This window comes from Mesorhizobium sp. WSM4845 (assembly GCF_055811455.1).
This window is the reverse complement of sequence record NZ_JBVVQA010000022.1, coordinates 55,695-111,845: the sequence shown is the minus strand read 5'-3', so window position 1 is coordinate 111,845 and position 56,151 is coordinate 55,695. Positions and strand designations below refer to the sequence as shown.

The window sequence follows — 56,151 nt, the reverse complement described above, 5'->3', positions numbered from 1 at the left end:
GTCCAGCAACGGTCAGTCCAATCAAGGCGCTGCCGGGCGTCCCGTATGAAGTCGTTCGCGCCTGCCATGACGCAATCGAGTCAGCCGCCGCCCCGTTTGGCGCGACCAGTGTGCGCGTCAGCAGCGCAGGTTCCATGCGTCGGTTGACCCCGGATACGATCTCAGCTCCCGTCGAGGTCAGCATCGACTATGGACGGCAAGGCAACGTGGAGACGCGGCAGGCGCCGATCAAATGCGAATTGAATGCTACAGGCAGTGTGATCGGGCTGACATAGCGTATCGCGCAGAACTACTCGCCGACGAGAGCAGAATGAATTCGACTGGGGTGATTCGATTCATCCTAGTCTACTCTCGCAATACACACGTGTCGCAATGATCTCAAAGAGCTTGGGCCTTCAACAGGAGGACCGCGCAGTCGTTTTGGAAATCACTCCAATGTCGCCTGTCTTGGCCTGAGGGGATAGGGAAGTGTGAGAGAACGCACCCCCGCAATCCGCGCCGGGTCGCGAGCCTTGCTGCGTGCAGTCTTCTGGCTGACAGCCTTCACCCCGCCGGCAGCGGCGGCTGCGCGGCCAGCGCGCCGCTTCAGCGGCGGCTCAATCTTGGCGCTGCGACGCTCAGCCCTGAGCCTGTCATTGTCCGCGCGCGCGGCGGCCAGGTCGCGGGAAAGAGAAACAGTGACGTCACGTTGCTTGTCCAAAGCCTCCTTCAGCTTGGCGACCTGTAGCAAAAGTGCTCGGGCGGCGTCGCGCTCGAGGCGAGCTTTATCGAGGTCCTCATGGGTCGAGACTGCCGCAGCGCGTTCTCGTGCCAGAGCATGCGCCGTCTCGGTTGCAGTCTGCTCCACTCGTTCTCTCGCTGCGACTGCTCTGGCTCGTTCCTGTTCAGCCGCGTCGCGCTCGATGCGAGTTTTTTTCAGCTCCTCCCCCGTCGAGACTGCTGCAGCGCGTTCTCTTGCCAGAGCCTGCGATGTCTCGGTTGCAGTCTGCTCGGCACGCTTTCTCGCTGAGACTGCCCTGGCTCGTTCCTGTTCAGCCGCGTCGCGCTCGAGGCGAGCTTTTTTCAGCTCCTCACGCGTCGACGCTGCTGCCGCCTGTTGTCGCGCCAGCGCCCGCTCCGTCTCGGCTGCCGTCTGCTCCACTCGTTCTCTCGCTGTGACGGCACCGGTCAATTCCTGCTCAGCCGCGTCCGCGCGCTCCATGAGCGCAGCATTGGACAGTTTCACTTTGGAGAGCTCGCCACGAAGTTCGTCTGACTTTCGGCGTTCGTCATCGAGCATTCCGCTCGCTTGCGCCAGCGAAGCCTTGGCCTTGGCGCGATCCTCGGCGGCCTCGGTCTCAAGCCGCTCAATTTGCGCCTGCGCTCGCGATAGATCGCGCGCCACCCATCCGGCTCGCTGACGCTCCAGGTGAGCAGCGGGCATCTCCGTAAAGACATAGTTGGTGGCCTCGCTCAGCATCGTGCGGGCATCTCCCGCAAGGCGCCGCAATGCGTCAGCTGTACGGGCTGCCGCGAGCTCGTTGCGCAATTGCTCCTGGCGTGCGTTGGCGGCGGCTGCCATGCTTGTCCTCAGCGCGTCGATCTCCTTGCGCGATTCGAGCAGCGCTCGCTGCAGAGCGGCGCTCCTGGCGCGCTCACCTTCCGCCGCCCGGCGCTCCTGGCCGTCCAATTCCTTCGCTGCGGCTGCCTGAGCACCAGCTGCTTCGACTTGCGCCCGGGCAGCCGTGAGATCCGGGCTGAGCAATTCGACACTCGTGCGCTCGTCTCCCTGGGCTGGCCTACGCACATCCAATGCAGCACTCGCCGGAAGCTCGAAGGATCGCGAAAGCTCCGGATTGACGTTGCCCTGGACCAGCGAAATGGCGGGGGCGCTTTCGACCCAGTTTTGTCTCGTCATCGCATAGCTAAGCGGCACGGCCAGACAGATTGCTGCGACGCCAAAGCGGGGCACAAGACCGATCGGCCTGCGAATGCGAGGAGGTGAGGCCGTCGCCGTGGTGGTGTCGGGATTCTCCGCGAGGGCGAGTTGTGTTGGCATACGGCTCAGAGCCGTCAATACTGGACTAGTTAGGGCGGCAAGATTTGCCGCCACCTGCCTATGAACATAGCCAGCGATTTCCCTGATCGATGTCGCAAGTCGGCCGGATTGCGCTATGTTCGTCGCGGAAGCGACAGCGTTGGTCTGGGTGACAGACGAGCTCTCGCAAGCTTCGGAGATCACGTCGAAATACTCGATTCGCACCCCGAACCGAAGGCAATTGGCATCCTGACGCCGAATATCCAGGTCTGCCGCGTCTGAGGGCACGGCAATCTGAGAAGAAGAAGCAGGCTCGGTTGCAAGGTCGACCGGGATTTCCCAATCCCAAGACACCTCCTCCTCGGGGAGGTCAGATCCGCGTTCGCTCACATCTGATTTGAGGCGACGCCGTTGCACCCCGATAAGGATACGCCTTAGCACAAGATAGAGGCCCATCGAGGCAAATGCTGCTATCCCGCCCAGGACGGCGAGATCTGCGCTGTTTGCGTAAATTTCGGCAAGATGATTTGGCATTGCCGTGCCTGTGCGGTTTTGGGTGTAATCTTAAGATCGTGAAGCGTTGTTGGCCCCTCGCCTTGGTGCTGGCTAAAGCCTTTGGTCGCGTTCGAAGCTGTCACTTGCTTCGAGGTCCCTCCAGTGCTCGAATTGTTGTTGCATGGCGGAGCGGCGGTCGCGCGTTGATAGGCGTGCCGGCGCAGATGACTTTTGTTTGAAACGAAACTTGACAGGCCGTGGCCGCCGATTGTCGGCCGCCAAGGGCGCACAGGCTCTGAAAAGCCGACTTGCACCTCTGCATCTCAACGTCCCGAGAGTTCTCCCACGGTAGCGCACCATCCCACCATTTCCGGCTCTGGACGGTCCGGCTAAGCTTTAAGCTAGGTCACAGGCCTCCACGGTCAACCGTCACCTTATAGTTAGCATCCATCGGCAGTACGTCGGCCATCTGGTGCCGAAGCCGTTTGCCTCGCTTCACGCTGACACGGCGTTAATCGGGCAGGCCCGCCTTGCGAAGTCCTTCGATATATCTGCTGCGATCGTCCGGTCGACAAAACGGCGGCAGCACCTCAGCGAGATTCGAAAGCCGCAACGTAGGGTCGAGTTCGCGCAGGCGGGCCATCATCTTCTCGGCTTCCGAAAGCCGACCGGCCAAGACGTAACTTGCCGTCGCCACACGCGTCGCACTCGCGTAGTTTGGTTGCGAACGCAAAGACCTTTTCGCCCACTCAGCAGCATCGTTGTAGCGCCCGGCACAAAAGTGAGCGAGCGCGGTGCAAAATTCCCAAACAAAAAAGCGAGGATCCAACGGACTGAGGCGCATTGCCTGCGCGGCGCGCTCGACGGCTTTCTCCGGCTCACCTAAGCACGCTTGAACCCACGCGCTGTAACCCCACGCCGCAGCCAAGTTCGGGTTCAGGCCAAGCGCGCGTTCGATGCACGCCGCGCTTTCCTCCACATCGCCGCCTACATAGCCGAGCACGTATCCGCCGTACGAAAGGGCAATTGCATCGTCCCATCCAAGTTCGATCGCTCTCTTTGCCAGTCGGGTCGCCTCGGCAGTCTCTTCTAAGCGATCGATCATCCAGCGGTTGCTCTTTCGCGCCGCATAGCAGCGCGCCGCCCGGGCATAGGCGGCAGCGAACACCGGGTCACAGCCGATCGCCTTCATGAAGAACCGCAGAGCGTCATCCATGGTTTCCTTGGTGTTGACCGCTCGGTCGTGGGACGCCAACCCGCGCAGATAATAGTCGTAGGCGTCGAGGTCCTCAGTCGGCTTGCGCTTGGCGCGCTCAATTTCCGCCTCCTCGACCTTTGGGGTGATCGCGCCGACGATGCTCGAGGCGATCTGGTCCTGAAAATCAAAAACCTCGGCTAGAGTACCTTCAAAACGGTCAGCCCACAGGTGGAGGCCGCTCGAAGCGTCGAGGAGTTGTCCGGTGATGCGCAGGCGCTCACCCGCTTTCCGCACACTTCCCTCGACCACATAGCGCACGCCCAGTTCACGCCCGACCTGCTTTATGTCTATCGAGCGTCCCTTGTAGGCAAAGCTCGAATTCCGTGCGACTACGAACAGGTGACGAAAGTGAGCCAGGGCGGTGACGATGTCTTCCACCATACCGTCGGCAAAATATTCCTGCTCCATATCACCGCTCAGATTTTGAAACGGCAACACTGCCACCGACGGTCGATCGTCGTGTCTCGCTGGGACTGACAGGACCTGCGGCAGCGACACGACGCCAGAGCTCGGCCCGGGCCGCTGATATCCAATTCGTTCGCGGGATTGCAGAGAAGCCGCCAGCGAGCTTGTCTCAGCCTCCGGCTCCGCATCCAGATGCTTTCTCAGGGCATTGCGACAGAGCTCGAATTGGCGCAAGGCGGCGTTTTCGTGACCGCGTTGAGCGTGGATCCGGATCAGCGCCCGATGGGCGGCCTCCGCGGTAGGATCTGAGGCAAGCAATCTCTCTGCCAGCCCTTCGCAGGCCGTCTCTTCCGCTGAGCCGGGTATCGGCAGCGCGAGGCTCAGCCGATCGACCAACTGCAGCGCCTTGCGCTGATACCTGTCCAGATAGGGTCCAAACCACTCATCCAGTTCCTCAGGGATGGCTTCCCCTGCAAGCACCCCACCGCGGTAGAGGTCGGCGGCGTAGGCGAGATCCGCCGCCCCGCCCTGCTCCAGTTTGCGGTCGAAGATCGAAATGTCCGCGTCATCCGGACCGGCAATCAGCGCGATGGCTTCCTGATCCCCGTCGATGTAGACGGTGGCATCCTTGCTGGTCGGGAACGAGCGCCGGATGTCGACCAGCGCTTGCCGCAAACTATTGCGCGCCTGCCCATTACTTCGTCCCGGCCAAAAGGCTTCGGAAAGCAACTCGCGACGATGGCCGCGGCGGCCCGCCAGCACCAAGGCAGCAAAAAGCAGCGAAGTCTTGCGCGTGGCGAAGCGGACGGGCCGGCGCTCCGGGGAGGTAATCTCGAGGCCGCCCAGCAACCTGATGCGCACAGATCCGTCTCCAGACTTTCACCGCCGCGGCAGAATAGCATTCCGGCAGATGGATTTAACACCGATTTAACGGCAGCTCGTCGGGCTTTTCCGTTTTTTCACGCACAGCCGAACAGCCCGAAAACAGCCGCATGGCACGCTCTCATCCGCAAATCTCGAAATGGGAGACTAAAAATGGCTGACACGCAAACTCGCGCCGCCCGCACCTCGAAAAGACATTTGGTTGGACCTAGCCTGAAGGGCGCAGCAATGATGATTGCCGGCTTCAGGGGGTGGCGGCGCACCGTCGCAAGACGCAGGGCACTGGCCGACTTGACGGCCGATCAGCTGAACGACATCGGTCATCCGGAGGTCGATCGACCCGTGCTCAACATCAAGGCAGGTCTGATCACGAACTTGATGTCGATGCGGTAAGTTCGGCGTACCAGCGGCGCAAAGTATCAGCTGCCGAATTACGTCTTTCAGACAGCGCCGGGCGGGAGCAATATGGCGGCCAATTCAACCTCCGGATCGCTGCGATGTTGGAAATCCCGGAAGATCGATGCGAGCGCCACCGCCTGTTCAAGGCCATCGACGACGCGTTCAAGGCGGGCGACTTCGAGGCCCTCGGTGTGGCTCTCGGCGGCTCACCCGGCTGGTTCGACGAGCAGATGCCCTTTGAACTCGGCCTTGGGCATCCACTGGAGTATGCGATCTATTGGAGCCCCGCCGCTTTCATCTCGATCTTACTGGATGCGGGCTCGGACCCGAACTATCACCACCACGGCGGTTTTCCGGCAATCATTGCGGCACTCTCCGCCGACCGGGCTGACAGACTGGAAATAGTCCGAACCCTGATCGATGGGGGCGCAGACCTGAACATGCGGGGCGTAAACGACTGGACGCCGCTTCACTATGCGGTCGCCATCCGTAGCGTCGATGCCATCCGCCTGCTGTTGGCGGCAGGCGCCGACCCATCGCTCGAAACCCGCATCGACGACTATACGACAGCCCTCGAGGACGCCGACAATGCCGGCTTTGAAGCCGGCGCTTCGTTGCTGTGCGATGCAATGACCAGGCGTGGCTCCAATGGACGGTGAGTTGGGCGACGATGCCGGTGAACCATATAGCCGAAGATTTGACCAAGGCTGGCCTCAGGTCTTCGTCAGCCCCGCCTTGAAGCGTTTGCCGTTGGCGACGTAGTGCGCGGCCGAAGCCCGCAGGCTTGCCACCGCGGCATCGTCCAGTGTTCGCACCAAACGGGCGGGCGAGCCGATGATCAGCGAATTGTCGGGGAATTCCTTGCCTTCGGTGACCAGGGCGCCGGCGCCGACCAGCGAGTTCCTGCCGATCTTCGCGCCGTTCAGCACGATGGCGCCCATGCCGATCAGGCTGTTGTCGCCGATCGTGCAGCCATGCAGCAAGGCGCGATGGCCGATCGTGCAGCCTTGCCCGATGGTCAGGGGAAAACCGACATCGGTATGCATGACCGTGTGTTCCTGCACATTGGTATCGGCGCCGATGATGATCGGCTCGTCGTCGCCGCGGATGACGACGCCGAACCAGAAGCCCGCGTTGCGGCCGATCTGTATGTCGCCGATCAGGGTAGCGTCGGGCGCGATCCAGTTGCTGTCGGCGTCCTCGAAACCGGGGGCTTTTCCATCGATCGCATAGAGCGGCATTTTCTCCTCCGAATCGTCTCAGGCTGAAAGATGGGTCGACCCTAGGAGAGTGCCTGCCTGGGATGCAATGTCGATCAGCACGACGCCCAACGCCAAAGATCGTCGCGGTGCAACCGCAAGAGATCAGCGCCGTCAGGCAACACTAAAAGAAACGAGTGTGCGTCCAACCGGACCCATCTTCACCTTCCATTTACCATGAAATCGCACAGTCGTGTTTCGACAGGCGTGCCGCAAGAGCCGTGCCACGCACATGGGTCGCTCAAGGACAGCCCAAGGGAACAGACATATTGGGACAGGCCGCCGATAATCGGGGATCGCGATGAAGCAGGCAGCCGCCGCCAACGGGCCGCAACTCACCATCGTCGATTCCAAGCTGATGAAGCGGGTGTTCTACGTGTTCGCTGCGCTGGCAGTGCTTTCGATGATGATCAGCCTTGGCGGCAAATGGTTGGGCCGTTCGATCGCCATGGCCGGATATACCGACGACACGACAGTCCACGAGGTGGTGATCGGCAACAACGTCATCGCCGTGCCGGCCAATGTCATCCGCTTCGACCAGGCGCGGCGCGACGGCATCGCCTCGCGCCTCGACCTCTATCTGCGTTATCCCGAAATGGACGGCTACAGCGAGGCGGGCCGCGACGATTTCAACCACACTGGACCCAGCAGGAGCATCATTTTTCTGTCGTTCGAACGACAGGTCATGTCGCGTGACATGAGCGGCCGCTTCGCGCCGATCTACAGCGCACTTATCGTCGAGCCTGGCACGCCCGGTCCGGGCGGCACGACGCTTTACGGCTTCAGTGAAAAATCAGGCTATTTCAATGAAGTGCTGGCGGTCGGCAATCGCCGGGGCAAGGACCCGTTCGTGGCCCGCTGCCTGAGCGGCGCAAGTGCTGCGCAATCGCTGGCGCCCTGCGAACGCGACATTCTGGTCGGCGACAATCTCAGCCTCACCTACCGCTTTCCCATGGAATTTCTGAGCGATTGGCAGGCGCTCGACGCAGCCATCGCCGCCAAGGCTGCGCGTATGCTGAAGGCCGGGCATTAGGATGATGATGAAGCGAACCGTGCGAGAATCTGCTCAGTGACTTTTTGATCGCGCAGCGCAGAAATTTGCGCGACGTCGGCGGGACAGCACCCCCCCTCTGCCCTACCGGGCATCTCCCCCTCAAGGGGGGAGATTGGCTATTCGTTCTTCTTTCGCCAATCGCCGACGTTGAAGAAGAGGGTGCGGCGGCAAGCTGGCTCAAGGTCGGCCGGCACCGATCGCCTCCCGGCTCAGGCGAGATCGATGTCGAGGATCGCCATCGAGAAATTATAGTCGCCGTCGTCCTCGTCCTTGAAGACGATGCCGAGGAATTCGTCGCCGACATAGACCTCGGCCGAATCATCCTTGCGCGGCCGCGCCTTCACTTCAAGCTTGGGGTTCTGGAAGACGCGCTTGAAATAGGCGTCCAGCTTTCTGATTTCGTCCGGCTTCAAAAGTCTTCTCCGATCGTCGGTCTTGCTCATTTGAGCGCGCTTCTGGCACGTCGACAATGGCGATGTAAAGACAAGCCGGCGAGAGAACCGGGGCAATCGCTAGAGGTTTGCGCTGCCCCTCATTGCCCTGCCGGGCATTTCTGCCCGTATAGTGACGGGGAGAAAGACGCCTTTGCAACGGGCCCTGCCCGAGCGTTCAGATGTCGAAGCTGACGACGTGGTCCATCGACTGCGACGGCAAAAGCTGGTCCATCTGCCGCGAGGGCCGGTCGCAGCCGGTCTCGCCGACGACGCGGGCCGGCACGCCGGCAACCGTCTTGTTGTGCGGCACCGGCGACAGCACCACCGAGCCTGCCGCGATCTTGGAGCAATGGCCGACTTCGATGTTGCCGAGGATCTTGGCGCCGGCGCCGATCAGCACGCCGTAGCGGATTTTTGGATGGCGGTCGCCGCCGGCTTTGCCGGTGCCGCCCAGCGTCACGCCGTGCAGGATCGACACGTCGTCCTCGATCACCGCCGTCTGGCCGACGACGAGGCCGGTGGCGTGGTCGAGGAAGATGCCTTTGCCGATGCGGGCGGCCGGGTTGATGTCAGTCTGGAACACCGAGGACGACCGGCTCTGCAGGTAGAGCGCGAAATCCTGGCGGCCCTGGTTCCACAGCCAATGCGCCAGCCGGTGCGTCTGGATGGCATGAAAACCCTTGAAATAGAGCACCGGCATGATGAAGCGGTCGCAGGCCGGATCGCGGTCGTAATAGGCCTGGATGTCGACACGCACCGTCGACGACCAGTCGTTGTCGTCGGCTGCCATCGCCTTGAATGTCTGGCGGATGAGATCGGAACCGATATCCTGGTGGGCGAGCCGCTCGGCCAGCCGATGGATGACCGCTTCCTCCAGGCTTTCCTGGTTGAGGATGGTCGAATAGAGGAACGCCGCCAGCAACGGATCGCGGTTGACCGCCTCCATTGCTTCGTCGCGGATCGAGCGCCAGATCGGGTCGATCGGCTTCACCATGGTCGGGCGGGCAATCGTAACGCTGTTCATCAATGGTCTCCGGCCTAATGTCTCCGGCTTGGCACCAAAACCGCTGCGCTCTTTTGCGCGACATGCTCTATAAGCCAGATCATAGCACGGTTGAACTCAATTTTCTTTAGTGCATCGTCAAATGGATTTGGTTCACGGAAATTCAAGCGGCCATGGAAAACCAAGCCTTGATCGACGAGCCGCTGAAGCGCGAGCTTTCCGCGCTCTACCAGGCCGAAGGACGCCACTATCACAGCCTTTCCCATATCGAGGCGATGCTGGCGCTGGCCGGCCACTATCGGGCATCGTTGCACGACCCCGAGGCGGCCGAGGCGGCGATCTGGTTCCACGACGCCATCTATGACAGCCGGGCCAAGGACAACGAGGCGAGGAGTGCCGCCCTTGCCGAGAAAAAGCTCGCCGGCCGCACCGATGCGCAGCGCCTTGGCTGCATCACGGCGATGATATCAGCCACCGCCACACATGAGTTGCCGCAGTTTGACGACGAGAATGCCGCCCGCGACGCAGCGCTGTTCCTCGACATGGACCTGGCGATCCTGGGGGCGCCGCCTGATGCGTTCGACGCCTATGAACAGGCGGTCCGCCGCGAATATGGCTGGGTGGAAGAGCCGATGTGGCGCGCCGGCCGCAGTGCTGTCCTGAAGGGCTTCCTCGCCCGCCCGCACATCTTCCACACCGAGGAGTTCCGGCAGCGGTTCGAGGCTCAGGCTCGGCAAAACATGGCGCGTTCGCTCGAAGCGCTCGGGGCGTGAGCTGGCTTCTCCTTCTCCCCTTGTGGGAGAAGGTGGATTGGCGCGCAGCGCCAAGACGGTTGAGGGGTGCTGGCCGGAGCACTGTTAGTGCCAAGCTGGAACACCCCTCTTCCGACCGAGCTTCGCTCGGCCACCTTCTCCCACAAGGGGAGAAGGAAGAGGCGTACCTACTACTCACAGCGGATTTTCGGCATAAAACTCCAGCACCCGCTGCTTGAAGGACTTGTCGCCGACGGCCAGCATGTGGTCGCGGCCCTCGATGTGGAACGCCCTGGCGTTCGGCATCAAGGCGGCCAGTTCGTCGGGCGAACCGCCGATATCGTCCTTGGTGCCGACGGCAATCAACGTCGGCTGGGCAATGCGCGCAATGTCGGCCTCGGCCAGCAATTCCCGCGAGGTGGCAATGCAGGCGGCCAGCGCCCGGTGGTCGCTGCGGGTCTGGTCGGCGAAGGCGCGAAACGAGCGGCCGCGCGGATTGCTGGTGCTATCAGGGTCGTCGGCCAGAAGGGCGGCGGCGATCGGATCCCAGTCGCCGACGCCGTCGACCATGCCGACGCCGAGACCGCCGAAGACCAGCGTCGCCACCTTGTCCGGATCGGAAAGCGCCAGGAAAGCGGAAATCCGCGCGCCCATCGAATAGCCCATGACATGGGCGCGTTCGATGCCGAGATGGTTCAGCAACGCTGCCCCGTCGGAGGCCATTCTTGCCGGCGTATAATCGGCCTCCTGATAGCTCTTTGACGAGGCGCCGTGGCCGCGATTGTCGAAGGCGATGGCGCGGTAGCCGGCATCGTTCAGCGCCTTGAACCAGCCGGGCGACACCCAGTTGACGTAATGGGTCGAAGCAAAGCCATGGATCATGAGCACCGGATCGCCCTGCCCCGATGCCGGCTGGCGGTCGAGGAAGGCAAGGTCAAAACCGTCATGGGAGAAAAACTGCATCTGCATGGATCCTGCGCGTTCAGTTGTGCGCAGTGCCGATTGCCGGGTGACGCAACAGGTCGCCGTCCTCGATGCCGCTCCTGGCGGCGGTGCCCGCCTTGAGCTCGAGCACGAAGCGAACCGGCTCGCCGGGCGAGATCATCGCCTCGGATTGCGGCTCGCCTTGCTTGATCGCCCGGATCCTGCCGTCCTGACCGACAAAGATCAGGTCGAGCGGCATCGGCGTGTTCTTCATCCAGAAGCTGACATCCCGAGGCTCCTCGAACACGAACAGCATGCCATGATCGTCGGCCATCTCCTGGCGAAACATCAGGCCAGCCTCGCGCTCGGCCGAGGTGTCGGCGATTTCGACGGAGAAAGAGCGTTCGCCGCCTTTCGTCACCGCGACCAGCGGCTGCGGGTCGACGGCAAGGATCATCGCCCGGCTGTCTGCCGAAGCCGGTCGCTGCGAATGGAAGAAAGCGCCTGCGGCAATGACAAAGGCGATCGCGGCGCAGACTACGCCCGTTGTCAGCCAGTTCCTGTAACTCATTCAGACTCCTCGGCCATCGTCCTAGGTATGTTGAAATTCAGGTGAGGTCGGCCTGCAAACGGCGGTTTCCTGTGCTTCCGGTGCTCACGTACCCAAAAGTACGCTCCGCTCCGGTTCTCGGAACCCACCATTTTCGGCACGGCCTGACCTGAATCTCAAACTACCTGGACCATGATCCCGAACCTACGGTTCGAAAAAGATCACGGTCAAGCGGAAAGCACCAGGTCGCATCTCGATTGGATCGGGGTGGGACTTTAGTGCGAGACGGGCAAGGTACCCATATCCGGGTGAATTTCGGCAGCCATAAGGCCTTTGTCGCCGCGCCCGAAGCGGACCAGCACGACCTGCCCCGGCCTGAGTTCGGTAATACCGTAACGGCGCAGCGTCTCCATGTGGACGAAAATGTCCTCGGTTCCCTCGCCCCGGGTCAGGAAACCGAACCCCTTGGTGCGGTTGAACCATTTCACCAGCGCCCGTTCGAGGCCGCTTTCCGGCGTCACCGAGACGTGGGTGCGCTGCTCCTGCATCTCCGCCGGATGGGTCGCCGTGGTGAGATCCATGGAGAGCACGCGGAACGCCTGCAACCCGCGCTCACCTTGCTTGACCAGGCAGACGACGCGCGCACCTTCCAAGGCGGTCTGGAAACCGTCTTTTCGAAGACAGGTCACATGGAGGAGAATATCGCCGGAAGAGCCGTCATCGGGAAGAATGAAACCGTAACCCTTGGCCACGTCGAACCATTTGATAGCGCCCGCAATCTCGACAAGACCGGCCGTGTCGCCGCTCTCGTCTCTTTGCAAGGCGTCGTGACCGGTTCCGTCCCGCCCCATGAAAGAGGCTTTTTCCCCCATAACAACGCCCCCCTTTTCCAAGAATACCGCAACTGATTCTTGACCTTAGATTAACACTTCCGTTTCAGGTGTGTGCAAGACCTGAGCTGCGTTTTTTCACGGTTCATTGCGGGAATACCGGATTTGTTGTTTGCCGGCAGGAGCGGCTATCGGGAATTGCCCTTTGGCCGGGTGGCCCCTATGTTCGCCGCAAAGCAACATTTCGAGGAAAACCACATGCGCTACCTCCACACCATGGTCCGTGTCGCTGACATCGATGCCTCGCTCGATTTCTACTGCAACAAGCTTGGCCTCAAGGAAGTGCGCCGCCACGAAAACGAACAGGGGCGCTACACGCTGATCTTCCTCGCAGCGGACGAAGACGAGCAAAGCGGCATCACCGACAAGGCGCCGCTGATCGAGCTCACCTACAATTGGGATCCGGAAGACTACAAGGGCGGCCGCAATTTCGGCCACCTCGCCTACGAGGTCGACAACATCTACGCCACCTGCCAGCATCTGATGGACAAGGGCGTCACCATCAACCGGCCGCCGCGCGACGGCAACATGGCCTTCGTCAAATCGCCGGATGGCATCTCGATCGAGCTTTTGCAGAAAGGCCCGGCCAAGGCCAAGGCCGAGCCCTGGGCGTCGATGCCCAATACCGGAAGCTGGTAACCTATCACAAGGATCGAGAACGGGCACGACCAAGCCGAACGATTTATGGCGTTTCTCGGAATCGCGCCTATCTGTTCGGCCACCGCGCCTGCTTCGAAATTGGCGCATCCAAAGATGCGCGCTTGCCCAAGGAGAAATCCATTCATGCCGACCAGCCATGCCGATGTCGTCACTGAACATGCGAGCCGCTATCTGCAGCAGCTCTGCAAGCACTGGGCGCACAAGTTTCCCGTCGCGTTCGATCCGAACCACGGCACGATCGACCTCTCACTGGGCCGCACGGTTCTCGATGCCGACCCGGCAGCGCTGCATATCGCGGTAACCGCCGACGAAGCCGGCTCGCTGGAGCGGCTGGAAACGGTCGTTGCCGACCACATCAAACGCTTCGCTTTCCGCGAAGAGCTGACCTTCGATTGGAAAAACGCTTCGGCAGCGTAGGCGACTACGCTCCGCCATTCCGGCCGGCCATTTCCAGCAGCATCAGCACCGTGCGCCAGTTGCGCGCGGTGCAGGGCACTTTCAGCGTGCGCGGGATGAGGTTGGCAAATACCGATTTGCCGAGGCCTTCCGGTGCGTGCAGGTAAAGCACATCGCCCCTGACCTCGAACCGTTCGGGACCGGTGCATTTTTCGGCCAGCCGCGCGACCTCGTCGGCGGTCGGCGAGCGCTCCAGCACATAGGCGTGAAGCTTCGTTGGCTCGCCGGCAATTTCCGGATAGGGATTTTCTGCCACCAGCCGCTCGAACCAACCGAGATCGCGCACCATGATGCGCGAGTGAAATCCCCATTTCTTCTCGAAGGCCGTTTCCATCTGTTTGGTCAGCGTGGCCGCGTCGCCCTTTGCCGAACGGAACACGATGTTGCCGCTCTGCACATAGCTGGTGACGTCGCCAAAACCGAGTTCCTCGAAGAACGACCGCAAGTCCGCCATCTTGACGATGCGGTTGCCGCCGACATTGATGCCGGAAAACAACGCAACGAAAATCTTCGCCCGGGCACTCATATGATGAACCCGGCCAGCGTCTCGTTGTCTGTGATGTCCTGATACTGGACGCCCTCGGCATCGAAATTGGCGTTGAGCAGCTCGAAATTGCGGCGGTCCTTGGTTTCGATGCCGATCAGCACCGAACCGAAATTGCGCGCCGATTTCTTCAGATATTCGAAGCGGGCGATATCGTCGTCGGGACCGAGCAATTCGAGGAAGTCGCGCAGCGCGCCCGGCCGCTGCGGAAAGCGGATGATGAAATACTTCTTCAGCCCCTCGAAACGCAGCGCCCTTTCCTTCACGTCCGGCAGCCGCTCGAAGTCGAAATTGCCGCCCGAAACCACCGCGACGATGGTCTTGCCCCTGATTTCCTTCTTCGAAAAATCCTTCAGCGCGTCGATCGCCAATGCGCCGGCCGGCTCCAGCACCACGCCTTCGACGTTCAGCATCTCGATCATCGTCGCGCAAAGCCGGTTTTCCGGGATCAGCCGCACCGCCTCGGTGGCAAACGCCTTGAGATGCCGCAACGGCTCGCGGCCGATCTCGGCCACCGCGGCGCCATCGACGAAATTGTCGACCCTGGCGAGCCTGATACGCTTGCCGGTGGCGAGGCTCTCGCTCAGGCTTGGCGCGCCGGCCGGCTCGCAGAAGACGAAGCGCGTGTCGCGGCGCTGGTCGGCGAAATAATGCGTCACACCCGCAGCCAGACCGCCACCGCCGACCGGCAGCATGATGATGTCGGGCATGCGCGCGCCTGGCATCTGGCCTGATATCTCGTAGGCGACCGTCGCCTGCCCCTCGATGATGTCCTTGTGGTCGAACGGCGGCACCATGTGCGCGCCGGCGCTTTCCGTGAATTCGGAGGCGGCGCGGTAGCAGTCGTCGAAAAAGTCGCCGACCAGCCTGATCTCGACGAATTCGCCACCGAACAGCCGCGTCTTGTCGATCTTCTGCTGCGGCGTCGTCACCGGCATGAACACCACGCCTCGCTTGCCGAAATGACGGCAGACGAAGGCAAAGCCCTGGGCATGGTTGCCGGCCGAAGCGCAGACGAACAGCTCGGCATCGTTGCCGGCGGCGAGCGCCTTGCGGAAGAAATTGAAGGCGCCCCTGATCTTGTAGGAGCGCACCGGTGACAGGTCCTCGCGCTTCAGCAGCACGCGCGCCCCGGTCTTCTTCGACAGATAATCGTTTTCCTGCAGCGGTGTTTCCGGGAAGATCTGGCGGATCGCGGCAGCGGCGACCGCGACGCGGGAAGAGAAACTGGTCATCGAAAAAATTACCCCGGATCGTCTGTGGTGTTCGCGAAGCTAGCACACGCCGTACGTGTTTGATCAGGGCAATCGTTCTGGCTTTCGCGCAACAGTGCGATGACTGTCGCAAGCCGCTGAGCGCATTTCGGCAGGAAACGACTTACTTCTGCCGCACTTCGGCTGTCCGGGAGGTTGGATCAAGCCTTTCGGCCGGAGTGGAATTCTAGAGTTGAAAAAGATTTGTATCCTTGTCCTTGCCTTGCTCGTTGCCGGCTGTGGCGGCCGGCAGACCGAGGAACTGCTCGGCAGCGCCATGGTGTCGGCGCCGGTGACCGATATCGCCGGCAACCACAGCATCTTCATCGCCACGACGCGCAAGCGCTCCGACGATCCCAGCAAGGTTTTCGACCGCGAGCGCTCGGCCACGCTGAACTATGCCCGCGTCAACGTCACCGTGCCGGGGACCCACGAAGCCGGTCAGATCGAGCGGCGCTCGCGCGGCAAGTCGAACGACCCGGCCAAATACTTCATGGCCTCCGACGTCGTCGGCTACGACACCGCGCCGAAATTCTCCAGCGCGCTCAGCTCCGATATCGCCGCGCGCGGCGGCCGCGTCATGCTTTTCGTCCATGGCTACAACACCGGCTTCGACGCCGCCGTCTACCGCGTCACCCAGATCGCCCATGATTCCGGCTACCCGGGCACGCCGGTGCTGTTTTCCTGGGCATCGGGCGCCAAGACCCGGGACTATGTCTATGACAGGGAAAGCGCCAGTGCGGCCCGCGACCAACTGGAAGTGACGCTGAGAATGCTTTCGCAGACCGGCGCGCGGCGCATCGACATCGTCGCCCATTCGCTGGGGACCTGGGTTACCATGGAGGCGCTGCGCCAGCTCGCCATCAACGGCGACCGCGATCTCAGCGGCAAGCTCGGCGACGTCGTGCTGGCCTCGCCCGACATCGATGTCGACGTGTTCAAGAGCCAGATGCGCCGCTACGGCAAGCCGAACAAGCCATTCATCCTTCTCCTGTCCGACGACGACCGGGCGCTGCGGCTCTCCGGCCTGATCGCCGGCTCGCGGCCGCGCGTCGGCGACTACAAGGACGCGGCCGACCTCGCCGACTATGGCGTGAGCGTCGTCGATCTCTCCAGCGTCAAGGGATCGGATCGCTTCAACCACACCAAATTTGCCGACAACCCCGAGCTGGTGAAGATGATCGGCCAGCGGCTGCGCGAGGATGACGGATTTGCCAGCGACCGCGAGGTGACCGACCGCATCAGCCTGCTCGGGCAGTGAGGTGCGTTCGAAGACTTTTCTCGTCGTAGCGTTTGCGCTCGCGGTGACCGGCTGCGCCGGCCGCAAGACCCACGACCTTCTCAACACGACGGCCGTGACGGTGCCTGCCTCCGACATCGCCGCCACGCATGAGATCTTCGTCGCCACCACCCGAAAAAAGGCGACGAAGGACCCGCGGCAGGTGTTCGACGGTGACCGTTCACCGACCACCAGTTTTGCCAGTGTCGAAGTCACCGTCCCGAAAACCCATCAGGTCGGCGCCATCGAGCGGGTCAGGGGCGCCGCCAACAGCAACCCGGCGAAGGACTTCACGGCAACCGAGGTCGAATTCTACGAAGGCGCCCCGCAATTCGCCAAGGCGGTCGGCGCCGATATCGCCATGCGCGGCGACCGCGCGCTGGTTTTCGTGCACGGCTTCAACAACGGTTTCGACGACGGCATCTACCGGCTGACGCAGATCGCGCACGACACAAAATACTCCGGCACGCCGGTGCTGTTCTCATGGGCGTCGAGCGGCAAGACAACGGGCTATATCTACGACAAGGAAAGCGCCAACGCGGCGCGCGACGATCTCGAAGAGACGTTGCGGATGCTGGCCAAGACGAAGGCCAAGAGCATCGACATCATCGCTCATTCGATGGGCACCTGGGTGACGATGGAGGCGCTGCGCCAGCTTGCCATCACCGGCGACCGTGATCTCGGCGACAAGCTCGGCTATGTCATCCTGGCCTCGCCCGACATCGATGTCGATGTATTCAAGAAGCAGATGATCCGTTACGGCAAGCCCGACAAGCCTTTCGCGATCCTGCTTTCGGGCGACGATCGCGCCCTGAGACTGTCCTCGCTGATCTCCGGCGACAAGCCGCGCGTCGGCGACTATGGCGACGCGGCCGACCTCGCCAGCTATGGCGTGTCGGTGGTCGACCTGAGCAAGACCAAAGGCGGCGACCGCCTGAACCACGCCAAATTCGCCGACAACCCGTTCCTGGTGCAACTGCTCGGCGACCGGTTGCGCGCCCCGGCCGGCCTGGCATCAGACGAGGTCGATCCGGCGCAGCCGATCAACAATCTCGGCCATGGCATCGGCAAGGCGGTCGGCTCCGTCGCCGAGATCGTCATCACCACGCCGTTCAAGGTGCTGACCATCGCCACCGGCGGATGAGGAGTGGACACGCCCTTGGTCGTTGTCAGACGAACAGGTCGACCTTCTGGAACGTCGTCACATCGATCAGGCCGACATCGGAAATCCTCAGTTCCGGGATGACGACCAGCGCCAGCAGCGAGTGCTGCATGTAGGCGTTGTTCAGCGAACAGCCCATCTTGCGCATTGCCTCGGTCAGCTTGTCGGCCTTGGCGGCGACGATTTCGGCGCGCTCGTCCGACATCAGGCCGGCGATCGGCATTTCGACCAGCGCCAGTTCCTTGCCCCTGGAGAACAGCACGACGCCGCCGCCGACCTCGCCCAGCCGGTTGACCGCCAATGCCATGTCCTGCTTGGAGGTGCCGACGACGATGATGTGGTGCGCATCATGCGCCACGCTGGAGGCCATGGCACAGTCGCTCATATAGCCGAAGCCGGAGACGAAGGCGTTGGTGACGCCGCCCGTGCCGCGGTGGCGCTCGACCAGCGCGATCTGGCAGACGTCGTTGCGACGGTCCATGGCGACCAGCCTGTCCTCCACCGGAAGGTCGGCCTCGAGCGCCCGCGTCGGCGCCTGGTTCTCGATCACGCCGATGACCCGCACCCGAATTTCGTTGGCGCCGACAGGCGCCACGATGTCGAAATCCCACGGTCTGAGCTTCTTGCCGAGCTTGACGGTGTTCTTTGCCGTCTTCGGATAGTCATAGGCCGGAATGTCGATGTCGAGCTTGCCGCCCTTGGCCAGCCTGACGCCGCGGCCATAGACCTCGTCGATGGTCATTGCGGCGAGATCGGAGACGATCAGCAGATCGGCGAGCCGCCCCGGCGCGATCGACCCCAGCTCGCGCCCCAGCCTGAAATGCTGGGCGGTGTTGAGCGTCGCCATCTGGATCGCGGTCACCGGCTTCACCCCCTGGCCGATGGCGTGGCGGACCACCCGGTCCATATGGCCTTCATGGACGAGCGTCCCGGAATGGCTGTCGTCGGTGCACAGGATGAAGTTGCGCGGATCGAGCCCGCTCTCCGTCACCGCCTTGATCTGCGAGGCGACGTCGTACCATGCCGAGCCCAGCCTCAGCATTGCCTTCATGCCCTGGCGGACGCGGGCGATGGCGTCCTCGGCGCGCGTGCCTTCGTGGTCGTCCTCGGGGCCGCCGGCGACGTAGCCGTGGAACGGCAGGCCGAGATCGCGCGAGGCATAATGGCCGCCGACGGTCTTGCCCGCCCTCACCGTCGCGGCGATCTCGCCGGCCATCACCGGATCGTTGGCAGCGACACCGGGAAAGTTCATCACCTCGCCAAGTCCGACGATGTTTTCCCAGCCCATCGCCTCGGTCACATCGGCAACCGTCAGCTCGGCGCCGGCATGCTCCAGCCCAGGTGCGGAAGGCACGCAGGACGGCATCTGCACCAGCACGTTGATCGGCATGGCGACCGCCTCGTCATGCATCAGCCGCACACCCGGCAGGCCGAGCACGTTGGCGATCTCGTGCGGGTCGATGAACATCGAGGTGGTGCCATGCGGGATGACCGCGCGGCAGAACTCCGTCACCGTCACCATGCCGCTCTCGACATGCATGTGCGCGTCGCAAAGGCCCGGCACCAGATAGCGCCCGCCGGCGTCGACCACCTTGGTGCCCTGGCCGATGGCGTGACCGGCATTCGGCCCGCAATAGGCGAAACGGCCGCCGGCAATGGCAATGTCGGTGCCGGCGATGATCTCGCCGGAATGAACGTTGACCCAGCGTCCGTTGCGGATGACGAGATCGGCGGGCCTCCTGCCCATGGCGACGTCGACCAGATGCGTCGCCGCCTCGGCCCAGGGTTTTGGTTTCGTCGCACGCGCGGTCTTCGCCATGAGGAGACTCCTGTTTTCCCGACTGTGCCAAGCCGCGCGGATTTTGACCAGCGGGGAACTTGTGGGTCGTGTGCGGCTACTCGGTTTTCACACTCTCGTTGCCGGAGGCGCCGTCGGCGGCGCTGCGAGGCGCCATCCACGACAAAATGCCTCAACCGGAAGACGAGTCCGGTTGCGGCAAATCAGCTTGTTCGGGAGTTTCGATCAGGAAATCGGGCGCTCAAATATCGCCCCGATGTTCCCTGTCGCGGCAGTTGAGAAGGTCGACCAGATCATCGGCCTCTTCGAGAGGCATATCGATCAAGGGGACGCCGACCTCGACAACCGGCATCCCCGTGAACACATCGATGATGTCCCACGTGCCTTCAGGTGTCTTCTCAATGTCGTAGCGTTGAGTCATGGAGTGGAGGAGGAGATTAGCGGGTGCAGAAGAAGATTGGCGCGTTTACTCGGCTATCGCTCGTTTGGGCTCCGCCGAAACGATTCCCGCCCAGCCTGATCAATCGCCTCAAGCAATGGGACAAAGGTGCTGGGCAGTCGTGGGTCTACGGCAAGGTTCAGCACGCCGTGCAGGTGCCGGCGATAGTCTTCGGAACGCAGCAATTGCCGTACCGCGTTGGCAACGGACTTCCCTTGTCCTGTGTCAAACTCTGCCATGTCAGGGGTTCCAGTAGCTTTAGCCCGAAACTCAACCGTTGCGAAATGGTTCCGGGATGATTTTGATCAAGTTTGAATCAGTGGATGGCCCGTCGCTGCTGAACGGCCTGCAGCCGCCAATTCTCCGTCGTCTGCGATTGGCCGAAAGTCACCGCGCCTTCGTCATCCCAGGGCAAGCAAGGAGCAAAGCGACGCGGCGCAGACCCTGGGATCCATTCCGTGACATCCGCCGAAGAATGCTGCGGTTCAGAATAAAGCGCTCGTAGTGATCCTTCGCGCCCCCCTCTGTCCTGCCGGACATCTCCCCCACGAGGGGGGAGATCGGCCTTCATCACTGATTTCGCCAACACCAACTTGGCAAAAAAGGACGCTGTCCGCGAAGCTGCCGATCTCCCCCCAAGTGGGGGAGATGTCCGGCAGGACAGAGGGGGGCGCCTCGCTCCGCCATCAAAAGGTTCTGCACCGCAGCAGCGCACCAAGTTTGCCCGTGCCAATCCTGCTGAGAAACCTTCGTGACACAGTGCCACGGCTGTGCCAAACAGGGCCAACTGTGCCAGCGAGCGTGGAGAAACTGGTAAACTCAGCAGACTTAAAATCTGCCGCCACTACAATGGCTTACGGGTTCGATCCCCGTCGCTCGCACCACCTCACATCGGACTTGAAATCCCTCGATCTCTGATCGTACGGGTTCGATTCCCGTCGTCCGCACCAGCAACGCCGGCGCCACCGCGCTGGCGCATGCAGGTTCGGGCTTGGATCACACCCGGATCGGGTTCAGCTTCAGATGCTGGATCAGGATGATGGTCTTGGCGTCGATGATGCTGCCGTCGGAGATGCCGGCCAGCGCCTCGTCGAGCGGCATTTCCAGGACCTCGATGTCTTCGCCTTCTCCCGGTGCGCCGCCGCCGTCGGAGATGCGGTCGGTCGGTGAATAGCGGGCGACGAAGAACCAGAGCCGCTCGGTCACGCTGCCAGGGCTCATGAATGGCGAAAACAGCCGTTCGACGTCCTTCAGCCTATAGCCGAGTTCCTCTTCCGCCTCCTTGCGGATGCAGGTTTCGGGATCATGTTCATCGAGCAGGCCGGCGCAGGCCTCGATCAGCGGCTCGCGGTGGCCGGTGGCGTAGGCGGCGTAGCGGAACTGCCGCACCAGCAGAACCGTCGAGCGCTCCGGGTCGTAAGGCAGGATCACCGCGCCGTCGCCGCGATCATAGGTCTGGCGGATCTGCGTCTCCCATTGCCCGTCGCGCCGGCGGTAATCTAGGACGGTCTTTTTCAGGACGGCCCAGTCGTCGGAAAGGACTTCCTCCGAACGGATGCGAATGCGGTCTTCCATGGTGAACTCCGTGTTGCCGGCGAGGCGTAGCGGTGATCGGGCCTTCGCGCAATCCCGACAGCAGCTTGGCCGACGGTGCCTGCTGCGGAACGTTTGAGGTGCCCGGCAGGGGCAGACGGGCAGCGCTTCACCGCCTCGTGTATGGCGCAGGCGCAAACCATTGCCTAAATAGCGACAGCCCCTCCCCGGAGTTTCCTGATGACCCCTTCCCTCTTCCAGCCGATCACGCTTGATGGCCTGACCTTTCCCAACCGCATTGCGGTGGCGCCGATGTGCCAGTATTCCGCTGAAGACGGCTCGGCCAGCGACTGGCACCTGCACCACTGGATGAACCTGGCGATGTCCGGCGCCGGCATGGTCACCGTCGAGATGACCGACGTCGAGCGGCGCGGCCGCATCTCGCATGGCTGCCTCGGCCTTTATTCCGACGACAACGAGGCGGCCGCCCGGCGCGCGCTCGATGCCGCCAAGCGCGTTGCCGCTCCCGGCACCAAATTCGGCACGCAGCTTGCCCATGCCGGCCGCAAGGCCTCCAACCAGAAACCTTGGGAAGGCGGCGGGCCGCTGAACGCCGATCAGGACCCATGGCCGATCGTGTCGGCCTCGGCAATTGCCTACGACACGGGCTGGCAGGTGCCGCGGGCGCTGGAGGATGAGGAGATCCTGCAGATCATCGAACGCTTCACTGATGCGGCAAGGCGGGCCGAACGTGCCGGCTTCGACTTCATCGAATTGCACGCTGCGCACGGCTATCTGATCTTCCAGTTCCTGTCGCCGCTTTCCAACCAGCGCACCGACCGCTGGGGCGGCTCGCTGCAAAACCGCATGCGTTTTGTCGTCGAGATCGCCAAGGCGGTGAGAAAGGCAGTGCCCAGGCTGATGCTCGGGGCGCGCCTGTCGGTCAAGGAATGGGTCGATGGCGGCTTCGACGTCGACGACGCAATCGAAGTGGCCAAGGCGCTGAAGGCAACGGGCGTCGCCTATCTCTGCTGCTCGAGCGGCGGCAATTCGCCCCTGCAGAAGCTGCCGGCAGGTCGCGGCTACCAGGTGCACCTGGCGGAGGCCGTTCGCAACGGCGCCGGAATCCCGACAAGGGCCGTCGGCCTGATCGACGATCCGAAGCAGGCCGAGGCGATCGTCGCCGAGGGCCGTGCCGACATGGTGGCCCTGGCCCGCGCCTTCCTCGCCGATCCGCGCTGGGCGTGGCGCGCCGCGGCCACCTTCGGCGAAAAAATCCAGCCGGCGCCGCAGCTTGCCCGCTCGGTGACGACGATGCAGCACTGGATGAAGGCGGCCGGCTGACCGGCCCGATTGCAGGGCCGCCGCCGCAACGACCGTTACCCCGAGACATTACGCACGCCGAGGGGCGTGCAACCAAATCGGCGGCTCCGCGTTGGCGGCGATGATGGACAGCAAGCCTTTTGAAAAGCCGGTCGTGGTCGAACTTGGCCGTGTCGGCGAATACCGTGAGATCCGCAGCGCCCAGGAAGCTGCGGAGTGCCTGATGACGGTCTGGCCGCTCAATCGTGGCCCGCGGCATCGCGATGCCCTCGACACTTGCCTAAAAGTGCTGGAAGGTTATCGTTCGACAGCGGATGCGCGCCGGGCATTGGTCGAGGCCGCCATGGAATCGGACGTGCTGGTTCCCGAAGAGAGATTGCCCGAAGGCAAACTGCCCGACCGCAAACTGCCCCAAGGCAAACCGCATTGAGCAACCTGAGCTTTTTCCACTGGAGGATTTCATGGCCAAGCTGACCTACAAGATCGTCGAGCATGACGGGGGCTGGGCCTATAAGGTCGGCGAGACATTTTCGGAGACGTTCCCTACTCACGAGGACGCGCTGCGCGCCGCCGAGATCGCTTCGGCCGAACAGCAGGTCGCCGGCACCACCGACGGCATCCAGTACGAGGACGCCGAAGGCAAATGGCACGACGAGCTCGCCGACGGCCGGGACCGGCCGCAAACCGAAGTTTCCGATTAGGCTGGTGTCGTTACTGATGGCTTCTCGCACCTCCGGTTTCAAGAGCTGGGGCTTGACAAGTCATGCTCTTGCTATGATCCCGGCCATGGCGAATTTCAGTCCCGCTGGGAACGCTCACGATCAGGCGCGACGAAGAAGGGCGCTGGCCACGCAACCGCTTTACAGGGCAGTCTGGTAGCGCTACCGTTTCATCATCGCGCGTGACCAGGGAGGAGCTTTGGGAACTGCCGCGGCCAGTCAGGAAAGCGGTTTCCTTCGAAGACGTCGCAGGAAGCATTCGGGAGGAAATCGATGGCGTCTGTCGCGATTGGCGATGTCTACAAATCATTCGGAACCGTCGAGATTCTCCACGGTGTCAGCGTCGATATAGAGGATGGCGAGTTCGTCACGCTGGTCGGGCCGTCGGGCTGCGGAAAATCGACCCTTCTCAGGATGATCGCCGGCCTGGAAAAGATTTCGCGCGGCCAGATCGCGATTGGCGAGCGCGTCGTCAACAACGTTGCGCCAAAAGAACGCGACGTCGCCATGGTGTTCCAGAACTACGCGCTCTACCCGCACATGACCGTCGCCGAGAACATGGCGTTCTCGCTGATGCTCAAGGGTGTTGCGAAAGCCGAAAGCGCTGCCAGCGTCAAGCGCGCCGCCGAAATCCTGGGGCTGGTGCCATTGCTGGAGCGCTATCCCAGGCAGCTTTCCGGCGGCCAGCGCCAGCGCGTCGCCATGGGCCGGGCGATCGTGCGCGATCCGGCGGTCTTCCTGTTCGACGAGCCGCTGTCCAATCTCGACGCCAAGCTCAGGGTGCAGATGCGCGCCGAGATCAAGGAACTGCACCAGCGCCTGAAGACCACGACGGTCTATGTCACCCACGACCAGATCGAGGCCATGACCATGGCCGACAAGATCGTCGTCATGCATGACGGCATCGTCGAGCAGATCGGGCCGCCATTGGAACTCTACGACCGGCCCAACAACCTTTTTGTCGCCAGCTTTATCGGCTCACCCGCCATGAACATGCTGAGGGGCGAAATCGCAACTGATGGCGGCTCACCGTCTTTTCGCGGCTCCGGCGGGATTTCCCTTCCGCTGGCCGCAGTACCGTCGACCGGCAGCGGCGAGCAGGTGGTGCTGGGGATACGACCCGAGCATCTGCAGCTATCCCAGGACGACGGCATTCCAGTCACCGTCGTGGTGGTGGAGCCGACCGGGTCGGAAGTGCAGCTTATCGGCCGGACGGCCGGCGGTGACGAGATCGTCGCCAATTTCCGCGAGCGCCATTCCTTCACGCCGGGCGAGACCGTCCGGCTCACGGCCGAACCGGGCCTCATCCATCTCTTTCATGGCGAAACCGGGCAGCGCTTCGAACTGCGCGCCCGGCAGTAAGACCCATAAGGCCAAGACAATAAACAGGAGGAGACGAACATGAAATTCACCAGACGTGACGTGATCCGCACGACTGCCGGCGTGGCGGCCGGAGCCTTGGGAAGCCGCTTCGTCGGCTCTCCCGCCTTTGCCCAGGAGGGCTTGACGTACAAGCCCGAGGACGGCGCAAAGCTGCGGATGCTGCGTTGGTCGCCGTTCGTTCAGGGCGATGAAGACCAATGGCTGGCCAACACCAAGCGGTTCACCGAGGCGACAGGCGTCGAGGTCCGCGTCGACAAGGAAAGCTGGGAGGACATTCGCCCCAAGGCGGCGGTTGCCGCCAATGTCGGCTCCGGTCCAGATCTGATGCTGGTCTGGTTCGACGACCCGCACCAGTACCCCGACAAGCTGCACGACGTGTCGGAGCTGGGTGAATATCTCGGCACGAAATATGGCGGCTGGCACGACGGACCAAAGCAATATGCGACGCGCGAGGGAAAATTCCTCGGCCTGCCCCTGGCCACCATCGGCAATGCCATCGTCTATCGGGAAAGCTGGGTGAAGGAGGCTGGCTTCTCGGAATTTCCGAAGGACACGGCGGGCTTCCTCGAGCTTTGCAAGGCCTTGCAGTCGAAGGGCCATCCGGCCGGTTTCACGCACGGCCATGGCGTCGGCGACGGCAACAACTATGCTCACTGGCTGCTTTGGAGCCATGGCGGCCAGATGGTCGACGAGAGCGGAAAGGTGACGATCAACAGCCCCGAGACGCTCAAGGCGATCGAATACGCGCAGGAACTCTACAAGACCTTCATCCCCGGCACCGAAAGCTGGCTCGACGTGAACAACAACCGCGCCTTCCTGGCCGGCGAACTGGGCGTCATCGCCAACGGCATTTCCGTGTATAACACGGCCAAGACCAACAAGGACAACGATCCGAAACTGGCTGAAATCGCCAAGGACATGCGCACGACCAGCCTGCCGATCGGTCCTGTCGGAAAATCCGTCGAGCTGTTCCAGGTGACCACGGCCGTGATCTTCGACTACACGCCCTACCCCAACGCGGCCAAAGCCTATCTGCAGTTCATGTTCGAGGAACAGCAAATGGCGGAGTGGATCACCTCCTCGGCCGGCTATTGCTGCCAGACACTCAAAGCCTTCGAAAACAATCCAGTGTGGACGGCCGACCCGAACAATGCCGCTTACGCCAAGGCCTCGGCGACGCTGCGTCCCAACGGTTATGCCGGGCCGCTCGGCTACGCTTCGGCGGCGACCATGGCCGACTATGTCCTGGTCGACATGTTCGCCAAGGCGGTGACGGGCCAGGCGACGCCGCAGGAGGCGATGGAAGAGGCGGAGAAACGCGCCAACCGCTACTATCGCGTTTGATCGCAGCGCAGCCGGGCAGCCGCGACCGCGCTGCCCGGTCTGTTTCCCAGAATCGCGTGGCCGCCACTCAGGCCACCATGCCACTAGACCCTATGAGGAGCCGTCCCATGGCCGTGTCGTCCGCTGCCGTTCAGCCGCGTCCGTCGATCCTGTCGCGGAGCCTGTCGCTCCTGGCCGACAGCCGGAACGCGCTTAGCTTCGGCTTCATGCTGCCGGCGGCAGCGCTGCTGCTGGTCTTCCTCACCTATCCGCTCGGGCTCGGGGTCTGGCTCGGCTTCACGGATACCCGCATCGGTCGCCCCGGTATCTTCATAGGCATCGAAAACTACCAATATCTATCGGATGACGCCGTCTTCTGGCTCTCCGTCTTCAACACCTTGCTCTACACGATAAGCGCCTCGATCCTGAAGTTCGCGCTCGGCCTCTGGCTGGCGCTCATTCTCAATCAGAACCTTCCCATCAAATCGTTCTTCCGCGCGATCATCCTGCTGCCGTTTGTGGTGCCGACGGTGCTGTCGGCCATCGCCTTCTGGTGGATCTACGATTCGCAGTTCTCCATCCTGTCCTGGGCACTTATGGAAATGGGCCTGATCGACCATCGCATCAATTTCCTCGGCGATCCGGAGAACGCGCGCGCTTCGGTCATCGCCGCCAATGTCTGGCGCGGCATTCCGTTCGTCGCCATCACGCTGCTTGCCGGCTTGCAGACGATACCGCAGTCGCTTTACGAGGCCGCCACGCTCGACGGCGCCAGTCGCTGGCAATTGTTCCGTTTTGTGACGCTGCCGCTGCTGACGCCGATTATTGCCATCACCATGACGTTTTCGGTGCTGTTCACCTTCACCGACTTCCAGCTGATCTATGTGCTGACCCGCGGCGGACCGGTCAATGCCACCCATCTGATGGCGACATTGTCGTTTCAGCGCGGCATTTCGGGAGGCCAGCTTGGCGAGGGCGCCGCCATCGCGGTCGCCATGATCCCGTTCCTGCTTGCGGCGATCCTGTTCAGCTATTTCGGCCTGCAACGCCGCAAATGGCAGCAGGGCGGAGGAGACTGACATGGCTGAGGCCGCGATCAAGAAAATGAAACGGCAGGAACTCGACGAAGGCGGCATGGGCTATCTTCAGAGCCTGCCGCGGCGCGTGGTGACGGTCTATCTGCCGTTGCTGGTGTTCGTCATCGTGCTGTTGTTCCCGTTCTACTGGATGACGATCACGGCGATCAAGCCCAATCACGAGATGACCGACTACGCCAATTTCAATCCGTTCTGGGTCGTGCATCCGACATTCGAGCACATCCGCTATCTCTTGTTCGACACGTCCTATCCGGGCTGGCTGCTCAACACGATCATCATCTCCACCGCCGCCACGTTCCTGTCGCTGCTGGCTGCGGTGTTCGCGGCCTATGCGATCGAACGGCTGCGGTTTTCGGGAGCGCGGCACGTCGGGCTCGCGATCTTCCTCGCCTATCTCGTGCCGCCCTCGATCCTGTTCATCCCGCTGTCGGTGATGGTGTTCAACCTTGGGCTTTTCGACACCCCGTTCGCGCTCATCCTGACCTACCCGACCTTCCTGATCCCTTTCTGCACCTGGCTGCTGATGGGTTACTTCCGCTCGATCCCTTTCGAACTGGAAGAATGCGCGCTCATCGACGGGGCGAGCCGCTGGCAGATCCTCATGAAGATCGTGCTGCCGCTGTCGGTGCCAGGCCTGATTTCGGCCGGCATCTTCGCATTCACCCTGTCATGGAACGAATTCATCTATGCGCTGACGTTCATCCAGTCGTCCGAAAACAAGACGGTGCCGGTCGGGGTGCTGACGGAGCTTGTCCGCTCCGACGTCTATGAATGGGGAGCGCTGATGGCCGGAGCCCTGATCGGCTCGCTGCCGGTGGTGGTGCTTTATTCGTTCTTCGTCGAGCACTACGTTTCCTCGATGACCGGTGCGGTGAAGGAATAGCGCCCTGCGGGGCGCCTTCTCCCTTCTCCCCTTGTGGGAGAAGGTGGCCTCGCGAAGCGAGGTCGGATGAGGGGTGTTCCAGCTTGGCACCAACAGCGTTCCGTCCAACACCCCTCAACCGTCTTGGCGCTGCGCGCCAATCCACCTTCTCCCACAAGGGGAGAAGGAAGAAGAGGCGCATTGCCGCCAACCATCCGCCGCGTTATCTCAGGCGACCCTGTCTGCCCAGGCGACCTTGTCTGCCTCGGGCGACCTTGTCTGCCTCGGGCGACCTTGTCTGCCTCAACTGACCTTATGCCGGAGCCTGCCAATGCCCGAAATCGTCACCGCCGCCATGCTCGTCATCGGCGACGAGATTCTGTCCGGCCGCACCAAGGACAAGAATATCGGCCACCTCGCCGACATCATGACGGCGATCGGCATCGACCTGAAGGAGGTGCGCATCGTTGCCGACGAGGAAGACGAGATCGTCGCCGCAGTGAACGCTCTGCGGGCCCGCTACACCTATGTCTTCACCACCGGCGGCATCGGTCCGACGCATGACGACATCACCGCGGATGCCATTGCCAAGGCGTTCGGCGTGCCCTGCGACTACGACTCCAAAGCCTATGCCATGCTGGAAGCGAGCTACGCGGCGCGCGGCATCGAATATACCGAGGCGCGCAAGCGCATGGCGCGGATGCCGCGCGGTGCCGACCATATCGACAATCCGGTGTCGATCGCGCCGGGTTTTCGCATCGGCAACGTCCATGTCATGGCCGGCGTGCCGGCGATTTTCCAGGCAATGCTCGACAATGTGGTGCCCACGCTGAAGGCCGGCACCAAAATGCTGTCGGCCACGGTGCACTGTCCGTTCGGCGAAGGCCTGGTCGGCGGACCGCTGGGCGACATCCAGAAGGCGCACCCGGACACGATCATCGGCTCCTATCCAAAATATGGCGACGGCAAGTTCTGGACCGAGCTGGTCGTCCGTGCCCGCAGCCAGGAAGCGCTGGACGACGCCCGCGCCGAGGTCGAAGCGATGGTCGCAGGCCTCACCAGCGCAGCCAGCTGATCTAAAGCACGTCGCGTATGTTATCCAAAACCGCCACCCTCGTGCCCGATTGTATGCTTTTGGGCTACATGCATTAGCCGGAACCAAGCATGGTGCTGTAACGTTTCATGCGGGCGAGTTTCGCTCGCCGCAAATTGAGGGGTTGCCATGCGATTCAAGACCATCGTCGCCATACTGCAAAACGAACAGGACGCGGAGCGCGTGCTCGAATGCGCCATTCCGCTTGCCGATAAGTTCGAGAGCCATCTCATCGGCATTCATGCCGAAGCGCTTCCCGTCCCCTACACCTCGGCCACCGGCTTTCCCGACACCGAGTTCCTGCAAGTCTCGGCCGACATGAACAAGGAGCGCGCTGAAAAATTGCGGGCGGTTTTCCTCCGGCATGTCGAGGAGTCCGGCCTGTCCTTCGAGTGGCGCAGCCTCGAGAGCTTTTCAGGAGACAGCGCGCTGACCGGCATCCCGACCGTTCGCACCGCGGACCTGATCATCGCCGCGCAGCGCGAGACGGGCGGCGATCCGAGCGCCGACGTCGACACGCTGGTCTACGACGCCGGCCGGCCGGTGCTGGTCGTGCCGCACTCAGGACCGCTCGTCACCAGTTTTAAGCATGTGCTGCTCGCCTGGAACGGCAGCAAGGAAGCGGCGCGCGCCGCCTTCGACGCCCTGCCCTTCATCATCGAGGCCGAAAAAACCGATATTGTCGTCATCGACCCACCGGATACGCTCGACGAGGCCCCGGAGGCGGCCGGCGCCGAAATCGCCGCCGCCCTGTCCAGGCATGGCGCCACGGTCAGCGTCTCGGTGCTGCAATCGGCCGGCCACTCGGTCGACGAGGTGATCCAGACCAGGGTTGCCGAAACTGGCGCCGACCTGCTCGTGCTCGGCGCCTACAGCCATTCCTGGCTGCGCCAGCTTCTGTTCGGCGGTGTCACCCGCACGGTGCTGCGCACCCTGCCGGTGGCAGCTTTCCTGTCGCGGTAAATCGACAAGCGGCAAGTCCACAGGCGGCAAGTCCACAGGGATCGCCTGCCGCCGCCCTTGCCAGGGCCAAGGCTTTCCAGTTAATTCCGCGCGTTCCTTCAAGTGTCTGCGCGCGTTTTCGCGCGCTGCGGAGTGCGCGAAAAATGTCCCTTCCCGAAAAGGCCTTTCCCGTCTCGTGGGATCAGTTCCACCGCGACGCGCGTGCGCTCGCCTGGCGGCTTGCCGGCGCCAACAAAGGCCAATGGAAGGCGATCGTCTGCATCACGCGCGGCGGCCTGGTGCCGGCCGCCATCATCTCGCGTGAACTCGGCATCCGGGTCATCGAGACGGTTTGCGTCGCCTCCTATCACGACTATGCCAGCCAGGGGCAGTTGCAGGTGCTGAAGGAGGTCACGCCGGCACTGCTCGCCGATGACGGCGCCGGCGTATTGATCATCGACGACCTCACCGACACCGGCAAGACCGCGGGCATCGTCCGCGCCATGATGCCCAAGGCGCATTTCGCCACCGTCTACGCCAAGCCGAAAAGCAGGCCGCTGGTCGACACCTTCGTCACCGAGGTCAGCCAGGACACCTGGATCTATTTCCCGTGGGATATGGGCTTCACCTATCAGAAGCCGATCGCCGACGACCACGCCGGCTGATTCGCGGCAGCTGCTTTTTCTTCCGGGACATGCCGGCGGGCACTGCTTGCCGGCGAGCACTTCTTGAAAGAGTGCCGCGGCACACGATATTCCTGAAGCGACGTCTCGTGTGTGGTTAACTCGTGCGTATGAGGTTTTTTACTTTTATTGCTTATGATTAGCCGTAAGATTCACGAGACGACAAGTGATTCTGGAGGCTGGGGCAAGCTTCTACGATGTTGACGAGGCCAGTAACGCACAACCATTTGGCCGAAAGGGTCCAGCGGCTCTTCGGCGCAGCGCCGTGCCGCCTGCAGGTTGCAGCATTGCCCTGGCGCGATACCGGGCATGGCATCGAGATCATGCTGATCACCAGCCGCGATACCGGCCGCTGGGTGCTTCCCAAGGGCTGGCCTGAGGCCAAGGAACTGCTTTGCGAAGCGGCGGCGCGCGAGGCCGGCGAGGAAGCCGGGCTGCGCGGCACGGTCTCCCACCACGAAGCCGGCCGCTACTTCTATGCCAAGGCTTTGGCTTCCGGCGAGGAAGTGCCTTGCGAAGTCCTGGTGTTTCCGCTGCGGGTCGACAAGATCGCCGACCGGTGGAAGGAAAAGCGGTCGCGCATCCGCAAATGGGTCAGCCCAGCCGAGGCCGCGCGCATGGTCAACGAGCCGGACCTTGGCCAGATCATCGCCTATTTCTGTGCCGACCCGCACCAGTTCTCCTGAGCAAGCATAGACTCACCGGCCAAAGCCGCATCACCGGCGATGTTCTTTGGCAAAGGGAATCGATTTGGCCACTCCAGCTTTGGCATGCGTTGTCCGGCTGATGGCCTGCACGTGGGTAAAATCGAAAATCCTGCGGGCCACTTCTATCCCCGTTATCCACATATGTGACACACAAGATGTTGGGGTCACAAAAGCTACGCAAACGAATCCTTGACGGCGCAAAACGAGTCGCCTTTTATAGGTCATGCGCTCCTGTTGAGAGTGCGACCGGAAAGTTTTGAGCCCGGTCTTTTTTCCCGGATTATGTGCGTTTGGCCGCATTTCCGCCTGGCTAGGGGCCGGCGGAGGCGTCGGGATTGTGGGGTTTTTTGGGGACGAAAGGGAAAAATGTCGGACTGGAATAAATTGTCTGTTAATACTATATTTAGTGTTTGCAGGTAGGTTCGACGCTAGATAGTGTGAAGTTCCCTCGATTGAGGGAGTCGCAAAAAAGTTTCAGTCTTGAGGGACCCGCAGGGTCCGTCGGCGCGTTGGACGACTACTTCGCAAGGAGTTCGACCAGCAGGGCGGGCGGAGCCTCGTGAAAAGGAGCCGGCCGTTTTGGAACGCCGGCAGACGGCGGACATGCGCGTTTCGCAATGGGGGCAGAAATCCCCTGGGAAAGGCGCTATATCTAGACACAAAGGGATAGGACCAAATGCGCATCGAGCGTCGTTTCACCAAGCAAGGGCAGTCTGCTTATGCGGAGATCGAATTCCGCAAGGCGCTTTCGGAGATCAAGAATCCGGATGGCTCGGTGGTGTTCCGCTTGGACAATATCGATGTGCCGGCACAGTTCAGCCAGGTTGCCGCCGACATCCTGGCGCAGAAATATTTCCGCAAGGCCGGCGTGCCGGCACGGCTGAAGAAGGTCGAGGAGAATGACGTCCCCTCCTTCCTGTGGCGCTCCGTCGCCGACGAGGCCGAGTTGGCAAAACTGCCCGAGGCTGAGCGCTACGGCTCCGAGATCGACGCCCGCCAGGTTTTCGACCGCCTCGCCGGCACCTGGACCTATTGGGGCTGGAAGGGCGGCTACTTCAAGTCGGAGGAAGACGCGCGCGCCTTCCGCGACGAGCTCGCCTATATGCTGGCCACCCAGCGCGTTGCGCCGAACTCGCCGCAATGGTTCAACACCGGCCTGCACTGGGCCTACGGCATCGACGGCCCGAGCCAGGGCCACTTCTATGTCGACCCGTTCACCGGCAAGCTGACCAAGTCGAAGTCTTCCTACGAGCATCCGCAGCCGCATGCCTGCTTCATCCAGGGCGTGCAGGACGATCTCGTCAACGAAGGCGGCATCATGGATTTGTGGGTGCGTGAAGCACGCCTGTTCAAATACGGCTCCGGCACCGGCTCCAACTTCTCGTTCCTGCGCGGCGAAGGCGAAAAACTGTCCGGCGGCGGCCGCTCGTCCGGCCTGATGAGCTTCCTCAAGATCGGCGACCGCGCGGCGGGCGCTATCAAGTCGGGCGGCACGACGCGCCGCGCCGCAAAGATGGTCATCGTCGACGCCGACCATCCCGATATCGAGGAATTCATCGACTGGAAGGTCAATGAGGAGCAGAAGGTCGCCTCGCTGGTCACCGGCTCGAAGATCGTCAAGAAGCACCTCGAAGCGATCATGAAGGCCTGCATCAACTGCGAAGGCCAGGACGACGATTGCTTCGACCCGGCGATCAACACCGCGCTGAAGCGTGAGATCAAGCTGGCCAAGAAGGACGGGGTGCCGGAGAACTATATCTACCGCGTCATCCAGTTCGCCAGACAGGGCTACACCTCGATGTCGTTCAAGACCTACGACACCGACTGGGATTCGGACGCCTACCTCACCGTTTCGGGTCAGAACTCCAACAATTCGGTCTCGCTGAAGGACGATTTCCTGCGCGCCGTAGAGCAGGACGGCGACTGGCATCTCACCGCCCGCAAGGACGGCAAGGTGATGAAGACGCTGAAGGCCAGGGATCTGTGGGAGAAGATCGGCTATGCCGCCTGGGCGTCGGCCGACCCGGGCCTGCACTTCAACACGACGATGAACGACTGGCACACCTGCGCCGCGGCCGGTGCGATCCGGGCGTCCAACCCGTGCTCGGAATACATGTTCCTCGACGACACCGCCTGCAACCTGGCCTCGATCAACCTGCTGCCCTATCGCAACGCCGACGGCACCATCGACATCGCTGCCTACGAGCACACGGTTCGGCTGTGGACCATGGTGCTGGAAATTTCCGTCATGATGGCGCAGTTCCCGTCGAAGGAGATCGCCAAGCTCTCCTACGAATACCGCACGCTCGGCCTCGGCTACGCCAATATTGGCGGCCTGCTGATGACATCAGGCATTCCCTATGATTCCGACGAGGGCCGCGCCATCTGCGCAGCACTCACCGCAATCATGACCGGCACGGCCTATGCCACCTCGGCCGAAATGGCCGCCGAGCTCGGCGCCTTCCCCGACTACGACCGCAATGCCCAGAACATGCTGCGCGTCATGCGCAACCATCGCCGCGCTGCCTATGGCGACAAGGACGGCTACGAGAAACTCGCCGTCAACCCGGTGCCGCTGGTCGCCTCCGACCTGAAGCAGCCGGAGCTTGCCGCCCATGCCAAGGCTGCCTGGGACCGCGCCATCGAGCTCGGCGAGGAGCATGGCTACCGCAATGCGCAGGCGACCGTGATCGCGCCGACCGGCACGATCGGCCTGGTCATGGATTGCGATACCACCGGCATCGAGCCCGATTTCGCACTGGTGAAATTCAAGAAGCTGGCCGGCGGCGGCTATTTCAAGATCATCAACCGCGCCGTCCCTGAAGCGCTGCGCACGCTCGGCTATTCGGAAAGCCAGATCGCCGAGATCGAGGCCTATGCGGTCGGCCACGGCAACCTCAACCAGGCGCCTGCCATCAACCCCGGCTCGCTTAGGGCCAAGGGTTTTACCGACGACAAGATCGCGGCGCTTAACGCAGCGTTGAAGTCGGCCTTCGACATCAAGTTCGTCTTCAACCAGTGGACGCTGGGTGCCGACTGGGTAAAGGAGACGTTTGGCTTCACCGACGAGCAGCTCAACGATTTCTCGTTCGAGATGCTGCCGGCGCTCGGCTTCTCGAAGAAGGACATCGAGGCCGCCAACATCCATGTCTGCGGGGCGATGACCCTCGAGGGAGCTCCATTTCTGAAAGACCAGCATCTGCCGGTGTTCGACTGCGCCAGCCCGTGCGGCAAGATCGGCAAGCGTTCACTGTCGATCAACAGCCACATCCAGATGATGGCGGCAGCCCAGCCCTTCATCTCCGGCGCCATTTCCAAGACCATCAACATGCCGAACGACGCGACGGTGGAAGACGCCAAGGGCGCCTACATGCTGTCGTGGAAGCTGGCGCTGAAGGCCAACGCGCTCTATCGCGACGGCTCGAAACTCTCGCAGCCGCTCAATGCCTCGCTGCTTGCCGACGTCGAAGACGACGAGGACGATGCCGTCGAGCTGCTGATCGCAGCACCTGCTTCACAGCGCGCCGTGCAGGTGACCGAAAAGATCGTCGAACGCGTTGTCGAACGCCTTTATCGCGACCGCGAAAAGCTGCCGAACCGCCGCAAGGGCTATACCCAGAAAGCGGTCGTCGGCGGCCACAAGGTCTATCTGCGCACCGGCGAATTCGACGACGGTCGCCTTGGCGAGATCTTCATCGACATGCACAAGGAAGGTGCGGCCTTCCGGGCGATGATGAACAACTTCGCCATCGCCATCTCGCTCGGCCTGCAATATGGCGTGCCGCTCGAGGAATATGTCGAAGCCTTCACCTTCACCAAATTCGAGCCGGCCGGCATGGTGCAGGGCAATGACGCGATCAAGAACGCCACGTCGATCCTCGACTACGTGTTCCGCGAGCTTGCCGTGTCCTATCTTGCCCGCCACGACCTCGCCCATGTCGACCAGTCGGACTTCGACAAGACCGCACTCGGCCGCGGCATCAACGAAGGCAAGGCGACGCCGTTCTCGAAGGGGCTGACCCGCGGCGTCTCGCCGGTCAAGCTGGTGTCGGGCATGGGTGCCGACCCCAAGGGCTTTGGCGGTTCAAGTGCCTCTCCCGCTACCGTCCCCACTCGCTCGGCGCCGACGGCGTTCTCAGGCTCCAACGTGCTGGCGCTGAAGCCGGCCAGCGACGAAGCGATCGCCTATAAGCGAGACTACGAAGAGCGGGCGAAGGAACTGGTCGAGGACATCGTCTACGAGGAGGCAACCGACCCGACTGGGTTGTTCACCGACGATGCCGCAAAAGAAGCGGCCGAGGCCAAGGCGCTTGCCGCTACAAGGCGTCAGCAATCCTTGATGCAGGGCTACACCGGCAACGAATGCTCGGAATGCCACAATTTTACGATGGTGCGGAACGGCACCTGCGAAAAGTGCGACACCTGTGGCTCGACGAGCGGGTGCAGTTGAGGACGCCGCTTGAAATAGACTTCATGTGCCAAAGGCCCGGTGCTATCCGGGCCTTAACTTTTTGCGCGACAATTCGCGATTTGATATCGTCACCTCGGTATCCTACTTCATAAGAATTAGGTCACAGATTCATGGAATCATGTAATCTGTGGTATACAAGACTGAGGGAGATCACGATGTATGCGATCAAAAGTACGCACGTTGACCCGACGGAAGTTCAGAAATTAGTGCAAGAAATCAGCAAGTTGATAGTTCACGCCGAATCGCTTTTAACGGCACGTGAAGTGCAGCAAAAGCTTGATTCTGAGGGTTCACGAGAGGCAATTGCGAAAGCGCTTCGTGTTGCGATCGAACGCGGTGACGTAGAGATTTTGGACAACATGAAACTGCGGGTGCCAGATCGGGGGGATTTGCCGGTTGCCGAGGTGGCTCAATAACGCGCGCATAAAAAGACGCCATCAACTCGGAAAGCGAGACCAGCGGCAACCGTTTCAACGTGACCGCGATAGGGTGCTATATAGCTCAGCCTTTCGACGCTTGAGTGGCGTAACACAGATTGTACGCGCTGGCGAAGTTGACATATTTCACAATCGCCTTTCCCACACCCTCAAAGTCGCCCAAATTGGAAGGCGCCTTGCTGAGATGTTGCTGGAACGGCAGCCAACCGAGGCGGCCGATCTAGGTTTGGATGCCGAAGTTGTGGAAGCAGCATGTCTGATACATGACTTAGGACACCCGCCATTTGGACACTTGGGGGAAAAAACCCTTGACCACCTTGTGCAAAGCGCTGACGACAATGATGGATTCGAAGGAAATGCGCAGTCCTTTCGCGTCGTAACAAAGCTTTGTGTAAGATTCGAAGAGGCGGCGGGGCTCGACTTGACAGCTGCCACGCTGGCAGCTGCATGCAAATATCCTTGGCTTCGTGACAAGACTAACCCCGACCGTTCAAAAAAATGGGGGGCATACCAATTAGACAAGAACGATTTCGATTTCGCTAGAAAATTGAGCGGATACGGGAATGAAAAAACTGTCGAAGCCGCTATCATGGACTGGTCTGACGATATTGCATACTCTGTTCACGATATGGAAGATTTGCATCGCGGCCGCTTGATACCTTGGACGTTTCTCAAAACGAGAGATGGTCGCGAATTTCTTGTCAAAGCCGCGGCTGAAGGGTGGCACAATGCCCCTTCTGACGCGGAAGGCCGCCTGAGACTTGCATATGGAAGAATCTTCGAAGAAATTGCCGCACCTCTGGCTCCGCATATTCTTACGGAATCATACGACGGAAGAATAGAACATCGCCAACAGCTTAGATTTTTTACTTCACAGCTAATTGGCCGGTACATCAACTCGACATCTCTGTCTACGAACTCAGGTGATGGCCTTCATTTGGACGAGGAAAAAGTAGACGAAGTTATTCTTTTGAAGCAGATGACAAGAAGCTATCTCATTTTGAACCCTGCCCTCTCCGCGCAACAACATGGGCAAAAATTGATTATTGAATCCCTATTCCGAGATTTCATGAATGACGAAAAGAAAAGCATTGTCCCAGTTCGCTTCCAGCACCTGTTTGAGCAAACAGATGTCGGCATCCCACGCGCAGTTGCGGATCTAATTTCCAGCCTTACGGAAAGTGAAGCCACAGGCCTCTACCAGAGGCTTCGTGGTCTGTCTGCAGGATCAGTCCTCGACCCAATTGTTCGATGATATTGCTTGCCGTCCAGGTGCAGGAAGTTACTCATTACCCGCGCGCGAGACTGCCAATGGCGGAGTGAGAACGTTTCCTTTTTCCTTGTTGAGGGAGGCACCCCCTACTGCGTCGGCCCCATCTGCCGTGCGCCGACCCAAAAGCGCCAAGCCCTCGTGGTCGTTGAACACGTCGACGTCGATGCGGCCCTTCACGCCGTGCGACAGGTCAGAATCGGAACACTGCCAGAACACCCATTTGCGGCCGGGATAGACTTTTGACGGGTGTGCCACCACCGCGCGACTGACATGCTGGCGGCTTGGCTTTCGCGGAAGCGCCGCGCATGTAGTCAACGAAAACAGCCGCAGCGAAGAGACGCTGCGGTCGTTGGTCGAATTGCCCGTCAGAGAAAAGTCGCGTAGCCGAAGCGACCCCACCCCGATCCGCTTCGCGGATCGACCCTCCCTCAAGGGGGAGGGAAACATTCAGTTCACGGCGCTGATGTTGCCCAGGCGTAAAAACAGGGTTTCGCCGGAAGAATCGTCGACGCCGTCATTGTCGGTGGCGACGAAGATGTCGCCGTTCTTGTCGATGGTGAAACCTTCGACCTTGTCGGCGACATAGCCGTTGCTGGCTGATTTCAGGTCGCCGACGATGTCGCGCACCAGCGTCTTTTCGACCAACGGCAGGTCGCCACCGAGCTTGGCCGGTTTGAAGGCGTCGAGCGCCACCGAATAGATGCGCTTCACCTTGGCCAGGTCGCCGATCTGGTTGTCGCGTTCGAGGATGTAGAGCTTGCCGTCATGCGTGGTGATCTCCGACAGGCCCATCCAGCCAGCTTCGGTCGCTTCGAGCGGGTAGCGCACCGCCGACCATTCCTTGGCCTTGGGCTTGTAGGCCAAGAGCTTGACCTGGCCCTTGGGGTCGTCGGCCCATTCGCGCTGGACAGCCATCACCAGCGTCAGGTCGTCGCCTTCGCCGATCGCGGTGATGCCTTCGAGACCGAAGCGGCTCTGGTGGGCGAGCAGTTCCGTCGGGAAGCCGATTTCCTGCTTGATCACGCCCTTGTCGTCGACGCGCAGGATGGCGTGCGGGACGAGCTTTGCCGGATCGCCTTCATTGGCCAGCCAGAAGCCGCCTTCACCGTCGGCGACAAGACCCTCGATGTCGAGCTTCTGTGCAGGATGGCCATCACGCGTGACGATGGTCTTGCCGCTGATCAGCGCCGGCGTCTGGGTGGCATCGATCGCGAAGATCGAAGGCGCGTTGGCGTAGAAAGAGTCCGAGGCAGCGAACAGCTTGCCGGCAGCGTCGCTGGCCGCGAGCGCCGAAAGCGCGCCCCAGCCGAGCGGCGTGCCGTCTGCCATGGGCTTTGCCGTGATCATCGGGTAAGTGGCGGGGCCTTCGGAGCGCTCGTAGATCATCACGTGCGAGCGGGCGAGCCCGTCCTCGACCAGGTCTGCCTCGTTGGCGGTGACCAAGAGATTGCGCGACGGGATCGCGACCAGGCCTTCGGGGCCGATGCCGGACGGCAGGATCTGGACGAACCCTGGCTCCGCACCCGTGTCCTTGTAGACGCCGACAACGGAGCCACGCTCCGAAGCGACGAAAATCAGCCTGTCCTCGCCGAACGTGCCGGTCTCGAGACCTTCCGGCTCGACGCCCTTCTTGTTGCGGTCGTCGGGATAATGGCCGGCATTGGCGACCTGGTACTCGAACGACGGACCGGATTCGTAGAGGACCTCGCCCTTCTTGCTGAAGATCGTGAAGCCGCGCGAGCCGCCCTTGTAGTCGCCTTCGTTGGCAACGACGAGGCGGTCGTTGTCGAGCCATTTCACGGCGTCGGGCTCGCGCGCGACGTTTTCGATCTTGCCATCGAACGACGAGGCACCGTTCTTCTTGGTGTCGATCTTGTCCAGCGTGGCAGAGCCTGCGGAAAAGTGCGTGACGATTGCGACGGTTTCGGCGTTGACGATGGCGATGTGGTTGTTTTCCTGCAGCGTGACCGCTATCTCGCCGGCCTCGTTGAAGGCGACGAATTCCGGCTCCGGATCTTCCCCAGCGACTTCGGCAATGCCCGCCAGGTTGACGGTCTTCATCGTCGCGCAATCAGGCTGGCCTTCGGCAAGCGTGAAAATCCTGAGGTCGCCCGCCGGCATCTGCGGAATTTCTCCGTCGTTCAGATCCTCGTCGCGCTCGTTCTCGATGGCGATGGCCAAAAACTTGCCGTCCTTGCTGAACGCCAGCGAGTCCGGTTGGCCGCCGAGGTCGCAAGTGCTTTCGATCGCCTTGGAGGCAAGGTCGATAACGGTGAGGTTGCCCGAAGGCCTGGCTTTGCTTTCCGACGTGTTGACGCCGGCCAGCACCTTGCCGCCGATGACCACAACCGAGGTCGGCTCGCCTGCTATCTTGACGATGCCGCCGGCCTTGGGCGCCTTGGGATCGGCGATGTCGATGAAGCCGACAGCACCGAGCGGGCTATCGGAATAAACCAGCGTCATGCCGTCTTCGCTCACCGTGATGATCTCGGACGAAGTCGGCGTGGTGTTCTCGACGATTCCCGGCAGGTTACCGGCGACTGCGAAGCTCGCGACCCGGTTGAACATCATGTCGGCATGGGCCGGCAGCGAAACCGAGGCAGCAAGCGCTGCCGTCAGGACGAAAAGCGCGGAATGGCGGGGCACGGGTGGCGTCTCCTGTTCGAATGGAAGCCACCTGATTGCGGGAACGACATTTCAATGCGATGACGGATCGATGACACTTCCGCGACAGGCGGCCAGGTCCGTCAATATTCACCTCATGCTGGCCTGCGAATGGGCGCTTTCCTCGGCCGCCTACTCCGCCTCGGCCACCATCTGCCGCCCGCCAGCCCAGTTCCGCCAGGCTCTCTCGTCGCCGTGGAAGACGTTGAGGTCGATGCGGCCCCTCACCCCATGCGACAGGCCGGAGCCGGAATACTGCCAGAACACCCATTTGCGGCCGGGATAGACCTTTGACGGGTGCTGTGCCACCGCGCGCAGCCAGAATGGATAGTCCAGAAATGCGCCTTTGAGATTGTCGCGGTAGAAATCAGGCGCGGTGTAGATGATGGGCCGCTGGCCGTAGTGGCGCTCGAGCTTGTCCATGAAGACCTGCATCTTCTCCAGCACCTTTTGCCGCGACGGCCGCCGCTTGCAGCTGGATTCGCCGTTCCACTCGACATCGATCACCGGCGGCAAGGCGCCCTCGACCCTCGGCACGTTGCGGATGAACCAGTCAGCCTGCTCACTAGCGGTGCGGCACCAGTAGAAGAAGTGATAGGCGCCGCGCTTGAGGCCGGCGGCGTCGGCATTGCGCCAGTTCTTCCTGAACATCGGGTCGAGGTGATCGCCGCCGTCGGTCGCCTTGATGTAGGCGAAGTTCGCGCCCTGCGCGCGCAGCTTCGCCCAGTTCACGTTGCCTTGCCAGCGCGAGACGTCGACGCCGTGAACGGCGAGGTGCCTGGGCGATGCCCTGCCGAAATTGATCGGCTTGGCGTCGCGGAAACGATAGCGCTGGACCGGCTCGGCGAGCATCGGTGCTGCCCGTGCCAGCCGCTTCGGCGCCACCAGGGCAATCGGCTCGAGGGGTGGCTCGATGCTTTCGGCAGGCTCCGGAGTGGCCATCGCCACAGTCTGCTCCGTCGCCTCCTCCTGCACGAAGTCGGGTTCGACATCGGCAGCGCCGACCGACGCCACCGGCCGCACAACCGAACTGGTCGTCTCGCTGGACGGCACTTGCAGCGCGTCGACGCCGGACGTGGACGTGCAGCCGGCAAGGCAAAGTGACGCGATCGAGAAGATGACGACGCCTGATAACCGCATCTGGACCTGTACGCAGAACACAACAGACCGAGGGCAAGACAACGCCGCCGGACAAACCAGTCCGGATTACTAACAAGAAATTACCAACAAAGTTTGAATCAAATTGTTAGGGCAGAGGGGCTGGGTAAGGCGCTCGCTCTATCACCGTAGCGGTGAGAGCCTGGAAACGCCGCAGGACCGAAGGCGCGCGAAGGATCGCCGACGCCTACAGGCCGCTGCTTAGCCGCACAACCATAGCTTGTGGCAGCTCTCGGCTACCATATGAGCGGGCGGGACGGAGCGGTCGGTGCCAAGGCGATTGGAGTTTGGGCGATCGGTGACGGGATTGACCGACGCATCGTCATCCCGGCGAACCTTTTCTTCAAGCAGCGAGCGAAGCTCGGCCGGCTGCACGCGGTCACGCTCCATCACCAGCTTGACCATCGGATCGCTCAAAAGCTCATCCAGGGTGTTAATTCTGTCATTCATCCGTCGCCTCCTTCGACTGCCGACCCGCAGGCAATAGATAGGCGGCAATGATGGCTCGCCAATGACGCTTTGCCGACTATCTCGTGTCCCGGACGAAAAAAATTTGGGCACGCCCTGCGCCTCAGTTGGGCGGGGGGGCGCCTTCATATTGCGGCAGTTCGTCGTCGAGTTGCACCCAAGGCTGCTTCGAGGCGGTCCAGATATGCATCTGCGGTTTGAACATGGAAGGATCGTCGAGCGAGCCGGAGGTGATGCCGATGATGCCGGCGGAGTCGCGCCGGGAAAACATCGTCGTGCCGCAGCCCGGGCAGAAGCCGCGCTTGAGATCGGGCGAGGAATTCACCGTCGCCACCGGCCCGTCAATGGTCACATCGTCGATACGGAACAGCACGCGGGCGTTGAAGGCCGCGCCCAGCGCCTTCTGGCAAAGCCGGCAATGGCAGACGCGCTCGTTGATCGGCGCGGCCTCAGTGCGGTAGCGCACTGCCCCGCACAGGCAGCCACCCTGATATCTCGCCATTGCCTTAGCCCGTCTTTCTGAAGATTGGCAGGAAGGTAGCTGCCGGGATAGGAGCGTCAATTGAAAAGCTTTGATGGCGCCATCTGTTGGCGTGATGCGGCAGGCCGAATGTACGATCAGGCGCGATGCGCAACGAGCGTCGCCGGCCATCTCGCGGGATATGGGCCGGACAGGCCGTTGTCAGGTGGTTATTCCGTTTCGCTGATGACCTCGTCCCAGGTCTTGACCTTGGTCTCGTCATTGAGGAAGGGCAGTGCGGCGGCCACCAGTTCCGGCGCGAAAAACACGTCGTAGTGGGTGCGGTTCGGCAGGATGGCCAAGCGGTTCTGCGACAGGTTCTCGCGCATCCAGCCGGCGTCCTTCAACCCGCCGCCGAGCATCTGATAGAACTTGATCTCATGCTCGGGCCGGTACATGTCGCTGTCGCCAAATATCAGCATGACCGGCATCTTCAGCTTCGCCACGTCGGCGGAGTAGTCGTAGTCCTTGCGCATATGGGTGCCCAGCTGGTCGAGCAGTTTTGGAAAATCCTGCGGGTGCGGCGCGACCGCCACGTAGGATTTGTACATCGGCGTGTCCTTCATCATGTCGGCCATCGCCGCGCCGACCTGTGCCTGCTGAGTACGCATGTCGGCATAGAAGCCGTCCGAGGCATAGCCGGTCGAGACCAGCACCAGCCGGCGCACTGTCTCGGGATGCTGGACGGCCATGCGGAAGGCGACGCCGCCGCCCAGCGAGTAACCCATGACGTCGACTTTGTCGTAGCCGAGCGCCTTGACGATCGCCGCCATGTCGTCGCCCATCGCCTCAAGGCTCAACGGCCGATCGCCGAGCGCGGTGCGGCCGTGACCATGCAGGTCGACGCCGATGACGGTGCGGCTTTCGGCAAGCTTCGGCAGGATCGGCGCGAACATGTCTGTGGTGCCGAGACCACCATGCAGCAGAAGCAGCGGCTCGCCCCGGCCATAGACGGCGTAATAATAATTCAGGCCGTTGATCGGCAGCAGGCCGGATTTCGCCGGCTTGGGCATGGCTTTCGTTTCGCTGGTCATGGACGGCTTTACGTCCTCGGCATTGCTGGCGCCCGGCGCGGCGAAGAGCGCCGCGGCCGAGGCGAAAATGGCGAAAAACATCGATCGGGACATGTCGGTCTCCTTGCGTCCCGCCGATATCAAAGCCGCCTGGCGACTTCTTCGAGCTGGTCGGCGCACTGGCCCCAGCCCTCGTGAAAGCCCATCTTCTCGTGCTCTTCGCGGTCAGGGACCGACCAATGCGCAACCCGGGCGATGTAGCGGGTCTTGCCCTCGCCCTCATCCTCAAAGGTCAGCACGACCGTCATGAACGGCTTTTCGGACGGCTCCCAGGCCTTTGTGTAGGCGTCGGTGAGAACGATCTTTTTGCCCGGCACGACTTCGAGGAAGACCCCGGGCTTCGGGAATTCGTTGCCGTCGGGACCGGCCATCACAACCAGGCTGGAGCCGCCGGTGCGTACGTCCATTTCGGCGCGCGGCGTCGTCCACGGCTTTGGCGCGAACCATTGCGTCACGAGCTTCGGCTCGGTCCAGCAGCGATAGACGTTCTCGCGCGGCGCGTCGATGATGCGGGCGAGAACCAGTTCACGGTCGGAGCTGGGGGCGATGTCGAGCTTGGTCGTCATGATGGTCTCCTCACTTGCTTGCAAAAGGGTTGCTTGAATGCCGGTTTCCGTCTCAAGGACGAGCGGGCAACGCGCAGCCCGACACGGTCTCGCGAAAAATCTCGCTAGACCGATTTAGGCGGGCGGCCGCGTAAACCTAGTGGCGCTTGGCTTGCACCAGATAGGCGTCGATCTCGGTCTCGCCGAGCCACTTTGCCGCTTCCAGCCGGTGCAGGCCTTCAACCAGGATATGGCGCTTGCCGTCGTGGCGCACCTGGATCGGCGTCTTCATGCCGTTTTCCAGAATGTCCTCGGCCAGATGCCGAACGGTCTCGGGATGCAGCGTCTTCCTGCGCGCGGTCGGCACGTAGATGTCGTCCACCCTGACCTTTTGCACTCTCAGCATGTCGGCTCCCGCGGCGGAAAAGGCCGCCTTTTGAGAGATAGTCGGTTTGACAGGCAAGGCCAAGGCCGGCTGTCAGCTATCGCTGGCCCGATCGTTTCCGATTGACGCTTGCCGAGCAGATGGCCGAAATGGCGATCTTCGATCATGCCGGTAGCCATGACTGACTTGCCGACCGAATTCCCCGATTTCGGACTGACGCCCCACCAGCGCCGGCAAGCGGTGCGCGGCCACTACTGGGAGTGGCCGGGCATGGACGGCGAACATGGCGAGATCTGGTGCTACAGCGACCGTTTCTCATACCGTCGGGGCGAGACGGTGACGCTGCATGTCAGCTCGACGGCCTCCAGCTTCAGCATGGCGATCGTCCGCGACGGCGGCATCGAGACGAAAATGTTCGAGAAGGCCGGGATCGCGGCACGCTGGCAGGATACACCCGACCAATGTTCGGTCCTAGGCTGCAGCTGGGACGCGTCGTTTGAATTCCGCGTCGGCGACGACTGGCCGTCCGGGGCCTATCGCGTCATGCTGACGGCGGATGGCCGCGATGGCAAGCCGGTCCGCTGCCACCATCTTTTCATCGTTACCCCGCAGCCCGGCAAGAAACGGGGTCGTGTGCTGCAGGTCGCCGCCACCGGCACCTGGCTTGCCTACAACACCTGGGGCGGCTCCAATCATTACGAAGGCATCACCGGCCCGAACCGCGACCAGTATGCCCCAATGGTGTCGACGCAGCGGCCATGGTGCCGCGGCTTTGTTGTCCTGCCGAAGGAGGCGCCGCGCGTGCCGCTCGAGGTCGCCGTGGCGCCCAAAACCGTGCCGCGCTATCCGCATATGGAATGGGCCTTCGCCACCGGCCATTCGAAGAAATACGCCTCGTCGGGCTGGGCAAGCTATGACAGCCACTTCTTTCGTTTTGCAGAGCGTGCCGCCTATGCGGTCGACCTTGCCAGCCAGCACGAATTGCATTTCTCGCCCGAAATCCTCGACGGCTATGACTGCGTCGTCTTCGTCGGCCATGACGAATACTGGACCTGGGAGATGCGCGACGCTGTCGACGCCTATGTCGAGCGCGGCGGCCATGCGGCGCGCTTCGCCGGCAATTTCATGTGGCAGACCAGACTGGAGGACGAGGGCCGCCGTCAGGTCTGCTACAAATACCGCGCCCGCGCCGAGGATCCGGTCTATCGCGGCGGCGACGTGACCCGCGCCACCAACTCCTGGGAAGCACCGGAAATCGGCCGGCCGGGTGCGACGACCTTCGGGCTCAATGCGACCAGGGGCATCTACGCCGGCTGGGGCGGTTGCGCGCCGCGCGGCGTGCGCGGCTTTCCGGTCTACCGGCCTGAGCATTGGGCGTTCGCCGGCACAGGCATCTATTACGGCGACCTGCTCGGCGCCGACAGCCATGTCTATGGCTACGAGGTCGACGGGCTCGACCACGAGATCCACGGCGGCTTGCCCTACCCGACGCCCGACAGCGGCGCGCCGGATGGGCTGGAAATCCTTGCGGTCGGCATGGCTGCGCAAGTCGAGGAGAGCGCCGACATCCCGTTCGAACACCAGTTTCTCGGCGACGAGGATGGACGCTTCACCGCCGAAACGCTGTTCGGCGAGGCGAGCGACGCCAATCTCGACAAGGTCAAGCGCGGCAACGGCATGATCGTCAATTTCCGGCGCGGCAAGGGCGAGGTGTTCCACGCCGGAAGCTGCGAATGGGTCGCCGGCCTGCTAAGGCAGGACGCGATGGTCGAGCGCGTCACCAGGAATGTACTCGACCGCTATCTCGGAAAGGTCCTGACATGCTGAAGTCCCAGACCCCTGCCCCGGATACCGAGACGCGCCTGCCGTCGCATCTGTTCTATCTGTCCAGCCTGCGCCGGCCGCTGGTCGACCGCGCCGAAGGCATCTACATCTGGACGCAGGACGGCCGTCGCTTCATCGACGGGTCGAGCGGACCGATGGTCGCCAATATCGGTCATTCCAACCGCAACGTGCTCGAAGCGATGAAGCGGCAGATGGATCGCGCCACCTTCGCCTACCGGCTGCATTTCGAGAACGAGCCGGCCGAGGACCTGGCACGGGAATTGGCCGGAAAACTGCCCGAAGGCCTGGACCGCATCTTCTTTGTCTCGGGCGGTTCGGAAGCGACGGAATCCTGCGTCAAGCTGGCGCGGCAATGGGCTGTCGCCACCGGACAGGCCAGCCGCTGGAAGGTGATCACGCGCTTTCCCTCCTATCATGGCGGCACGCTCGGGGCGCTCGCCGTCACCGGCGACGATGCGCTGGCCGAAACCTTTGCGCCGATGATGCAGGTCATGCCGACCGTGCCGGCGCCGGCCGCCTGGCGCGACCGCGACAATCTCTCGATGGAACAGCGCGGCGTCCGCTACGCCGACATGCTGGAGGAGAAGATCCTCGCCGAGGGGCCGCAAAGCGTGCTCGCCTTCATCATGGAGCCGGTCGGCGGCGCTGCCACCGCCGCGCTGGTGGCGCCGGACAGCTATTATCCGCGCATCCGCGAAATCTGCGACCGCTACGGCATCCTGCTCATCCATGACGAAGTGATGAGCGGTGCGGGCCGCACCGGCAAATTCCTCGGCGGCGACCATTTTGACTGCAAGCCCGACATCGTCGCGCTGTCGAAGGGGCTGGGCTCGGGCTATGCGCCGCTCGGCGCGCTGGCGGCATCCATCCGGCTGGTGCAGCCGCTGCTCGCCTCCGGCGGCTTCCAGCATGGCCATACCTATGCCGGCAATCCGCTCGCCTGCGCCGCCGGGCTCGCCGTGCTTGGCGAAATGGACCGTCTCGACCTGATCGCCAATGCGGCTGGCATGGGCGATCTTTTGATGGCTGAGTTGAAGGGCCTGGCCAAGCGGTTTCCGTTCGTCGCCGACGTGCGCGGCAAGGGACTGCTGCTAGGCGCCGAGATGGTCGCCGACCCCGATACGCTGCGGCCGATCGCACCGGCGAAGAAGGCCACCCAGCGCCTGCTCGACCTCGCCTATGAGCGCGGCCTGATCATCTATGGGCGAAAGGTCAAGGGCGGGGTCGACGGCGACAATTTCATGGTGGCGCCGCCGATGATCGTCACGGCCGAGCAGATCGGCGAGATCGTCGCCATCATCGGTGACTCGCTGCAGGTGCTGGCCGGCGAACTCGACCTGCCGGTCGAAGGCTGAGCCATGGCGCCGCGAAAAGTCATCATCACCTGCGCCGTCACCGGGTCGGTGCACACGCCGTCGATGTCGCCGCATCTGCCGGTGACGCCGGACCAGATCGCCGCAGAGGCGATCGCGGCTGCCGAAGCCGGCGCCTCGATCCTGCATCTTCACGCCCGTGATCCGAAGGACGGGCGGCCGACCGCCGATCCTGATGTGTTCATGCATTTCCTGCCGCGCATCAAGCAGGCGACATCAGCGGTGATCAACATCACCACCGGCGGCTCCTCGCTGATGACGCTCGACCAGCGGCTGGCCGCACCGCTCAGGGCCGAGCCCGAAATGTGCTCGCTCAACATGGGCTCGATGAATTTCGCGCTGTTCCCGATGCTCGACCGGTCAAGGGAGTGGCAGCACGAGTGGGAGCCGAAACTGCTGGAAGCGACCCGCGACACGATCTTCAAAAACACCTTTGCCGATATGGAGACCGTGCTCGAAAGACTTGGAAAGGGCTGCGGCACACGCTTCGAATTTGAATGCTACGATGTCGGCCACCTCTATTCACTGGCGCATTTTCGCGATCGAGGTCTGGTGTCGGGACCTCTGTTCATCCAGTTCGTGTTCGGCATTCTCGGCGGTATCGGCGCCGATCCCGACAATCTGGTCCATATGAAGCGCATCGCCGACAAACTGTTCGGCGACAGCTACCAGTTTTCGGTGCTGGCCGCCGGGCGCCACCAGATGCCGATGATTGCGATTGCGGCGGCGATGGGCGGCAATGTCCGCGTCGGGCTGGAGGACAGCCTTTACGACGGCCGCCAGCTGGCAAAGTCCAATGCCGACCAGGTGCGCCGCATCCGCAGCGTGCTCGACGGGCTGTCGCTGGACGTCGCCACGCCCACCGAGGCGCGCGAGATGCTGGCGCTCAAGGGCGGTGACCGGGTGGCGTTCTGAGATGGTTATGGCCTGAGATGCTTGCGTTCCGTCCCACCCCCCTCTGTCCTGCCGGACATCTCCCCCTCAAGGGGGGAGATTGGACATCACTGCGGCTTTCGCCAATTACCGACGTTGCAGTATTGGCGACAAGACCGAAGCTGCCAATCTCCCCCCTTGAGGGGGAGATGGCCGGCAGGCCAGAGGGGGGTGCCTGGGCGCCGAACCTCCAGTGACTGCCGATTTGCCCAAAATCATCATCCGGCCCGGCACCATCGAGGACGTCGAAATCATCCATGCCGCGATCCTGCGGCTTGGCGCGCATACCGGCGCACACCAGGAAATCACTTCTACGCCCGAAGACCTGCGCACCTGTGGCTTTGGCGAAAAACCTGCCTTCTCGACTCTGATCGCCGAAGTCGACGGCGAGTTTGCCGGCCTCTGCCTGCATTTCCCGATCTTCTCGACCTGGATGGGGCGGCCCGGCGTCTATGTGCAGGATCTCTATGTCGAAGATCGGTTTCGCGGCCGCAGGATCGGCGAACGCCTGCTGCGGCGTGTCGCCCGAGAATGCCGGAAGGACGGCGGCGCCTATCTCAGACTGTCCGTCGACAGCGATAATGAAACCGCCAAGGCCTTTTACGAAAGGCTGGGCATTGCCTGGTCGAGCTACGAGCAGGTGCAGAAGATCGTCGGCGACGCGTTCTTTGCCTTCGCCGATGCACCAGAGGAATGAGGGAAATCATGAAAGCCTTTTATGCCGAAGAGCAGAAGCGCCACGATCCCAAGGCGTTCCTCTCCAGCGGCGCCCAAAAGCCCAATCCGGAAAAGCCGGAGCGCGTCGAACGGCTGCTCGCCGGCGCCGAGGCTGCCGGCTGCACGATCGAACGGCCGAGAGATCACGGGCTTGGTCCGGTTGCCGCTGTGCATACGCCCGAATATCTCGATTTTCTCGAGCACATCTTCGCGCGCTGGCAGCGAATCGAAGGCGCTTCGGCCGAAGTGATCCCCAACATCCATCCGATCGCGCGGGGCGGCTCTTATCCGGCCTCGGCGGTCGGCCAGGCCGGCTACCACATGGCCGATACCGCTTGCCCGATCTCCGGCGAGACCTGGCGGAGCGCGCTGTGGAGCGCCTGGAGCGCGGTCGAGGCCGCCGACGCGGTAATGGCGGGCGCGCCGGCTGCCTATGCGCTGTGCCGTCCGCCCGGCCATCACGCCTTTGCCGACGTCGCCGGCGGCTTCTGCTTCATCAACAATTCGGCGGTCGCGACGCAGGTGCTGCGCAGGCAAGCTGCGCGGGTGGCGATCCTCGACGTCGACCTGCATCACGGCAACGGCACGCAAGGCATTTTCTATGCCCGGCCGGACGTGCTCACCGTCTCGCTGCATGCCGATCCGGTGCGCTTCTATCCGTTCTTCTGGGGTCATGCCGACGAACGCGGCGAAGGGCCTGGTCTCGGCTACAATCTTAACCTGCCGCTGGCGCGCAAATCCGGCGATGCCGCGTTCCTCGAAGCACTCGACGTGGCGTTCCAGCGCATCCGCGCCTTTGCACCGGAAGCGCTTGTGGTGGCGCTCGGCCTCGACGCCTTCGAAGGCGATCCGTTCGGCGGTCTGTCGGTGACGACGCCAGGCTTCTCGCGCATCGGCGAAGCCATCGCCGGTTGTGGCCTGCCGACGGTCATCGTCCAGGAAGGCGGCTATCTCTGCGACGAACTCGGCGACAATCTTACTGCCTTCCTCACCGGGTTCGGCGGCGGCAAGAAACGCTAACATCAGCCGGATGCCGCGTCAGGATCGCTCCTGTCGCAGCATCGCGATACGCGGTGCACGCTCTCCAGCGTTTCATCGATCTCGGCCGCCGTGTTGTAATGGGCGATGCCGATGCGCACGACACCCTGCTCGGCCGGAATGCCAAGCTGGTGGACGATCTCCCAGGCGTAGTTGTGGCCGGACCACAGGAAGATGTTTTCCGCATTCATCTGCCGCACGATCGTCCCCGGCACGATGCCGTCGACAGTGAACGAGACCGTCGGCACGCGCTCGCCGACACGCGCCGGATCGGTGATGCCGTGGATGGTCAGGCCTGAAATGGCCGACAGGCCGTCGATCAATCTTTGCGTCAGCCTGTTCTCGTAAGCAATTGAACTTTCAAACGCCTTGCCTATCCTGGCACGTCGCGAACCATCCTCACCGGCAGCGGCGCCCAGTTCCGCAAAATAATCGACCGCGGCGCTCAGGCCGGCCATCAGCTCGATCTGCGGCGTGCCGAGTTCGAACCGCTCCGGCAGAGCGTTGGACGAACAGCGGCATTTGTACGGTGTCAGCGCGTCGATGACATCCAGCCTGCCCCACACTATGCCCAAATGCGGCCCGAAGAATTTATAGGCCGAACAGACCAGGAAATCGCAGCCGAGGTCCCTGACGTCGATCAGGCCGTGCGGCGCGAACTGCACGGCGTCGACATAGACCAGCGCGCCAGCCTGCTTGGCGATGCCGGTCAGCGCCTTCACCCGGTTGACCGAGCCGGTCAGATTGCTGGCGTAGTTCAAGGCGACAAGCCGCGTCCTGTCGGTGAGCAGCGCAGCAAGCGCCGCCTCCTCGATCTGCCAGCTCTGCTCATCGAAAGCCAGCCAGCGCACGACAAGGCCAAGATCTTCGGCGAGCTGCAGCCACGGCGAAACGTTGCCCTCGTGGTCCATACGGGTGAGGATGATCTCGTCACCGGGTTTCATCGTGCGGCCGAGGGTGCGCGACATGTGGTAAGTCAGCGTCGTCATGTTGGCGCCGATGATGATTTCCTGCGGGCTTGCAGCACCGAGGAAATCGGCCATCGCCGCATGGGCGTCATCGACGATCTGTTGCGCCGCGATCGTGGTTTCGAAGAAGCCGCCGAGATTGGCGTTTGTTGTCAGCAGGCAACGTGACACCGCGTCTGCGACCGCCTGCGGCACCTGCGTGCCGGCAGGGTTGTCGAGATAGATGCGGCGACGGCCCTTGTCGGTCAGCGACAGTGCCGGAAATTTCTCGCGCACGACCTCAATCGGAAAATTCACTTTTCCCCCTCCCTACTGAAATCGTTTGGCAGTCACACCTACAGAGCCGGAAAGCAGCTCACGGACACGGGTTGCCGACACGCTGGTGGATTGCATCGACCGCCTTCTGCATATCCTCGGTCCAGACGACATCAGCGGAAGACAGCGCCATTTCGAGCTGCGGAAGGGTCGTCGCGCCGATGATGCTCGAAGTGACGAAGGGCCGGCTCGTGACATAAGCGCTGGCAAACAATGCCGGCTCCATGCCGAAAGAGCGCGCCAGTTCGTTATACTGGAGCTGCGCCTCCGCGGCATTGGGCGTCTCGTAGCGCTGGCCACGGTTGAAAAGCTGAGAACGCGAGCCTTGCGGCCGCGCGCCATGATCGTATTTGCCGGTCAGGTAGCCTTGCGCCAGCGGCGAATAGGCGAGCAGGGAAACCTGTTCGCGCTCGCAGACCTCGGCAAGGTTCACCTCGAAGCCGCGGTTGACGAAATTATAGGCGTTCTGCAGCGACGCCAGGCGCGGGCCGACGCCTTTGTCGGCTTCGCCGATAAACCGCATGACGCCCCAGGAACTCTCGTTCGACAGGCCGAAATGGCGGATTTTTCCGGCCTTCACCAATTCGTCGAAGACGGCGAGCGTTTCGGTGATCGGCGTCTCGCCGCCCGGTGCACCGGCGGAATCTGTCCGCAGCGGCACGGCACCGACGCGGTTCGGATTGGCGCCCCATGGCACGTCCCGTTCCGGCCAATGGATCTGGTAAAGGTCGAGATAATCGGTGTTGAGCCTGGTCAGCGATTTTTCGACGGCATCGAAGATGTCGGCGCGCACCAGCTTCGACGGGCGGTTGCCGCGAAACCATGTGTTGCCGGTGCGGCCAACCACCTTCGAGGCGATGATCACTTGATCGCGGTTACCCTTCGCTTTCATCCAGCTGCCGATGATCTTCTCGGTCCAGCCTTGCGTCTCCGCCTTGGGCGGGATCGGGTAGAGCTCGGCGGTGTCGATGAAGTTGACGCCGCGCGAAAATGCCAGATCCATTTGGGCGTGGCCATCCGCTTGGGTGTTCTGCTGGCCCCAGGTCATCGATCCCAGGCAAATCTGGGAAACAAGAAGATCGGTCCGACCCAGGCGGCGTTTTTGCATGGTAATTTCTCCGGCGGGAACTCTTTTGCGCGGCTGCGCGGGAAGGAAGCCGCAGCATACAGGAATGCACCGGCTGTCTCCAACCCTCCGGCCAGTGGCCAGCGACTTTTTCGAGAGGCCGAAGCAGGGGCGCTCGGCGACGTCAAAAAATCAGTGCGGCATGGCTGCCATGCTAATGCTGCACTGCACAATTGTCACGGTTTGCCTATATTGGGGCTTGGGAGGACCAACCAGGGGCTTGAATCATGGGTTTCCTCACTGAAATGTTCGCCCGTCCGCGTCCGCAGGAACATCTGCGCTACCGCGCGGCTCTGGCGCTGCTTCATTCGATGAGCAATGCCGACCGTGCCGACATCGGCATCAAACCGGCCGATTTTCCGCGCGTCGCCCGCGAAATGTCCTCACGTTAGTCACGGATATCCCGGCTCGACCGGGATATCTCCTCGCCATTCTTCAACGCGATCCCATGAAAATCGCCTTGCTCAGCGGCACGCCATTGTGGCGCAGGATGTCGTAGGCCGTGGTCACGTGGAAATAGAAATTGGGCATGGCGAGATGCAGCAGATACTGCATGCCGGCCATCGAGAATTCGCGCTGGCCAAGCTTCAGCTCGATCATTCTGTCATCGGAGCCGTCCATATCGGCAGCCGCGAATGTCGCCAGAAGGTCGACGGTCTTGGCGATGCGCGCCTGGAGATCGGCAAAGCTCGCCTCGTTGTCTTCGTATTTCGGCACCTCGCGACCGGCAAGCCGCGACGGCGCGCCCTTGGCGTGGTCGGTGGCGATCTGCACCTGTCTGGTCAACGCATACATGTCCGGCGCCAGCCTCGACGTCAAAAACACCTGCGGATCGATCTTGCGGTCGAGCGCATTCTGCTCGGCGATGTTCAGCACGTCGGATAGCGCCTTCAACCTGGCCGAAAACACCGGCACGGACGCTTCGTACATCGATATGGTCACGAGACTCTCCTATCCCGGCGGGAACGCCGACGGCGCTGACCTAGCGCCTCCGTGGGCGATTCTTCAAGCGTCACCGCGTCGCCGCAATCGCTATGATAGGATTTCCCATCCGGTGGAGATTCCCGATGAGAAGCGCACTTTTTGCAGCGACCGCTTTTTTCTCCCTTGCCGTGACAGGCCAACCGGTGCTCGCCGCCGAAGCGCCTTATGTCGACGACAGGTCGGACGCCGAAGCGGTCATCCGCTCGTTCTACAGCGCCATCAACCGGCAAGAATTCGCGCGCGCCTGGGACTATTTCGGCGAAACCAAGCCGGTCCAGGATTTCGACGCCTTCGTCAAGGGCTATGACGGCACCGAAAGCGTCGAGGTCAAAACCGGTGGCGTGTCCGAAGACGGTGCGGCCGGCAGCATCTATTACAATGTTCCGGTCGCCATCCGGGCGACAGCCAAGGACGGCAGCGAAAATGTCTTTGCCGGCTGCTACACGCTGCGCCAGGTCAACGCCTCGATCCAGGAACCGCCATTCCGCCCGATCTTCATCGACAAGGGCGCGCTGAAACCGTCCAAGGCCGAATTCGAGGACGCCGTGCCGGCAAGCTGCGGCGACGCACCGCCGCCGCCGAAGAAGGATGCCGCGCTGGAGCAAGCCAAGAAGGCGTTTGCGGCCACTTATGGCGACCAGTGCGACAAGGAAATGCCTGGCGGCGAGCCCTTGGCAGAGCCGGACGCCTACTCCCTGCGCTACAAGGATGCCGGCGCCGAGGCCGATCAGCCCGAACGCGAGACGCGGCTGTTTCGCTTCTTCTGCTCGATGGCTGCCTACAATGAGAGTGCCGTCTACTATGTCTACGACGATGTGTCAGGCGTCCGGCAGCTGCAGTTCGCCTCGCCGGAACTCGATATCCACTATGAGAACAACGATAGCGAAGGCAAGGTCGAGGCGATCAACGTCACCGGCTTCCAGACCGACGACCAGCTGGTCAATTCCGAGTATGACGACGCCACCAAGACGATCTCGTCGCTCAACAAGTGGCGCGGCCTCGGCGATGCCGCATCGGCCGGCACCTATCTATTTCGCAACGGCAATTTCTCGCTGGTGCAGTACGATGTCGACGCCTCCTATGACGGCGAGATCAATCCGCAGACAGTGGTGGACTACAACACACCGCCTTAAGGGGCCTTCGACAGCATCCAGTTGAGCGTGCCGCGCCAGTCGGTCATGCGGATCGGCGTGCCGTGCGTGCCGGTCTCGAAGCGGACAAAGCGAGCCGGATAGGTTTTCGATTTGGCCAGGATCGAACGGAAGAAGGCTTCCTGTTTCTCGACTGGAAACACCGGGTCCTTGCTGCCCTGGCCAAAGAAGACCGGAACCTGGCGGCTGAAGGCCGGGCTCGAGAGGAAACTTTCATCCCACAGCGAACCGAGCAGCAGCAGCCCGCCGATGCGGCCGCCAGTATTCTTGCGGGCGGCCAGCTTCCAGCACAGTGCGCCGCCCATTGAGCCGCAGGCAACAAAGATCTTCGCGTCCGGCGACCGTTCGGCATAGTGGCCGATCAGCGCGGCGATCTGGGCAGCACCTGTGTCGCCGAAATCGGAAAAGTCCGGTGACAGATAGAGGCCGCCATTGCCGGCCATCAGGTTCTTGATGCGGTTGAAATTGCCGCCGAAGGTGAAATCGTCGACGCCCTGCTTACGGCTGCCGCCCTGCCCGTGGAGATAGAGCACGATGATGCCGGCGCCTTGCGTGCGACCGACGGCGACGTGGCGGATATTGCCGGCGTCGGTCTTCAGCAGCAGATCCTGCTGCACCTTGCGCACACCGGTGTCGACATACTGCGCCTGCGCGCGGCGCTCCGGCACTTGGTCGCGGGCGTTGATATCGCGCAGCTCGCGATAGTCGACGACTGTATAGGCGCCCTCGGACGAGAGGATGGCCGGATAGGCGAACAGATCGTCTTTGAAGGGCTTTAGCGTGAGGACGTCGGCGTAAGCGGCGCAAGAAAACAAGAAAAATATTGAAGTCAGAAGGGCGCAGGGGGATAGGACGGTACGAACAGCCATCCCACAGGCATCGTTTTTCGGCCTCGGTTTGTCAATCCTGCAGCACGCCGCCGGCGCCTGCCAGCGTCTCGGGGGTGTCGACATCGATGGACGCTGCCTTGCCGATCTCGACATCGATGACATCGAGCCCTTCGGCCTCGACCAAATGGCGCGCGCCGGTATCGCCTTCCAGATGAGCGATCGCCGCAAACAGCGAACGCGGCAGCAACACAGGATTGCCTCGCTTTCCCTCATGCGAGGCCCGCACCACCGATCGGCCC

General features: G+C 62.2%; 54 protein-coding genes, 1 tRNA gene and 2 pseudogenes (1 of these 57 cut by a window edge). 31 read left to right on the top strand and 26 right to left on the bottom strand.

From position 1 onward, the window contains the following. Nucleotides 1–427 precede the first annotated feature (427 nt). Both AC0L2C_RS23350 and AC0L2C_RS23345 read right to left on the bottom strand, forming a co-directional pair. On the bottom strand, nt 428–1,561 hold the full coding sequence (locus AC0L2C_RS23350; protein WP_473524565.1) for a hypothetical protein: 1,134 nt from the start codon (nt 1,559–1,561) through the stop codon (nt 428–430). A gap of 1,462 nt (nt 1,562–3,023) precedes the next feature. After that, entirely contained in the window at nt 3,024–5,036 is a 2,013-nt protein-coding gene (locus AC0L2C_RS23345) for a BTAD domain-containing putative transcriptional regulator (RefSeq protein ID WP_473524564.1), read from the bottom strand. A 174-nt stretch (nt 5,037–5,210) separates the two neighbouring features. Here AC0L2C_RS23345 and AC0L2C_RS23340 point away from each other — a divergent pair, with 174 nt between their 5' ends. Both AC0L2C_RS23340 and AC0L2C_RS23335 read left to right on the top strand, forming a co-directional pair. Continuing rightward, nucleotides 5,211–5,450: a DUF1127 domain-containing protein gene (locus tag AC0L2C_RS23340; RefSeq protein ID WP_128246576.1), complete on the top strand. Its 240-nt coding sequence runs from the start codon at nt 5,211–5,213 to the stop codon at nt 5,448–5,450. A gap of 104 nt (nt 5,451–5,554) precedes the next feature. After that, nucleotides 5,555–6,115, top strand: coding sequence for an ankyrin repeat domain-containing protein (locus AC0L2C_RS23335; protein WP_473524563.1), 561 nt, complete (start codon nt 5,555–5,557; stop codon nt 6,113–6,115). Nucleotides 6,116–6,169: 54 nt separating this feature from the next. On the opposite strand, the gene AC0L2C_RS23330 is transcribed toward AC0L2C_RS23335, so the two are convergent. Next, on the bottom strand, nt 6,170–6,697 hold the full coding sequence (locus tag AC0L2C_RS23330) for a gamma carbonic anhydrase family protein (RefSeq protein ID WP_128246578.1): 528 nt from the start codon (nt 6,695–6,697) through the stop codon (nt 6,170–6,172). Nucleotides 6,698–7,016: 319 nt separating this feature from the next. Between AC0L2C_RS23330 and AC0L2C_RS23325 the strand changes: the two genes are divergently transcribed. Then, entirely contained in the window at nt 7,017–7,748 is a 732-nt protein-coding gene (locus AC0L2C_RS23325; protein ID WP_473524562.1) for a hypothetical protein, read from the top strand. 230 nt (nt 7,749–7,978) lie between these two features. Here AC0L2C_RS23325 and AC0L2C_RS23320 read toward each other — a convergent pair whose 3' ends face one another. Beyond that, a complete protein-coding gene (locus tag AC0L2C_RS23320; RefSeq protein ID WP_013531334.1) occupies nt 7,979–8,182 on the bottom strand; it encodes a DUF3126 family protein in 204 nt (67 codons plus the stop codon). 196 nt (nt 8,183–8,378) lie between these two features. Further along, nucleotides 8,379–9,227 carry a serine O-acetyltransferase gene (gene cysE / locus AC0L2C_RS23315; RefSeq protein ID WP_027156043.1) on the bottom strand — a complete coding sequence of 283 codons (849 nt, stop codon included), beginning with the start codon at nt 9,225–9,227 and terminating at the stop codon, nt 8,379–8,381. Between the two features lie 152 nt (nt 9,228–9,379). On the opposite strand from cysE, the gene AC0L2C_RS23310 reads away from it, so the two are divergent. Beyond that, the gene (locus AC0L2C_RS23310) at nt 9,380–9,979 is read left to right on the top strand and encodes an HD domain-containing protein (protein ID WP_473524561.1); all 600 of its coding nucleotides are present in this window, start codon (nt 9,380–9,382) and stop codon (nt 9,977–9,979) included. Nucleotides 9,980–10,153: 174 nt separating this feature from the next. On the opposite strand, the gene AC0L2C_RS23305 is transcribed toward AC0L2C_RS23310, so the two are convergent. From AC0L2C_RS23305 to AC0L2C_RS23295, 3 genes are all read right to left on the bottom strand, one after another. Continuing rightward, nucleotides 10,154–10,921, bottom strand: coding sequence for an alpha/beta fold hydrolase (locus tag AC0L2C_RS23305; RefSeq protein ID WP_473524560.1), 768 nt, complete (start codon nt 10,919–10,921; stop codon nt 10,154–10,156). A gap of 19 nt (nt 10,922–10,940) precedes the next feature. Next, on the bottom strand, nt 10,941–11,453 hold the full coding sequence (locus AC0L2C_RS23300; RefSeq protein WP_473524559.1) for a DUF192 domain-containing protein: 513 nt from the start codon (nt 11,451–11,453) through the stop codon (nt 10,941–10,943). A 254-nt stretch (nt 11,454–11,707) separates the two neighbouring features. Further along, on the bottom strand, nt 11,708–12,283 hold the full coding sequence (locus AC0L2C_RS23295) for a cold-shock protein (protein ID WP_329608822.1): 576 nt from the start codon (nt 12,281–12,283) through the stop codon (nt 11,708–11,710). 237 nt (nt 12,284–12,520) lie between these two features. On the opposite strand from AC0L2C_RS23295, the gene gloA reads away from it, so the two are divergent. Together gloA and AC0L2C_RS23285 are read left to right on the top strand one after the other, a co-directional pair. Further along, the gene (gene gloA, locus AC0L2C_RS23290) at nt 12,521–12,961 is read left to right on the top strand and encodes a lactoylglutathione lyase (RefSeq protein ID WP_287248140.1); all 441 of its coding nucleotides are present in this window, start codon (nt 12,521–12,523) and stop codon (nt 12,959–12,961) included. 144 nt (nt 12,962–13,105) lie between these two features. Beyond that, nucleotides 13,106–13,399, top strand: coding sequence for a DUF2218 domain-containing protein (locus AC0L2C_RS23285; protein ID WP_128246586.1), 294 nt, complete (start codon nt 13,106–13,108; stop codon nt 13,397–13,399). 4 nt (nt 13,400–13,403) lie between these two features. Here AC0L2C_RS23285 and AC0L2C_RS23280 read toward each other — a convergent pair whose 3' ends face one another. Together AC0L2C_RS23280 and ilvA are read right to left on the bottom strand one after the other, a co-directional pair. Further along, nucleotides 13,404–13,964 carry a DUF1697 domain-containing protein gene (locus AC0L2C_RS23280; protein ID WP_473524558.1) on the bottom strand — a complete coding sequence of 187 codons (561 nt, stop codon included), beginning with the start codon at nt 13,962–13,964 and terminating at the stop codon, nt 13,404–13,406. Beyond that, nucleotides 13,961–15,217, bottom strand: a complete 1,257-nt coding sequence (gene ilvA, locus AC0L2C_RS23275; protein WP_473524557.1) for a threonine ammonia-lyase IlvA — start codon at nt 15,215–15,217, stop codon at nt 13,961–13,963. The genes AC0L2C_RS23280 and ilvA overlap by 4 nt, the downstream gene beginning before the upstream one ends. A 211-nt stretch (nt 15,218–15,428) precedes the next feature. Here ilvA and AC0L2C_RS23270 point away from each other — a divergent pair, with 211 nt between their 5' ends. Together AC0L2C_RS23270 and AC0L2C_RS23265 are read left to right on the top strand one after the other, a co-directional pair. Beyond that, nucleotides 15,429–16,496 carry an alpha/beta hydrolase gene (locus AC0L2C_RS23270; RefSeq protein WP_287214556.1) on the top strand — a complete coding sequence of 356 codons (1,068 nt, stop codon included), beginning with the start codon at nt 15,429–15,431 and terminating at the stop codon, nt 16,494–16,496. A gap of 1 nt (nt 16,497) precedes the next feature. Further along, nucleotides 16,498–17,658 carry an alpha/beta hydrolase gene (locus tag AC0L2C_RS23265; protein WP_473524556.1) on the top strand — a complete coding sequence of 387 codons (1,161 nt, stop codon included), beginning with the start codon at nt 16,498–16,500 and terminating at the stop codon, nt 17,656–17,658. Nucleotides 17,659–17,683: 25 nt separating this feature from the next. Here AC0L2C_RS23265 and ade read toward each other — a convergent pair whose 3' ends face one another. Then, nucleotides 17,684–19,495 (bottom strand): adenine deaminase, encoded by a 1,812-nt coding sequence (gene ade, locus AC0L2C_RS23260; protein ID WP_473524555.1) that lies wholly within the window; start codon nt 19,493–19,495, stop codon nt 17,684–17,686. Nucleotides 19,496–19,715: 220 nt separating this feature from the next. Further along, nucleotides 19,716–19,895, bottom strand: a complete 180-nt coding sequence (locus AC0L2C_RS23255) for a hypothetical protein (RefSeq protein WP_473524554.1) — start codon at nt 19,893–19,895, stop codon at nt 19,716–19,718. 23 nt (nt 19,896–19,918) lie between these two features. Between AC0L2C_RS23255 and AC0L2C_RS23250 the strand changes: the two genes are divergently transcribed. Then, nucleotides 19,919–20,212, top strand: a complete 294-nt coding sequence (locus AC0L2C_RS23250; RefSeq protein ID WP_473524553.1) for a hypothetical protein — start codon at nt 19,919–19,921, stop codon at nt 20,210–20,212. Nucleotides 20,213–20,708: 496 nt separating this feature from the next. Beyond that, a tRNA-Leu gene (locus AC0L2C_RS23245) sits at nt 20,709–20,797 on the top strand. Between the two features lie 112 nt (nt 20,798–20,909). Here AC0L2C_RS23245 and AC0L2C_RS23240 read toward each other — a convergent pair. Then, a complete protein-coding gene (locus AC0L2C_RS23240) occupies nt 20,910–21,488 on the bottom strand; it encodes an NUDIX domain-containing protein (RefSeq protein WP_473524552.1) in 579 nt (192 codons plus the stop codon). Between the two features lie 198 nt (nt 21,489–21,686). On the opposite strand from AC0L2C_RS23240, the gene AC0L2C_RS23235 reads away from it, so the two are divergent. The 14 genes from AC0L2C_RS23235 to AC0L2C_RS23170 all read left to right on the top strand — a co-directional run bounded on the left by AC0L2C_RS23235 (nt 21,687) and on the right by AC0L2C_RS23170 (nt 37,741). Next, complete coding sequence (locus AC0L2C_RS23235; protein ID WP_473524551.1) at nt 21,687–22,790, top strand: NADH:flavin oxidoreductase/NADH oxidase; 1,104 nt, start codon at nt 21,687–21,689, stop codon at nt 22,788–22,790. A 100-nt stretch (nt 22,791–22,890) separates the two neighbouring features. Continuing rightward, nucleotides 22,891–23,199, top strand: coding sequence for a DUF982 domain-containing protein (locus tag AC0L2C_RS23230; protein ID WP_473524570.1), 309 nt, complete (start codon nt 22,891–22,893; stop codon nt 23,197–23,199). 31 nt (nt 23,200–23,230) lie between these two features. Further along, entirely contained in the window at nt 23,231–23,470 is a 240-nt protein-coding gene (locus AC0L2C_RS23225; RefSeq protein ID WP_023798198.1) for a DUF2188 domain-containing protein, read from the top strand. Between the two features lie 291 nt (nt 23,471–23,761). Beyond that, nucleotides 23,762–24,850 carry an ABC transporter ATP-binding protein gene (locus AC0L2C_RS23220; RefSeq protein WP_473524550.1) on the top strand — a complete coding sequence of 363 codons (1,089 nt, stop codon included), beginning with the start codon at nt 23,762–23,764 and terminating at the stop codon, nt 24,848–24,850. 39 nt (nt 24,851–24,889) lie between these two features. Further along, nucleotides 24,890–26,215, top strand: coding sequence for an ABC transporter substrate-binding protein (locus AC0L2C_RS23215; RefSeq protein WP_473524549.1), 1,326 nt, complete (start codon nt 24,890–24,892; stop codon nt 26,213–26,215). Between the two features lie 206 nt (nt 26,216–26,421). Then, the gene (locus tag AC0L2C_RS23210) at nt 26,422–27,273 is read left to right on the top strand and encodes a carbohydrate ABC transporter permease (protein ID WP_287062084.1); all 852 of its coding nucleotides are present in this window, start codon (nt 26,422–26,424) and stop codon (nt 27,271–27,273) included. A gap of 1 nt (nt 27,274) precedes the next feature. Then, entirely contained in the window at nt 27,275–28,174 is a 900-nt protein-coding gene (locus AC0L2C_RS23205) for a carbohydrate ABC transporter permease (RefSeq protein WP_473524548.1), read from the top strand. Between the two features lie 310 nt (nt 28,175–28,484). Next, a complete protein-coding gene (locus tag AC0L2C_RS23200; protein ID WP_287228979.1) occupies nt 28,485–29,228 on the top strand; it encodes a competence/damage-inducible protein A in 744 nt (247 codons plus the stop codon). Between the two features lie 147 nt (nt 29,229–29,375). Beyond that, on the top strand, nt 29,376–30,209 hold the full coding sequence (locus AC0L2C_RS23195; protein ID WP_091591331.1) for a universal stress protein: 834 nt from the start codon (nt 29,376–29,378) through the stop codon (nt 30,207–30,209). A 143-nt stretch (nt 30,210–30,352) separates the two neighbouring features. Then, entirely contained in the window at nt 30,353–30,853 is a 501-nt protein-coding gene (gene gpt / locus AC0L2C_RS23190; RefSeq protein ID WP_473524547.1) for a xanthine phosphoribosyltransferase, read from the top strand. 215 nt (nt 30,854–31,068) lie between these two features. Further along, nucleotides 31,069–31,557: an NUDIX hydrolase gene (locus AC0L2C_RS23185; protein ID WP_128173217.1), complete on the top strand. Its 489-nt coding sequence runs from the start codon at nt 31,069–31,071 to the stop codon at nt 31,555–31,557. 697 nt (nt 31,558–32,254) lie between these two features. Continuing rightward, on the top strand, nt 32,255–36,028 hold the full coding sequence (locus tag AC0L2C_RS23180) for a vitamin B12-dependent ribonucleotide reductase (RefSeq protein WP_473524546.1): 3,774 nt from the start codon (nt 32,255–32,257) through the stop codon (nt 36,026–36,028). 176 nt (nt 36,029–36,204) lie between these two features. After that, nucleotides 36,205–36,465, top strand: coding sequence for a hypothetical protein (locus AC0L2C_RS23175; RefSeq protein WP_473524545.1), 261 nt, complete (start codon nt 36,205–36,207; stop codon nt 36,463–36,465). Further along, on the top strand, nt 36,446–37,741 hold the full coding sequence (locus AC0L2C_RS23170; RefSeq protein ID WP_473524544.1) for a deoxyguanosinetriphosphate triphosphohydrolase family protein: 1,296 nt from the start codon (nt 36,446–36,448) through the stop codon (nt 37,739–37,741). Before AC0L2C_RS23175 ends, AC0L2C_RS23170 begins: the two co-directional genes overlap by 20 nt. Before the next feature lie 104 nt (nt 37,742–37,845). Here the strand turns inward: AC0L2C_RS23170 and AC0L2C_RS23165 are convergent. The 8 genes and pseudogenes from AC0L2C_RS23165 to AC0L2C_RS23130 all read right to left on the bottom strand — a co-directional run. Next, nucleotides 37,846–38,023 (bottom strand): annotated as a pseudogene (locus AC0L2C_RS23165) (glycoside hydrolase family 25 protein); the annotation flags it as partial. Nucleotides 38,024–38,206: 183 nt separating this feature from the next. Further along, nucleotides 38,207–40,405 (bottom strand): esterase-like activity of phytase family protein, encoded by a 2,199-nt coding sequence (locus AC0L2C_RS23160; protein ID WP_473524543.1) that lies wholly within the window; start codon nt 40,403–40,405, stop codon nt 38,207–38,209. Nucleotides 40,406–40,555: 150 nt separating this feature from the next. After that, on the bottom strand, nt 40,556–41,563 hold the full coding sequence (locus AC0L2C_RS23155) for a glycoside hydrolase family 25 protein (RefSeq protein ID WP_473524542.1): 1,008 nt from the start codon (nt 41,561–41,563) through the stop codon (nt 40,556–40,558). 219 nt (nt 41,564–41,782) lie between these two features. Beyond that, the gene (locus tag AC0L2C_RS23150; protein ID WP_473524541.1) at nt 41,783–42,031 is read right to left on the bottom strand and encodes a hypothetical protein; all 249 of its coding nucleotides are present in this window, start codon (nt 42,029–42,031) and stop codon (nt 41,783–41,785) included. A gap of 121 nt (nt 42,032–42,152) precedes the next feature. Beyond that, a complete protein-coding gene (locus AC0L2C_RS23145; protein ID WP_473524540.1) occupies nt 42,153–42,551 on the bottom strand; it encodes a GFA family protein in 399 nt (132 codons plus the stop codon). Nucleotides 42,552–42,739: 188 nt separating this feature from the next. After that, nucleotides 42,740–43,696, bottom strand: coding sequence for an alpha/beta fold hydrolase (locus AC0L2C_RS23140; RefSeq protein ID WP_473524539.1), 957 nt, complete (start codon nt 43,694–43,696; stop codon nt 42,740–42,742). 26 nt (nt 43,697–43,722) lie between these two features. After that, the gene (locus tag AC0L2C_RS23135) at nt 43,723–44,208 is read right to left on the bottom strand and encodes an SRPBCC family protein (RefSeq protein ID WP_473524538.1); all 486 of its coding nucleotides are present in this window, start codon (nt 44,206–44,208) and stop codon (nt 43,723–43,725) included. Nucleotides 44,209–44,344: 136 nt separating this feature from the next. Further along, on the bottom strand, nt 44,345–44,593 hold the full coding sequence (locus AC0L2C_RS23130) for a ParB N-terminal domain-containing protein (RefSeq protein ID WP_077371468.1): 249 nt from the start codon (nt 44,591–44,593) through the stop codon (nt 44,345–44,347). Nucleotides 44,594–44,749: 156 nt separating this feature from the next. On the opposite strand from AC0L2C_RS23130, the gene AC0L2C_RS23125 reads away from it, so the two are divergent. From AC0L2C_RS23125 to AC0L2C_RS23105, 5 genes are all read left to right on the top strand, one after another. Beyond that, nucleotides 44,750–46,399 (top strand): N,N-dimethylformamidase beta subunit family domain-containing protein, encoded by a 1,650-nt coding sequence (locus AC0L2C_RS23125; RefSeq protein ID WP_473524537.1) that lies wholly within the window; start codon nt 44,750–44,752, stop codon nt 46,397–46,399. Further along, nucleotides 46,393–47,772, top strand: coding sequence for an aminotransferase family protein (locus tag AC0L2C_RS23120; protein WP_473524536.1), 1,380 nt, complete (start codon nt 46,393–46,395; stop codon nt 47,770–47,772). The genes AC0L2C_RS23125 and AC0L2C_RS23120 overlap by 7 nt, the downstream gene beginning before the upstream one ends. Nucleotides 47,773–47,775: 3 nt before the next feature. Beyond that, the gene (kce, locus tag AC0L2C_RS23115) at nt 47,776–48,705 is read left to right on the top strand and encodes a 3,5-dioxohexanoate:acetyl-CoA acetone transferase (protein WP_287228955.1); all 930 of its coding nucleotides are present in this window, start codon (nt 47,776–47,778) and stop codon (nt 48,703–48,705) included. A gap of 211 nt (nt 48,706–48,916) precedes the next feature. Next, on the top strand, nt 48,917–49,420 hold the full coding sequence (locus tag AC0L2C_RS23110) for a GNAT family N-acetyltransferase (protein WP_287171901.1): 504 nt from the start codon (nt 48,917–48,919) through the stop codon (nt 49,418–49,420). A gap of 8 nt (nt 49,421–49,428) precedes the next feature. After that, nucleotides 49,429–50,460 (top strand): histone deacetylase family protein, encoded by a 1,032-nt coding sequence (locus AC0L2C_RS23105; protein WP_473524535.1) that lies wholly within the window; start codon nt 49,429–49,431, stop codon nt 50,458–50,460. An 18-nt stretch (nt 50,461–50,478) separates the two neighbouring features. On the opposite strand, the pseudogene AC0L2C_RS23100 reads toward AC0L2C_RS23105, so the two are convergent. After that, a pseudogene (locus tag AC0L2C_RS23100) lies at nt 50,479–51,743 on the bottom strand (cysteine desulfurase-like protein). A gap of 58 nt (nt 51,744–51,801) precedes the next feature. Next, nucleotides 51,802–52,869, bottom strand: a complete 1,068-nt coding sequence (locus AC0L2C_RS23095) for an aldo/keto reductase (protein ID WP_473524534.1) — start codon at nt 52,867–52,869, stop codon at nt 51,802–51,804. A 245-nt stretch (nt 52,870–53,114) separates the two neighbouring features. On the opposite strand from AC0L2C_RS23095, the gene AC0L2C_RS23090 reads away from it, so the two are divergent. Further along, nucleotides 53,115–53,279, top strand: coding sequence for a hypothetical protein (locus AC0L2C_RS23090; protein WP_023798224.1), 165 nt, complete (start codon nt 53,115–53,117; stop codon nt 53,277–53,279). A 43-nt stretch (nt 53,280–53,322) separates the two neighbouring features. On the opposite strand, the gene AC0L2C_RS23085 is transcribed toward AC0L2C_RS23090, so the two are convergent. Further along, nucleotides 53,323–53,829 carry a DUF1993 domain-containing protein gene (locus tag AC0L2C_RS23085; protein WP_287228949.1) on the bottom strand — a complete coding sequence of 169 codons (507 nt, stop codon included), beginning with the start codon at nt 53,827–53,829 and terminating at the stop codon, nt 53,323–53,325. Between the two features lie 125 nt (nt 53,830–53,954). Here AC0L2C_RS23085 and AC0L2C_RS23080 point away from each other — a divergent pair, with 125 nt between their 5' ends. After that, entirely contained in the window at nt 53,955–55,004 is a 1,050-nt protein-coding gene (locus AC0L2C_RS23080; protein ID WP_287228946.1) for a DUF1176 domain-containing protein, read from the top strand. Here the strand turns inward: AC0L2C_RS23080 and AC0L2C_RS23075 are convergent. Together AC0L2C_RS23075 and AC0L2C_RS23070 are read right to left on the bottom strand one after the other, a co-directional pair. Continuing rightward, nucleotides 55,001–55,891 carry an alpha/beta hydrolase family protein gene (locus AC0L2C_RS23075; protein ID WP_473524533.1) on the bottom strand — a complete coding sequence of 297 codons (891 nt, stop codon included), beginning with the start codon at nt 55,889–55,891 and terminating at the stop codon, nt 55,001–55,003. The genes AC0L2C_RS23080 and AC0L2C_RS23075 overlap by 4 nt on opposite strands. Before the next feature lie 31 nt (nt 55,892–55,922). Beyond that, nucleotides 55,923–56,151 carry the 3' portion of an NTP transferase domain-containing protein gene (locus AC0L2C_RS23070; RefSeq protein WP_473524532.1) on the bottom strand. Its footprint extends 1,394 nt past the window's final position, so 229 of the gene's 1,623 nt are visible here — the last part of the coding sequence; its start codon lies off the right edge, out of view — the gene reads right to left on this strand; its stop codon occupies nt 55,923–55,925.

Excerpts from the sequence above, each read along its gene's own strand:
- AC0L2C_RS23305 (WP_473524560.1), bottom strand. The coding sequence starts at position 10,921 with ATGCAGTTTTTCTCCCATGACGGTTTTGACCTTGCCTTCCTCGACCGC.
- AC0L2C_RS23310 (WP_473524561.1), top strand. The coding sequence starts at position 9,380 with ATGGAAAACCAAGCCTTGATCGACGAGCCGCTGAAGCGCGAGCTTTCC.
- AC0L2C_RS23240 (WP_473524552.1), bottom strand. The coding sequence starts at position 21,488 with ATGGAAGACCGCATTCGCATCCGTTCGGAGGAAGTCCTTTCCGACGAC.
- AC0L2C_RS23095 (WP_473524534.1), bottom strand. The coding sequence starts at position 52,869 with ATGCAAAAACGCCGCCTGGGTCGGACCGATCTTCTTGTTTCCCAGATT.
- AC0L2C_RS23330 (WP_128246578.1), bottom strand. The coding sequence starts at position 6,697 with ATGCCGCTCTATGCGATCGATGGAAAAGCCCCCGGTTTCGAGGACGCC.
- AC0L2C_RS23225 (WP_023798198.1), top strand. The coding sequence starts at position 23,231 with ATGGCCAAGCTGACCTACAAGATCGTCGAGCATGACGGGGGCTGGGCC.
- AC0L2C_RS23130 (WP_077371468.1), bottom strand. The coding sequence starts at position 44,593 with ATGCTGAGAGTGCAAAAGGTCAGGGTGGACGACATCTACGTGCCGACC.
- AC0L2C_RS23090 (WP_023798224.1), top strand. The coding sequence starts at position 53,115 with ATGGGTTTCCTCACTGAAATGTTCGCCCGTCCGCGTCCGCAGGAACAT.
- AC0L2C_RS23145 (WP_473524540.1), bottom strand. The coding sequence starts at position 42,551 with ATGGCGAGATATCAGGGTGGCTGCCTGTGCGGGGCAGTGCGCTACCGC.
- AC0L2C_RS23220 (WP_473524550.1), top strand. The coding sequence starts at position 23,762 with ATGGCGTCTGTCGCGATTGGCGATGTCTACAAATCATTCGGAACCGTC.
- AC0L2C_RS23080 (WP_287228946.1), top strand. The coding sequence starts at position 53,955 with ATGAGAAGCGCACTTTTTGCAGCGACCGCTTTTTTCTCCCTTGCCGTG.
- AC0L2C_RS23155 (WP_473524542.1), bottom strand. The coding sequence starts at position 41,563 with ATGCGGTTATCAGGCGTCGTCATCTTCTCGATCGCGTCACTTTGCCTT.
- AC0L2C_RS23325 (WP_473524562.1), top strand. The coding sequence starts at position 7,017 with ATGAAGCAGGCAGCCGCCGCCAACGGGCCGCAACTCACCATCGTCGAT.
- AC0L2C_RS23300 (WP_473524559.1), bottom strand. The coding sequence starts at position 11,453 with ATGAGTTACAGGAACTGGCTGACAACGGGCGTAGTCTGCGCCGCGATC.
- AC0L2C_RS23120 (WP_473524536.1), top strand. The coding sequence starts at position 46,393 with ATGCTGAAGTCCCAGACCCCTGCCCCGGATACCGAGACGCGCCTGCCG.
- AC0L2C_RS23230 (WP_473524570.1), top strand. The coding sequence starts at position 22,891 with ATGATGGACAGCAAGCCTTTTGAAAAGCCGGTCGTGGTCGAACTTGGC.
- AC0L2C_RS23140 (WP_473524539.1), bottom strand. The coding sequence starts at position 43,696 with ATGTCCCGATCGATGTTTTTCGCCATTTTCGCCTCGGCCGCGGCGCTC.
- AC0L2C_RS23340 (WP_128246576.1), top strand. The coding sequence starts at position 5,211 with ATGGCTGACACGCAAACTCGCGCCGCCCGCACCTCGAAAAGACATTTG.
- AC0L2C_RS23205 (WP_473524548.1), top strand. The coding sequence starts at position 27,275 with ATGGCTGAGGCCGCGATCAAGAAAATGAAACGGCAGGAACTCGACGAA.
- AC0L2C_RS23200 (WP_287228979.1), top strand. The coding sequence starts at position 28,485 with ATGCCCGAAATCGTCACCGCCGCCATGCTCGTCATCGGCGACGAGATT.
- AC0L2C_RS23125 (WP_473524537.1), top strand. The coding sequence starts at position 44,750 with ATGACTGACTTGCCGACCGAATTCCCCGATTTCGGACTGACGCCCCAC.
- ade (WP_473524555.1), bottom strand. The coding sequence starts at position 19,495 with ATGGCGAAGACCGCGCGTGCGACGAAACCAAAACCCTGGGCCGAGGCG.
- ilvA (WP_473524557.1), bottom strand. The coding sequence starts at position 15,217 with ATGACCAGTTTCTCTTCCCGCGTCGCGGTCGCCGCTGCCGCGATCCGC.
- AC0L2C_RS23175 (WP_473524545.1), top strand. The coding sequence starts at position 36,205 with ATGTATGCGATCAAAAGTACGCACGTTGACCCGACGGAAGTTCAGAAA.
- AC0L2C_RS23295 (WP_329608822.1), bottom strand. The coding sequence starts at position 12,283 with ATGGGGCGGGACGGAACCGGTCACGACGCCTTGCAAAGAGACGAGAGC.
- AC0L2C_RS23350 (WP_473524565.1), bottom strand. The coding sequence starts at position 1,561 with ATGGCAGCCGCCGCCAACGCACGCCAGGAGCAATTGCGCAACGAGCTC.
- AC0L2C_RS23215 (WP_473524549.1), top strand. The coding sequence starts at position 24,890 with ATGAAATTCACCAGACGTGACGTGATCCGCACGACTGCCGGCGTGGCG.
- kce (WP_287228955.1), top strand. The coding sequence starts at position 47,776 with ATGGCGCCGCGAAAAGTCATCATCACCTGCGCCGTCACCGGGTCGGTG.
- AC0L2C_RS23185 (WP_128173217.1), top strand. The coding sequence starts at position 31,069 with ATGTTGACGAGGCCAGTAACGCACAACCATTTGGCCGAAAGGGTCCAG.
- AC0L2C_RS23335 (WP_473524563.1), top strand. The coding sequence starts at position 5,555 with ATGTTGGAAATCCCGGAAGATCGATGCGAGCGCCACCGCCTGTTCAAG.
- AC0L2C_RS23075 (WP_473524533.1), bottom strand. The coding sequence starts at position 55,891 with ATGGCTGTTCGTACCGTCCTATCCCCCTGCGCCCTTCTGACTTCAATA.
- cysE (WP_027156043.1), bottom strand. The coding sequence starts at position 9,227 with ATGAACAGCGTTACGATTGCCCGCCCGACCATGGTGAAGCCGATCGAC.
- AC0L2C_RS23105 (WP_473524535.1), top strand. The coding sequence starts at position 49,429 with ATGAAAGCCTTTTATGCCGAAGAGCAGAAGCGCCACGATCCCAAGGCG.
- AC0L2C_RS23150 (WP_473524541.1), bottom strand. The coding sequence starts at position 42,031 with ATGAATGACAGAATTAACACCCTGGATGAGCTTTTGAGCGATCCGATG.
- AC0L2C_RS23255 (WP_473524554.1), bottom strand. The coding sequence starts at position 19,895 with ATGACTCAACGCTACGACATTGAGAAGACACCTGAAGGCACGTGGGAC.
- AC0L2C_RS23285 (WP_128246586.1), top strand. The coding sequence starts at position 13,106 with ATGCCGACCAGCCATGCCGATGTCGTCACTGAACATGCGAGCCGCTAT.
- AC0L2C_RS23180 (WP_473524546.1), top strand. The coding sequence starts at position 32,255 with ATGCGCATCGAGCGTCGTTTCACCAAGCAAGGGCAGTCTGCTTATGCG.
- AC0L2C_RS23210 (WP_287062084.1), top strand. The coding sequence starts at position 26,422 with ATGCTGCCGGCGGCAGCGCTGCTGCTGGTCTTCCTCACCTATCCGCTC.
- gloA (WP_287248140.1), top strand. The coding sequence starts at position 12,521 with ATGCGCTACCTCCACACCATGGTCCGTGTCGCTGACATCGATGCCTCG.
- AC0L2C_RS23280 (WP_473524558.1), bottom strand. The coding sequence starts at position 13,964 with ATGAGTGCCCGGGCGAAGATTTTCGTTGCGTTGTTTTCCGGCATCAAT.
- AC0L2C_RS23235 (WP_473524551.1), top strand. The coding sequence starts at position 21,687 with ATGACCCCTTCCCTCTTCCAGCCGATCACGCTTGATGGCCTGACCTTT.
- AC0L2C_RS23195 (WP_091591331.1), top strand. The coding sequence starts at position 29,376 with ATGCGATTCAAGACCATCGTCGCCATACTGCAAAACGAACAGGACGCG.
- AC0L2C_RS23135 (WP_473524538.1), bottom strand. The coding sequence starts at position 44,208 with ATGACGACCAAGCTCGACATCGCCCCCAGCTCCGACCGTGAACTGGTT.
- gpt (WP_473524547.1), top strand. The coding sequence starts at position 30,353 with ATGTCCCTTCCCGAAAAGGCCTTTCCCGTCTCGTGGGATCAGTTCCAC.